Annotated in this window: 52 protein-coding genes, 2 tRNA genes and 1 pseudogene (1 of these 55 running past the window's edge); 21 read left to right on the top strand and 34 right to left on the bottom strand. The window is 71.9% G+C overall.

Annotated features, from left to right (window positions below):
• Window positions 1-415, top strand: partial view of a MarR family winged helix-turn-helix transcriptional regulator gene (locus ACILSK_RS21190; protein ID WP_395729167.1) — the 3' portion only. Its footprint begins 77 nt before the window's first position; the window shows 415 of its 492 coding nt (coding positions 78-492); its start codon lies off the left edge, out of view; it ends in the stop codon at window positions 413-415.
• 76 nt (window positions 416-491) lie between these two features.
• On the opposite strand, the gene ACILSK_RS21185 is transcribed toward ACILSK_RS21190, so the two are convergent.
• The 3 genes from ACILSK_RS21185 to ACILSK_RS21175 all read right to left on the bottom strand — a co-directional run bounded on the left by ACILSK_RS21185 (window position 492) and on the right by ACILSK_RS21175 (window position 3655).
• Window positions 492-564, bottom strand: a tRNA-Thr gene (locus ACILSK_RS21185).
• Window positions 565-618: 54 nt separating this feature from the next.
• Window positions 619-1884, bottom strand: coding sequence for an Ig-like domain-containing protein (locus ACILSK_RS21180; RefSeq protein ID WP_395729166.1), 1266 nt, complete (start codon window positions 1882-1884; stop codon window positions 619-621).
• A 292-nt stretch (window positions 1885-2176) separates the two neighbouring features.
• Window positions 2177-3655, bottom strand: a complete 1479-nt coding sequence (locus ACILSK_RS21175; protein ID WP_395729165.1) for a M20/M25/M40 family metallo-hydrolase — start codon at window positions 3653-3655, stop codon at window positions 2177-2179.
• Between the two features lie 420 nt (window positions 3656-4075).
• Between ACILSK_RS21175 and ACILSK_RS21170 the strand changes: the two genes are divergently transcribed.
• Complete coding sequence (locus ACILSK_RS21170; protein WP_395729164.1) at window positions 4076-4657, top strand: DUF6529 family protein; 582 nt, start codon at window positions 4076-4078, stop codon at window positions 4655-4657.
• Between the two features lie 394 nt (window positions 4658-5051).
• Window positions 5052-6026 carry a Rieske 2Fe-2S domain-containing protein gene (locus ACILSK_RS21165; protein WP_395729163.1) on the top strand — a complete coding sequence of 325 codons (975 nt, stop codon included), beginning with the start codon at window positions 5052-5054 and terminating at the stop codon, window positions 6024-6026.
• Between the two features lie 205 nt (window positions 6027-6231).
• Here ACILSK_RS21165 and ACILSK_RS21160 read toward each other — a convergent pair whose 3' ends face one another.
• Window positions 6232-7062 (bottom strand): stage 0 sporulation family protein, encoded by an 831-nt coding sequence (locus tag ACILSK_RS21160; RefSeq protein WP_395729162.1) that lies wholly within the window; start codon window positions 7060-7062, stop codon window positions 6232-6234.
• An 87-nt stretch (window positions 7063-7149) separates the two neighbouring features.
• Between ACILSK_RS21160 and ACILSK_RS21155 the strand changes: the two genes are divergently transcribed.
• Window positions 7150-7287: a hypothetical protein gene (locus ACILSK_RS21155; RefSeq protein WP_395729161.1), complete on the top strand. Its 138-nt coding sequence runs from the start codon at window positions 7150-7152 to the stop codon at window positions 7285-7287.
• Window positions 7288-7444: 157 nt separating this feature from the next.
• A complete protein-coding gene (locus tag ACILSK_RS21150; protein WP_395729160.1) occupies window positions 7445-8041 on the top strand; it encodes a GNAT family N-acetyltransferase in 597 nt (198 codons plus the stop codon).
• 15 nt (window positions 8042-8056) lie between these two features.
• On the opposite strand, the gene ACILSK_RS21145 is transcribed toward ACILSK_RS21150, so the two are convergent.
• The 3 genes from ACILSK_RS21145 to ACILSK_RS21135 form a co-directional block, all read right to left on the bottom strand.
• Window positions 8057-8569, bottom strand: a complete 513-nt coding sequence (locus ACILSK_RS21145; protein WP_395729159.1) for a DUF427 domain-containing protein — start codon at window positions 8567-8569, stop codon at window positions 8057-8059.
• Between the two features lie 121 nt (window positions 8570-8690).
• The gene (locus tag ACILSK_RS21140; RefSeq protein ID WP_395729158.1) at window positions 8691-9908 is read right to left on the bottom strand and encodes a DNA polymerase III subunit delta'; all 1218 of its coding nucleotides are present in this window, start codon (window positions 9906-9908) and stop codon (window positions 8691-8693) included.
• Window positions 9901-10755, bottom strand: a complete 855-nt coding sequence (locus tag ACILSK_RS21135) for a class I SAM-dependent methyltransferase (RefSeq protein ID WP_395729157.1) — start codon at window positions 10753-10755, stop codon at window positions 9901-9903. Before ACILSK_RS21135 ends, ACILSK_RS21140 begins: the two co-directional genes overlap by 8 nt.
• Before the next feature lie 237 nt (window positions 10756-10992).
• Here ACILSK_RS21135 and ACILSK_RS21130 point away from each other — a divergent pair, with 237 nt between their 5' ends.
• Complete coding sequence (locus ACILSK_RS21130) at window positions 10993-12243, top strand: NAD(P)/FAD-dependent oxidoreductase (protein WP_395729156.1); 1251 nt, start codon at window positions 10993-10995, stop codon at window positions 12241-12243.
• A 66-nt stretch (window positions 12244-12309) separates the two neighbouring features.
• On the opposite strand, the gene ACILSK_RS21125 is transcribed toward ACILSK_RS21130, so the two are convergent.
• The 5 genes from ACILSK_RS21125 to ACILSK_RS21105 all read right to left on the bottom strand — a co-directional run bounded on the left by ACILSK_RS21125 (window position 12310) and on the right by ACILSK_RS21105 (window position 21529).
• Window positions 12310-14343 (bottom strand): bifunctional MFS transporter/dTMP kinase, encoded by a 2034-nt coding sequence (locus ACILSK_RS21125; RefSeq protein WP_395729155.1) that lies wholly within the window; start codon window positions 14341-14343, stop codon window positions 12310-12312.
• Window positions 14344-14422: 79 nt separating this feature from the next.
• Window positions 14423-15196, bottom strand: a complete 774-nt coding sequence (locus ACILSK_RS21120; RefSeq protein ID WP_395729154.1) for a hypothetical protein — start codon at window positions 15194-15196, stop codon at window positions 14423-14425.
• Between the two features lie 194 nt (window positions 15197-15390).
• Window positions 15391-18270: a type I DNA topoisomerase gene (topA, locus tag ACILSK_RS21115; RefSeq protein WP_395729153.1), complete on the bottom strand. Its 2880-nt coding sequence runs from the start codon at window positions 18268-18270 to the stop codon at window positions 15391-15393.
• Window positions 18271-18556: 286 nt separating this feature from the next.
• A complete protein-coding gene (locus tag ACILSK_RS21110) occupies window positions 18557-19138 on the bottom strand; it encodes a hypothetical protein (RefSeq protein ID WP_395729152.1) in 582 nt (193 codons plus the stop codon).
• 93 nt (window positions 19139-19231) lie between these two features.
• Window positions 19232-21529 carry a sodium-translocating pyrophosphatase gene (locus ACILSK_RS21105; protein ID WP_395729151.1) on the bottom strand — a complete coding sequence of 766 codons (2298 nt, stop codon included), beginning with the start codon at window positions 21527-21529 and terminating at the stop codon, window positions 19232-19234.
• A 375-nt stretch (window positions 21530-21904) separates the two neighbouring features.
• Here ACILSK_RS21105 and ACILSK_RS21100 point away from each other — a divergent pair, with 375 nt between their 5' ends.
• Complete coding sequence (locus ACILSK_RS21100; RefSeq protein WP_395729150.1) at window positions 21905-24382, top strand: DEAD/DEAH box helicase; 2478 nt, start codon at window positions 21905-21907, stop codon at window positions 24380-24382.
• 424 nt (window positions 24383-24806) lie between these two features.
• Here ACILSK_RS21100 and ACILSK_RS21095 read toward each other — a convergent pair whose 3' ends face one another.
• The 8 genes from ACILSK_RS21095 to ACILSK_RS21060 all read right to left on the bottom strand — a co-directional run bounded on the left by ACILSK_RS21095 (window position 24807) and on the right by ACILSK_RS21060 (window position 32068).
• Complete coding sequence (locus ACILSK_RS21095) at window positions 24807-25223, bottom strand: Rv3654c family TadE-like protein (protein WP_395729149.1); 417 nt, start codon at window positions 25221-25223, stop codon at window positions 24807-24809.
• Entirely contained in the window at window positions 25220-25540 is a 321-nt protein-coding gene (locus ACILSK_RS21090; protein WP_395729148.1) for a TadE family type IV pilus minor pilin, read from the bottom strand. Before ACILSK_RS21090 ends, ACILSK_RS21095 begins: the two co-directional genes overlap by 4 nt.
• Window positions 25541-25586: 46 nt before the next feature.
• On the bottom strand, window positions 25587-25760 hold the full coding sequence (locus tag ACILSK_RS21085) for a DUF4244 domain-containing protein (RefSeq protein ID WP_395729196.1): 174 nt from the start codon (window positions 25758-25760) through the stop codon (window positions 25587-25589).
• A 460-nt stretch (window positions 25761-26220) separates the two neighbouring features.
• Window positions 26221-26976: a type II secretion system F family protein gene (locus tag ACILSK_RS21080; RefSeq protein WP_395729147.1), complete on the bottom strand. Its 756-nt coding sequence runs from the start codon at window positions 26974-26976 to the stop codon at window positions 26221-26223.
• Window positions 26973-27632, bottom strand: a complete 660-nt coding sequence (locus ACILSK_RS21075) for a type II secretion system F family protein (protein WP_395729146.1) — start codon at window positions 27630-27632, stop codon at window positions 26973-26975. Before ACILSK_RS21075 ends, ACILSK_RS21080 begins: the two co-directional genes overlap by 4 nt.
• A gap of 205 nt (window positions 27633-27837) precedes the next feature.
• Window positions 27838-29037 (bottom strand): TadA family conjugal transfer-associated ATPase, encoded by a 1200-nt coding sequence (locus tag ACILSK_RS21070; protein ID WP_395729145.1) that lies wholly within the window; start codon window positions 29035-29037, stop codon window positions 27838-27840.
• On the bottom strand, window positions 29034-30077 hold the full coding sequence (ssd, locus tag ACILSK_RS21065) for a septum site-determining protein Ssd (protein WP_395729144.1): 1044 nt from the start codon (window positions 30075-30077) through the stop codon (window positions 29034-29036). The genes ACILSK_RS21070 and ssd overlap by 4 nt, the downstream gene beginning before the upstream one ends.
• Before the next feature lie 1193 nt (window positions 30078-31270).
• On the bottom strand, window positions 31271-32068 hold the full coding sequence (locus ACILSK_RS21060) for an oxidoreductase (protein WP_395729143.1): 798 nt from the start codon (window positions 32066-32068) through the stop codon (window positions 31271-31273).
• Between the two features lie 286 nt (window positions 32069-32354).
• Here ACILSK_RS21060 and acs point away from each other — a divergent pair, with 286 nt between their 5' ends.
• The 4 genes from acs (at window position 32355) to ACILSK_RS21040 (ending at window position 37831) form a co-directional block, all read left to right on the top strand.
• Window positions 32355-34322: an acetate--CoA ligase gene (acs, locus tag ACILSK_RS21055; protein ID WP_395729142.1), complete on the top strand. Its 1968-nt coding sequence runs from the start codon at window positions 32355-32357 to the stop codon at window positions 34320-34322.
• 412 nt (window positions 34323-34734) lie between these two features.
• Window positions 34735-36144 (top strand): glucose-6-phosphate dehydrogenase (NADP(+)), encoded by a 1410-nt coding sequence (locus ACILSK_RS21050; RefSeq protein ID WP_395729141.1) that lies wholly within the window; start codon window positions 34735-34737, stop codon window positions 36142-36144.
• Between the two features lie 215 nt (window positions 36145-36359).
• Entirely contained in the window at window positions 36360-36830 is a 471-nt protein-coding gene (locus ACILSK_RS21045; RefSeq protein ID WP_395729140.1) for a phage holin family protein, read from the top strand.
• The gene (locus ACILSK_RS21040; RefSeq protein ID WP_395729195.1) at window positions 36827-37831 is read left to right on the top strand and encodes an alpha/beta fold hydrolase; all 1005 of its coding nucleotides are present in this window, start codon (window positions 36827-36829) and stop codon (window positions 37829-37831) included. The genes ACILSK_RS21045 and ACILSK_RS21040 overlap by 4 nt, the downstream gene beginning before the upstream one ends.
• 56 nt (window positions 37832-37887) lie before the next feature.
• On the opposite strand, the gene ACILSK_RS21035 is transcribed toward ACILSK_RS21040, so the two are convergent.
• The 3 genes from ACILSK_RS21035 to nth all read right to left on the bottom strand — a co-directional run bounded on the left by ACILSK_RS21035 (window position 37888) and on the right by nth (window position 40614).
• Window positions 37888-39081: a MarP family serine protease gene (locus ACILSK_RS21035; protein WP_395729139.1), complete on the bottom strand. Its 1194-nt coding sequence runs from the start codon at window positions 39079-39081 to the stop codon at window positions 37888-37890.
• A complete protein-coding gene (locus ACILSK_RS21030) occupies window positions 39078-39761 on the bottom strand; it encodes an NUDIX hydrolase (RefSeq protein ID WP_395729138.1) in 684 nt (227 codons plus the stop codon). Before ACILSK_RS21030 ends, ACILSK_RS21035 begins: the two co-directional genes overlap by 4 nt.
• A 73-nt stretch (window positions 39762-39834) precedes the next feature.
• A complete protein-coding gene (nth, locus tag ACILSK_RS21025; RefSeq protein ID WP_395729194.1) occupies window positions 39835-40614 on the bottom strand; it encodes an endonuclease III in 780 nt (259 codons plus the stop codon).
• 219 nt (window positions 40615-40833) lie between these two features.
• On the opposite strand from nth, the gene ACILSK_RS21020 reads away from it, so the two are divergent.
• Both ACILSK_RS21020 and ACILSK_RS21015 read left to right on the top strand, forming a co-directional pair.
• On the top strand, window positions 40834-41106 hold the full coding sequence (locus ACILSK_RS21020; RefSeq protein WP_395729137.1) for a hypothetical protein: 273 nt from the start codon (window positions 40834-40836) through the stop codon (window positions 41104-41106).
• Between the two features lie 163 nt (window positions 41107-41269).
• Entirely contained in the window at window positions 41270-41944 is a 675-nt protein-coding gene (locus tag ACILSK_RS21015; RefSeq protein WP_395729136.1) for a Crp/Fnr family transcriptional regulator, read from the top strand.
• 10 nt (window positions 41945-41954) lie between these two features.
• On the opposite strand, the gene ACILSK_RS21010 is transcribed toward ACILSK_RS21015, so the two are convergent.
• The 3 genes from ACILSK_RS21010 to ACILSK_RS21000 are packed head-to-tail and all read right to left on the bottom strand — an operon-like array spanning window position 41955 to window position 44385.
• Window positions 41955-42785 carry a putative RNA methyltransferase gene (locus tag ACILSK_RS21010; RefSeq protein ID WP_395729135.1) on the bottom strand — a complete coding sequence of 277 codons (831 nt, stop codon included), beginning with the start codon at window positions 42783-42785 and terminating at the stop codon, window positions 41955-41957.
• Window positions 42782-43603 (bottom strand): MBL fold metallo-hydrolase, encoded by an 822-nt coding sequence (locus ACILSK_RS21005; RefSeq protein WP_395729134.1) that lies wholly within the window; start codon window positions 43601-43603, stop codon window positions 42782-42784. Before ACILSK_RS21005 ends, ACILSK_RS21010 begins: the two co-directional genes overlap by 4 nt.
• Window positions 43600-44385, bottom strand: coding sequence for an NUDIX hydrolase (locus ACILSK_RS21000; protein WP_395729133.1), 786 nt, complete (start codon window positions 44383-44385; stop codon window positions 43600-43602). Before ACILSK_RS21000 ends, ACILSK_RS21005 begins: the two co-directional genes overlap by 4 nt.
• Before the next feature lie 90 nt (window positions 44386-44475).
• Between ACILSK_RS21000 and ACILSK_RS20995 the strand changes: the two genes are divergently transcribed.
• Window positions 44476-45252: an MBL fold metallo-hydrolase gene (locus tag ACILSK_RS20995; protein ID WP_395729132.1), complete on the top strand. Its 777-nt coding sequence runs from the start codon at window positions 44476-44478 to the stop codon at window positions 45250-45252.
• A gap of 172 nt (window positions 45253-45424) precedes the next feature.
• Here ACILSK_RS20995 and ACILSK_RS20990 read toward each other — a convergent pair whose 3' ends face one another.
• Together ACILSK_RS20990 and ACILSK_RS20985 are read right to left on the bottom strand one after the other, a co-directional pair.
• A complete protein-coding gene (locus ACILSK_RS20990; protein ID WP_395729131.1) occupies window positions 45425-45880 on the bottom strand; it encodes a RidA family protein in 456 nt (151 codons plus the stop codon).
• A gap of 5 nt (window positions 45881-45885) precedes the next feature.
• A complete protein-coding gene (locus ACILSK_RS20985) occupies window positions 45886-46062 on the bottom strand; it encodes a hypothetical protein (protein ID WP_395729130.1) in 177 nt (58 codons plus the stop codon).
• A 37-nt stretch (window positions 46063-46099) separates the two neighbouring features.
• Between ACILSK_RS20985 and ACILSK_RS20980 the strand changes: the two genes are divergently transcribed.
• On the top strand, window positions 46100-46354 hold the full coding sequence (locus ACILSK_RS20980; protein ID WP_395729129.1) for a hypothetical protein: 255 nt from the start codon (window positions 46100-46102) through the stop codon (window positions 46352-46354).
• Here the strand turns inward: ACILSK_RS20980 and ACILSK_RS20975 are convergent.
• Entirely contained in the window at window positions 46335-47075 is a 741-nt protein-coding gene (locus ACILSK_RS20975) for a lysostaphin resistance A-like protein (protein WP_395729128.1), read from the bottom strand. The two genes, ACILSK_RS20980 and ACILSK_RS20975, sit on opposite strands and share 20 nt — an antisense overlap.
• A 178-nt stretch (window positions 47076-47253) precedes the next feature.
• Between ACILSK_RS20975 and ACILSK_RS20970 the strand changes: the two genes are divergently transcribed.
• The 6 genes from ACILSK_RS20970 (at window position 47254) to ACILSK_RS20945 (ending at window position 53555) form a co-directional block, all read left to right on the top strand.
• A complete protein-coding gene (locus ACILSK_RS20970) occupies window positions 47254-47703 on the top strand; it encodes an OsmC family protein (RefSeq protein ID WP_395729127.1) in 450 nt (149 codons plus the stop codon).
• Window positions 47700-48710, top strand: coding sequence for an ArsA-related P-loop ATPase (locus ACILSK_RS20965; protein WP_395729126.1), 1011 nt, complete (start codon window positions 47700-47702; stop codon window positions 48708-48710). The genes ACILSK_RS20970 and ACILSK_RS20965 overlap by 4 nt, the downstream gene beginning before the upstream one ends.
• Window positions 48710-49840 carry an ArsA family ATPase gene (locus ACILSK_RS20960; RefSeq protein ID WP_395729125.1) on the top strand — a complete coding sequence of 377 codons (1131 nt, stop codon included), beginning with the start codon at window positions 48710-48712 and terminating at the stop codon, window positions 49838-49840. The genes ACILSK_RS20965 and ACILSK_RS20960 overlap by 1 nt, the downstream gene beginning before the upstream one ends.
• A gap of 137 nt (window positions 49841-49977) precedes the next feature.
• Complete coding sequence (locus tag ACILSK_RS20955) at window positions 49978-52263, top strand: penicillin-binding protein (protein ID WP_395729193.1); 2286 nt, start codon at window positions 49978-49980, stop codon at window positions 52261-52263.
• Between the two features lie 80 nt (window positions 52264-52343).
• Window positions 52344-53291: a metallophosphoesterase gene (locus ACILSK_RS20950; RefSeq protein ID WP_395729124.1), complete on the top strand. Its 948-nt coding sequence runs from the start codon at window positions 52344-52346 to the stop codon at window positions 53289-53291.
• A gap of 187 nt (window positions 53292-53478) precedes the next feature.
• Window positions 53479-53555 (top strand) — tRNA-Pro (locus tag ACILSK_RS20945).
• A 77-nt stretch (window positions 53556-53632) separates the two neighbouring features.
• Here ACILSK_RS20945 and ACILSK_RS20940 read toward each other — a convergent pair.
• The 5 genes and pseudogenes from ACILSK_RS20940 to ACILSK_RS20920 all read right to left on the bottom strand — a co-directional run.
• Window positions 53633-54706: a tyrosine-type recombinase/integrase gene (locus ACILSK_RS20940; RefSeq protein ID WP_395729123.1), complete on the bottom strand. Its 1074-nt coding sequence runs from the start codon at window positions 54704-54706 to the stop codon at window positions 53633-53635.
• A 122-nt stretch (window positions 54707-54828) separates the two neighbouring features.
• Window positions 54829-55035, bottom strand: a complete 207-nt coding sequence (locus ACILSK_RS20935) for a helix-turn-helix domain-containing protein (RefSeq protein ID WP_395729122.1) — start codon at window positions 55033-55035, stop codon at window positions 54829-54831.
• Between the two features lie 82 nt (window positions 55036-55117).
• Entirely contained in the window at window positions 55118-56296 is a 1179-nt protein-coding gene (locus ACILSK_RS20930; protein WP_395729121.1) for a D-alanyl-D-alanine carboxypeptidase family protein, read from the bottom strand.
• Window positions 56293-56997, bottom strand: a complete 705-nt coding sequence (locus tag ACILSK_RS20925) for a hypothetical protein (protein ID WP_395729120.1) — start codon at window positions 56995-56997, stop codon at window positions 56293-56295. Before ACILSK_RS20925 ends, ACILSK_RS20930 begins: the two co-directional genes overlap by 4 nt.
• Window positions 56994-57671 (bottom strand): annotated as a pseudogene (locus tag ACILSK_RS20920) (hypothetical protein); the annotation flags it as partial. The gene ACILSK_RS20925 and the pseudogene ACILSK_RS20920, both read right to left, overlap by 4 nt.

Genomic DNA, 57671 nt, shown 5'->3' with positions numbered 1-57671 from the left:
CGAGTACATCGAACGGGACATGCAGCAGACCGGCGGGATGCCGCACGCCTACTACCTCATCCTGGCCATGCTGTCCGAGTCGCCGACCCGGTCGCTGCGGATGAACCAGCTGGCCGAGGCCGTCCGTTCCTCGCAGTCCCGTGTGTCGCATGCGGTGGCCCGGCTGGAGGAGTCCGGGTGGGTACAGCGCATCCCGGCCCCGGGCGATCGGCGCGGGCAGGTCGCCGAACTCACCGATGCCGGCCATGAACGGTTGCTGGAGCTGGCCCCCGGCCACGCCGAAGTCGTCCGGTCCACCATGTTCGACCCGCTTACCCCCGAGCAGCTGGACAGCTTCCGCGACATCTGCGCAACGATCCTCAAGGCGATGGCCGACCGCGGGATCACCTCGGAGTTCCCCCCGTCGCCCTGCTGAGCACCCCCCGGCCCGATGCGGTGGCCGACCCGCCGACGGAAACAGCCCCCCGTGATCTGACGGGGGGCTGTCGCGGAGCCGCTGTGGGGAATCGAACCCCAGACCTTCTCATTACGAGTGAGACGCTCTGCCGACTGAGCTACAGCGGCGGCGTGGGAGAGTCTAACCGTTCCGCGGGACGCACCGGACCCGCCCGGCGACGATCACGCCGCCGACAACGCCTTCCAGTCGGCCCACGAATAGGTCCAGTCGTAGATGTCCCCGTCAGCCGGCGACAGTGGCACGCTGGTGCCGGTGACGACGACCGGGTCGCCGATCATCGCGGACGCGTAGTACTCCTGGGCGCTGGCCGCGGACAGGTTGATGCAGCCGTGACTGACGTTGACCACGCCCTGGTCGTAGACGGTGTCCTGGTTCTGGTGGATGAACTCGCCGTTGTCGCTGATCCGGACCGCCCAGTGCTCGGTCACGTTGGTGTAGCCGTAGGCCGGGTTGCTCATCTTCGTCGTCTCCTGCATGTCGCTGACGACGTGGATGCCGGAGCGGGTGACCCGGTTGGGGTCGCCGATCTCGTCGCCGCTGCCGTACGAGGCGTCGTAGGTGGCGACGGTCTGCCCGTCCCGCTGGACCACGATCTGGTGGGTGTTCGCGTCGGCGAGGACCACCTGGTTGCGTCCGATGGTGAAATCGCTGGTGACGTTGTCGCCGCCGAAGTACCCGTCGCCGAAGGGCAGGCCGTAGATGTCGGACTCCACGTGCACCTGGGTGTTCGCCGGCCAGTAGTCCTTGGGCCGCCAATCCAGCGACGGCCACTTGTCCCCGTCGTGCCTGATCCACGCCCAGGCGCCCTCGACCGCGGGGGTGGTGGTGATCTTGATGTGCTGCTCGATCAGTGCCTTGTCCTCGGGTTCGTAGCCCAGGTGGACGATGACCGGGGCAGCGACGCCGACGACCGCGCCGTCGCCGGGCGAGATGGACGTGGTGATCTGGTCGACCGGGCTGACCGTGGTGTACGCGCCCTTGATGGCCACCGACTTCCCGTCGGTGCCGACCGCGGTGCCGGTCACGTCGTACTGCTTGCCGTAACCGAGCGGTTCGCCGAGGGTCCAGCTGGTTCGATCCGCGGACAGGGTGCCGTCGATCGGCTTGCCTTCCGGGTTGGTCATCGTGAGATCGCCGATCGTTCCGGAGGCGACGGAGATGGACACCGGGGCGGTCGGTGAGATGTCGTCGGCGCCGAACTTGGGCGATGCGGTGACCACGGCGACGGGTCGGGCCGGGGCGCTCGACGAACTCGCCGCTGCGGATCCGTCGATCCCGTGACCGACGGCGGCGGCCTGACCGGCCACGGGCTGGGTGATAGTGGCGCCGCCGGTGCTGCCCGAGCAGGCAGCCAGGACGACGACCAGGCCGCCCAGGGCGGCCGTCGTCACGGTCCGCCGGAGGCCGGACGGGCGGGCGATGATCATTCGTTCCTCCGGGGAAGTTCAAGGCGGCGCCGGGTCGTCCAGTGCGCCCTGCTGCAGACGCATGGGATGGCAACGGCGTTCATCCGTCCCGGCCATCTTCGCGGGAGTCGGGTCGGGTGGCTGTGAGCCGGCGACCCCGGTCATGAGCACAAGTGCCTATTACACCAAGGGTATTCGACGAGCGACGACGACCCGCCACGCCATGCGCGGATGTGATGGACCCCACCTGGGAACGCAGCGGCCCGGTCCGGCAGATGCCGGACCGGGCCACAGCCGGTCGTGTGCTCAGGGGTCAGCGAATCAGTTCGCTGCCCCAGTACTCGGCGGAGTCCTTGCTGAACGCCTGCGCCATCGCCATGCGGCTGCCGTCGGCGTAGAAGCCGGTCTTGGTCTTGCCCAGCGTCCAGATGGCGTGGACCGCCGCGTCGCCGAGTTCCGCGAGCGCCTTGTCATTCAGGTTGTTGTTCGGTGCCGCGATCGAGTCGCACGCCTGGTGGTAGCAGGCGTCGTACGGCTCGCCCGCGGTGCCGCCGTACACAGCTGCCTCGTCCTCGGTCTTGACGCCTTCGGCGCCGCTGAACAACCCGCCCGCCGGGATCCCCGCGGCGATGAAGGGCCCGTAGTCGGACCGGCCGTCGAACGCAGTGGGTTCGCTGGCCAGACCCTGACCGGCGAAGTAGTTCGTGAAGATCTGCTCGATCTGCCCCGAACCGGGCTGCGGTCCCGCGGTGCCGTCCGAACCGTCGCCGTCGTAGACGAAGCGGACGTAGTTCGGCGAACCGAGCATGTCGAAGTTCAGGTTGGCCATGATCTTGTTGAGCTGCGTGGCGGGCAGGGTGTCGACGTAGTGCTCGGAGCCCAGCAGACCGGCCTCCTCGGCGCCCCAGAACGCGAACCGCAGCTTCTGCTGCGGCTTGAGGTTGAGCTTGTTGATCTGGACCGCCGTCTCCAGGATCGTCGCGGCGCCACTGCCGTTGTCGTTGATACCGGGACCCTCCAGGACGGAGTCGAGGTGGGCGCCGACGACGACGACCTTGTTCGGGTCACCCCCCGGGCTGTCGGCGATCACGTTCCAGGTCGGCCGCACCTCACTGGCGGTCGAGGTGACCACCTGCATGGTGACCGCACCCTGTCGCACCTGCTGGTACAGGGCCGACCCGTCGGCGAAGCTCAGTCCGACCACCGGGATCGGCTGCGGGTTGCCCAGGGTGCCGCCGGGCAGGTCGGTCCGACCCGGTTGTCCCTCGTTGAAGATGATCGCGGCGTCATAGCCGGCGGCGGCGGCGTTCTGCGCCTTGGTCTCGAACGTGCACGTGCCCCGCTGGATCAACGCGACCGCCGGCTCGGCCGGCGCCGGGGCGAAGTCCGAGGCTTCGCATCCGCTGGTCGAGCTGGGTTCCGCGCTCGGCGGGATCATGATGTCGTTGGTCGGGACCAGGGTGCCGGTGACGTCGCCGCTGCCGGAGTACTCGAAAGTCTCGGTCTCGTAGTCGGCCGCCGTCGGGGTCACCTCGCGCAACTCGGCCGGCCCCAGTTCCTGAAAGAAACTGAAGTCGAACTTCTGCAGACGCACGTCGTAGCCCGCCTGCCGCAGCGTCTGCCGGACGTAGTCCACCGACGCCTTGTACCCGGGCGTGCCGGACGCCCGGGTGCCCTCGTTCTGGTTCGCGATCCGCTGGAACACTCGCTCGTGGCCGATGATCCCGCCGACGGTGACCGCATCCCGCAGTCGCTGCGTGTCGACCTGGTCGACGGCGGCAGCACTCGTCACGGGCAGCACCATCGCTGCCGCCACCACACACGTCACAAGAAGTGACTTTCTTCGCACAACACCCTCCAAACAGGACGTTCTTCACCTCGACCTTGAAGTGGCGAGATGTCCTCCGGAGTTGTCACCGCTTGTGACCGAACCGACACGTTTCGCGAGCGGTCGTTATCGATTTGTGATGAGAGACGCCTGTGGACATGCCCTGAAAACGATCTTGACGGTTTCGTCCCACGGGTCCACCGTTGACCTGTTCGACCGGGTCACCCCGTCCCCGGCCGCCGGGGCTCGGGTCGTGCGTGCGAGATCCGATGGCGATCCAGCTCGCGAGAACCGAACGCCGGCGGTCTCCGTATGAACAGGCACGCCCACGTGGGGCGACCTGAGCCGATCCGGGCGCTGCGATCCCGGAGTGGGGAGGAAACCGTGACGACAAGTTCCGCGCCTGAACAGGCCGCGCCGGCCGGGCGACAACCACGCTGGGGACTCGCCGCCGCCGGGGTGCTGGGCCTCGTCGTCGCCGGCGTGCTGGCCGCCTACTCGCGGGTTCATCCGGGTAACGGGGCGACGATCGTTACCTTCGGCTTCACCACGCTGCTGGCGATGAAGACATGGCTGACGACGGCAGCGATGATCTTCGTGGTCGTGCAGGTGGTCAGCGCGCTGGCCATGTGGGGCCGGTTGCCCGGGGTCGGCGGATCCCCGTCATGGGCGAGCCCGGTGCACCGGTGGTCGGGGGTCGTCGCGTTCCTGATCACCCTCCCGGTCGCGTTCCAATGCATCTGGTCGCTCGGCTTCTCGGATTCCTCCGCCCGGACACTGGCCCACTCGATCGCCGGCTGCCTGTTCTACGGGGTGTTCGCGGCCAAGATGCTCTCGCTCCGACTGCCCGGCCTGCCAGGCTGGGCGCTGCCGGTGCTGGGAGGATTGTTGACCACGGTCCTGGTCGGCGTCTGGTTCACCTCCGCCTTCTGGTACTTCACCGCCTCCGGGCTCCCCCTGTGGTGACCCATTCCGTCTCGAGCCTCCGGGAGCGACCGTGACCACCTCCGAACCGGACCACCAACCGCCGTCGCCTGCCTCGTCCGGGCGACCGGGTGACCGGGACGCGGACGCGGTGCACCCGGCCGGCTCCGGTGCCGGCGGCGGGAGTTCCGGGCCGGCACCGCGAGCGGCGCTGGCGGCCGGCGGCCCGGCCGGACCTGCGCCGGCCTGGGCGCCGCCGACCCCCCGCCAACCACCTGGCCCCGCACCGGGCCAGGCGCCCGGTCCCGGGTGGAGCCCACCGGGACCGGGTTGGCCTCCGCAGTACGGCACCCCGAACCCACCGAACGGGCCCGGTTCACCGAGCGGGCAACCGTCCGGGCTCCCGCCCGGAGCCCCCTACCGGGGTCCCGGACCGGTGCCCGGTGATCCCCGAACGTCTGGCCAGCCGTACCCGGGCCAGTCCTACCCGGGCCAGGCCCCCACGCCGGCGGGCCGGCCGGTCGCCGGTCCGGGCTGGCATCAGGCGCCACCACCCGGGGCCTCGCCGGGGTCGCCGTCACCCGGGACCCCGGGCCCACCGGGTGCGACCGCACCCGGCCAGCCCTACGGGGCACCCGGCTCGTACGGCGCCCCCGGCTCGTACGGCGCCCCCGGCTCGTACGGCGCCCCCGGCTCGTACGGGGCCCCCGGCCAGCCCTACGGACCGCCTGGTCAGCCGTCCGGGAAAGCAGGCTCCTACGGAGCCCCCGGCCAGACCTACGGATCAGCCGGCCGGTACGGCCCGGACGGACCGCAACCCGGGACCGCGCCGGCCGGATCCGCCCCGACCGGTTGGCCGGCGGCGGCCGGCTCCGGCCAGGACGGCGGTGCCCAGGTCACCCAGGCCATCGGTGGGTTCGCGCTCCCGCCGGGCGGGCCGACCCGGCCCGCGGCGGACCGGGCGCTGGCCGACGAGTCACCGGCACCCTCCCGGCGCGGCCTGCTCGTCGGCACCGGCATCGCCGTGGTCGCCGCGGCCGCGGGGGCGACCTGGTACACCGTTGCGGGGCCCACCCCGCGACACACCCCCGGCGAGAGCGGGTACGCACCGCCGTCCGCGAACGGCGCGAACCTGGGCCCGTTGACGGACATCCCGGAGAACGGCGGCACCGTCTTCGACGACCAGGAGATAGTGGTGACCCGCGGCAGCGGCACCACGGTGCACGGGTTCTCGGCGGTGTGCACCCATCAGGGCTGCCTGGTCTCCCGGGTCAGCCAGGGCGAGATCACCTGCCCGTGCCACGGCAGCGCCTTCGACGCCACCACCGGCGCGGTGGTGCGCGGTCCGGCGCAGCGCCCGCTGCCGGCCGTCCCGGTCACGGTGGTCAACGGATCGGTGGTCACCGGATGACCACCGGAGGGAGGATGTCGTGATGAGGCATCTGCCGACCTGGATCTGGATCGCCGGGGCCGCCTTCATGGCCGGGGCGCTGATCGCGTCCCTGTTCTGACCCGCCCCCCGCGACGGCGCCGAGTGTGCAGATTCGGTCCTGACATCCGAGAATGAGGACCGTTGCTGCACACTCGACCGGGGCGGAGCGGGGCCGCCCGGCCGCTCAGCCGGGGGTCAGGTCCCGCCCCTCGTATGCCTTGCGCGAACCGCACACCGACGCCTTCGGGCACACCTGACGCGACCCGTCGGCGGCCAGCTTGATGACCACCGAATCGCCCGGCACGGAATGACCGATCACCCGGCCCGGACCGGCCGGGCTGTCGACCTCCTCACCGATGGCCGGCGCGGTGGCCTTGAAGTCCTGGTAAAGCGGGTGCTCGTACTTCAAGCAGCACATCAGCCGGCCGCAGGCGCCGGAGATGCGCATCGGGTTGGCCGGCAGGTCCTGATCGCGGGCCATGGCCAGGGTGATCGGTTCGAAGTCGCGCAGGAACGTCGAGCAGCAGGTGTCGCGTCCGCAGGAGCCGATGGCGCCGGTGACCCGCACCGAATCCCGGGCGGCGAGCTGCCGCAGTTCGATGCGGGTGCCCAGGGTCGCCGACAGGTCGCGGAGCAGGGACCGGAAGTCGACGGTCTCCGGGGACGAATAGTAGATGACGGTCTTGCCGGCGGCCCCCTGCGGATCGACCGACAGCACCTTCATCGGCAATCCGTGCTCACGGATGAGCCGACGACTGGCCACCAGGGTTCGGGCCTTCACCCGACGCAACTGATCCGCCGCGGCGAGATCGGCGTCGGTGGCCATGCCGAGCAGCACCGGGAAGCCGTCGGTGTCCTCGGTCGAGTACTCGGCGGCCCAGACCACCCGGGCGGCCACTCCGCCCTGCTCGGTCGGCAACATCACCATGTCCCCCACCTGCGGACGCAGGTCACCAGGATCCGCGTAGTGCAGCTGCCCGTTGGCGGAGAACGTCACGGCGCACAACATGCCCATCCCGGTCACGGTACGCGGTGCCGGCGGTCCGTCCGGCGACCCGTCGCCGCACGGTGCGGTCGGCGCACCCTGCGTAGAGTGCTGGCGATGAGTGGTACGACACGGCGCATCCTGACGGCCAAAATGCTCGCCCTGAGCCTGCTCGGGATCGTCCTGGTGGTCGTCGCCGTGGTCCACCGCCGCTCGACGGCCCCGGTGCCTCCGCCCGGCCCCATGACCCGCTGATCCTCCGGCCGCTGGGGTTCCCAGCGGGCCGGCCGATCCGGGCCGGGCAGCTCGGGGTCATCGCGGCCGGCCGACCCGCAGGTCGAGGGCCGTGACGGTGGCGAGCCGGCCCGTTGCCGTCATCGCCGTCGCCGGCGACGTGACGTAGCTTGCGGAGGTGAGCGGATCGATCGACGTCCGACCGTTCGAAGCCGGCGACGTCGACCGGCTTGCGATCCTTTTCGCGGGCGATCGGAGCACCCGGCATTGCTGGTGCACCGCGTTCTGCACCACCGGCCGGCAATTCGCCACGGGCTGGTTCGGCGGCGGTAACCGCCGGCGGTTCACCGAACTCGCCGCGGCGAGCCGCCACCCGATGGGGGTACTGGCCCTGCTGGACGACGTGCCGGTCGGCTGGGGTGCCTGCGGTCCACGCTCGCGGTACACCGCTGCCATCGACGGTCGGAGTCAGCTGCTGCGGACCCGCCCGCGCGAAGACGACGACCGGGTCTGGTTGATCCCCTGCCTGTTCGTCGCCGCCGACCACCGCCGGCGCGGCCTCACTTCGTCCCTGATCGCGGCGGCGGTGGCCGTCGCACGCCGCGCGGGGGCGGTGGCCGTCGAAGGGTGGCCGGTCGCATCCGCAGCGCCACGCGCCGCGGATGCCTTCCTGGGGCGTGAGCAGGTCTTTGCGGACCAGGGTTTCCGGTGCGTCGATCGCCCGAGCCCCCACCGCAGCATCATGCGGCTCGACTTGCGCCCGAACGACCGGTGAGGCAACCGGGCAATCTCACCAGCCCCAGGTGCCGGGTTCGCCCTTGAACGGCCCGACGACGTCGTCGGTGATCCACCCACCGTAGAAGCCGCCGGCCTGCGGCCGGACCAGCTCATCATCGATCCGGCACTCCACCATCGATGGCATGAACGAGACATAGCCGGTGATCGGGACGAACCTCCCGGTTGGGCGCTCGTAGCTCCAGGCCGCGGCCTCGATGATCTCGCCGGCCGGTCCGACGACGTCCCAATACGTGGCGGCGCCCTTCCACTCGCACGTCGTCGACCGCCGGCGCGACGGTACGAGCGCGCCCGGCCGGATGTCCTCGCGGGGCAGGTACCAGCTCGGCGGGTGGGACGTCTCCAGGACCCGGTACGCGCCGACGGTGTCGGCGACGAAGGCCCCACCCACCATGACGCGCACACGCCGCGTCGACCGCTGCAGAGCCGGTGGCCGTGGGTAGTCCCACACGGATTCCTGGCCCGGCCCCGGGGCGATCGGCGTGACGGGTGGGCGGGATCTGGCCATCCTGCCATTGTGCGACGCCGGCGCCGGACCCGGCATGGCCCGGCCGTGGTGGGGTCACCGTCCCGGCCGGCGACGTGGACCCGGCTCCTGCAGGTTCGACCCGACAGCCCTCACCGTGCGGTCAGGACCCCGTCCCGGCGGGTGATCGAGACCCCGCGTACAACGCCATCATCATGGCCTCGATGGCGATCTGCGGCTTGACGTTCAGTTCGATCGCCTCCCGGCAGGCCAGCACGGCGTCGACCGCGGCCAGCGCCCCCGGGGACCCGATTCGGTTCGCCGACGCGTCGACCTGCGCTGCAATGTCCGGGTTGAGCAGCGGGGCGTCCGACCCCAGGCTCCGGGCCAGCACGTCGCGATAGAAGCCGGAGAGATCGACCAGGGCACGGTCGAGCACGTCCCGCTCGGTCCGGGTCGCGCGGGACTTCTGCCGCCGCTCCATCTCCTTCACCACCCCGGCCGACCCGCGGGCCGCCCCGCCGGCGCCCCGCCCGGTGCCGCCGGCGCCGAGCGCCGTCTTCAGCTCCGCCAACTCGGCGGCGTCCCGACTCTCGGACATCGTCGTGGCCTCACCCTTGGCGTGCGCGAGGAGTTCGGCGGCCTGGGTGAAGACATCACCCACGGTGCGCAGGGCCCCCGGCACGGCCAGAATCCGCCGCCGCTGCTCGCGGGCCTCGTCATCGCGGGCCAGCCGGCGGGCCCGCCCGACGTGGCCGGCCGCAATCGACGCCGCCCACTGCGCCGTCGGCGGATCGATGCCGTCGCGCCGGGTGAGCACGTCGGCGATCGCGGCGGTGGACGGGGTGCGCAGGCCGACCACCCGGCATCTCGAGCGGATCGTCACCGACACGTCGTCGGGATGGGTGGACGGCGCACAGAGCAGGAACACGGTCCGCGGGGCAGGTTCCTCCACCGCCTTGAGCAGTGCGTTCGACGCGCCCTCGGTGAGCCGGTCGGCGTCCTCGATCAACACGACCTGGTAGCGCCCGGTGGCCGGGCCCCGGGCGGCCAGCTGCACGACGGCCCGCATCTCCTTGACCGAGATGGTCAGCCCCTCCGGCACGACGGCCCGGACGTCCGGATGGGTATGCGCCAGCACGGTCCGGCAATGCGTGCAGTGACCGCACCCGCGCAGGGGGCATTGCAACGCGGCGGCGAACGCCCGGGCGGCCACCGATCGTCCGGACCCCGCCGGGCCGGTGAACAACCAGGCATGGGTCATCGCGGCACCCGGCACCCCCGGGTCCCCATGGGAGGCGGCCACCGCCGACGACAGCTCGTCGACGGCCGGCTGCTGACCGACGAGGTCGTCGAACACCGCCGCGGGCGCGTCAGCCATCGTCCCGACCTCCGCCGAGCCGGTCCGGCAACGCCCGGCCGAACGCGACCAGCGAGTCCAGTCGACCCGCATTCGCCGGGTGGGCCGGTGAATGGATGACGTCGGTGATGACCAGCCCGGCCCGGGCGGCCACCAGCGCCAGCGTGCGCCCGGTGAAGTGCCAGATGTGCTGCTCGGGCTTGAGCGTCCACCAGCGGGCACCGAGCACCCGGGCGGGCACCGATGAGACGTACGGCACGGACAGTGCGATCCACCCTCCGGGGGCCAACCGCGACCGGACCTCACCCAGGAACGCCAGCGGGTCGGGCACGTGTTCCAGGGTGTCCCAGAAGCAGATGACGTCGGCCGGCTCGGTCGGGGCGTCGGCCACCTGACCGGCGAAGACGTCGAGGCCCAGCTCCTCGCGGGCCACACCGACCCCGGTCCGCGACAGCTCGACCCCGCGCACCGAGTAGCCGGCGTCCCGCGCGGCGGCCAGGAACAGGCCGTAGCCGCTGCCGATCTCGAGCAGCCGGCCCGGGGCCGGGCGCCGGCGGACGATGCCGGCCAGCCGACCCCGCGTCCAGGTCCGCTGCAACAGCATCGCCGGCGACCGCCGGGTCCGGTCGCCGTAGACCCCGCCGTCGAAATAGGCGGGCTCGTCGTAGAGCCGCTGCCGGGCGGCGGCGTGCAGCCGGGGTGAGACGAACACCAGCGTGCAGGACGGGCACCGCACGACGCCGAACGGCGGCACCTGGTGCACCACCTCGCCCGCCCGGCCGCACACGCAGCAGACCACCGGCTCGGTGTCGGCGGTGGACCACCTCGACCCCGGTGGGGCGGCGGACACAGGGCTCTGGTCGGGCACCGATAGACCTTTCGATGGCGGACGATTCGGACCCGGCCACCGTAGCCGAGGCGTCCGACAGCGGGATGCGAGCAAGGGTGCGGTGGGATCGCCCACCGAACCCCGCGCCACCAACCGGCGGACCCGCGGAACATCCGCCGGCCTGGGACCGGCCGACGTTCCCGCAGCTACCCCCGAGGGACGCCTGGGCGGACACCTGCAGTTGTCGGCGGCGGCGCCGCGGGGCACGCTGGCGGCATGACTGCAGAGACGTTCGTGATCGTGGGTGCGTCCCTGGCCGGCGGCAAGGCCGCGGAGACCCTGCGCGAGGAGGGCTTCGACGGCCGGGTGGTGCTGGTCGGCGCCGAGACCGAGCCCCCGTACGAGCGGCCGCCGTTGTCCAAGGGGTACCTGGCCGGCTCGGACGAACGGTCGGCGGCGTTCCTGCACGAGGCCTCCTGGTGGGCCGAGCACCGCATCGATTGGCGGCCGGGCACCGCCGCCGTCGGGCTGGACCTGGAGTCCCGCACCGTGGCCCTGCACCCCACCGACACGATCACCTACGACCGGCTGCTGATTGCCACCGGCTCGGCGGTGCGCACCCTTGACCTGCCCGGATCCGATCTGGAGGGGGTGCGGTACCTCCGAACCCTGGACCAATCCGACGCGCTGTTGACCGCGTTCCGCCGCGGCGACCCGGTCGTCGTGGTCGGCGCCGGCTGGATCGGGCTGGAGACCGCGGCCGCGGCCCGGGGCCACGGCTGCCCCGTGACGGTCCTGGAGACGGCCGCCCTGCCCCTGCAACGGGTGCTCGGCGACGAGGTCGCGACCGTCTACCGCGACCTGCACCTCGCCAACGGCGTCGACTTCCGCTTCGGCGCCGGCCTCCGGGAGTTCCGGGGCTCGGGCGGCGAGCTGCGCGCGGTGGTGCTCGACGACGGCACCGAACTCGACGCGGCCACCGCGGTGGTGGGTGTGGGTATCCGGCCGGTCACCGAACTGGCCGCGTCGGCCGGGCTGACGGTGGACAACGGCATCGTCACCGACGCCCACCTGCGGACCTCCGACCCGTTCGTCTACGCGTGCGGGGACGTCGCCAACTCATTCAATCCCCTGCTCGGCCGCCAATTGCGGGTCGAGCATTGGGCCAATGCGCTGAACGGCGGGCCGGCCGCGGCCCGCTCGATGCTCGGCGGAACCGACGAGTACGCGCCCCTGCCCTACTTCTTCTCCGACCAGTACGACCTGGGCATGGAGTACTCCGGCTGGGTCGCACCCGGCGAGTACGACCGCGTGGTCTTCCGGGGCGACCCGACGTCGGACCCGAATGCTCCGGAGTTCCTCGCGTTCTGGCTTCGGGACGGGGCGGTGCTGGCCGGCATGAACGCGAACATCTGGGACGTCAACGACGACATCCAGGAGCTGGTGACGGCAGGCCTCGCGGGACGGCCCGCAGACCCGTCCAGGCTGGCCGATCCGGACGTCCCGCTGCCGGACACGCTGGCCTGACCCCGCCGGCTCGGGCGATCCTGCGACCGGGCGAGCCGCGCGAAGCGTCGGCCCGGCCGACGCGCGTCAGGCGACCTTCTCCTGCTCGATCCGCGCCGGTGACCGCTCCCGCAGAACCGAGGCAATGCGCTCGGTCACCTCGGCGTTGATCACTCCGTTCTCCTCGGACAGCGGCCGCACCACCAGGTACCGCTCCGGGGTGTACGACGCCCGGTCCCGGAACGCCTGGGCCGGGTCGATGCGGTCCTCGTCGTCCGGGCCATCGCCCGGCTCCGCTTCGTCGGACCGATCGGCCTCCACCGCCGGGGGATCACCATCGGCCGCGACCGCAGCCGGTTCGGTGGCGTTGACGAGCACGGTCAGGTCGGGTTTGAGCCCGCCGGCCGCCCATTGCGCGACCCGGCTGAGCCGGTCCTCGTCCAGCCCGAGGATCCGGTAGCGCACGATCAGCTCGTCCAGGAAGCCGTCGAACAACACGATGGTCCCGCCCTCCAGGGCCGGCGCGACCCGCGCGTTCATCAGGTCGGCGAGTGAGGCCGAGGCGCGCAGGGCATCCGCCAACGGGTCGTGGCTCGTCGCCTCCGGCACCACCGCCCGCGGATCCCACCGATCGACGGTCGAGGTGAGGTAACCGGCCTGGACCAGGTGCTCGTCGATGCCGCGCAGGTACTCGGCCGCCGCGACCGGGTCGGCTCCCTCGACCGCGATGAGCACACCGGCGTGCTCGGACGGCTCCTCCCAGAGCGACGGGGGCATCTTTCGCCGGAACAGCCGGCGTCCGACGCCCGACGTCAGACCGCCGATCTGCCGGCCGATCAGGGCGCTGACGGTGAAGGCGATGACGCCGCCGACCGCCAGCACCACGGCCGGTCCGGTGATCTCGAACCGGAAGTCGCCGACGGTCACCGGGTACGTGCCGATCGCGCCGGCCAGGATCGGCCCGACGGCGATGGTCATCAGCAGGATGATCCGGACCGAGGACATGACGAACGCGAACACCCGGCCGCGCAGCTGGTCGGAGACCTCGTGCCCGATCATGGTGAACCCGTTGATCCAGGCGATCCCGGCGAACACTCCCATCAGCGAGGCGGTGATCGCGGCGCCGATGAAGTCCTGCAGGACGCTCATCACGATCAGCGCGATGCCGGCGGCACCGATCGCCGGGGTGAAGATCATCCGGCGGGGCACGTTCGGGAGCACCTTCGGTCCGATCAGCATGCCCAACGCCAGACCGGTGAACACCGAGCCGAACAGGATGCCGTATCCGGCATTGCCGGCCCCGAGGGTGGCGACGTACGCCTGGGCGACCCCGGCCACCAGACCGCCGGCCCCGAACGCGCCGAGGATGCCCACGTAGATCGAGCGCATCAGGCGGTTCTTGCGGACGAACGAGACGCCCTCGGCGATCAGCGAGAAGATGCTCCGCGAGGTGCTCCGGTCGCCGACGAACGCCGGGATCAGCCGGCGGGAGATCAGCACCATGAACGCGGAGAAGAAGTAGGTGCCGGCGTCGATGGCCAGGGCGATGTCGATGGCCAGGGAGTTGGTGCCGCCGCTGATCAGCGCGCCGCTGCCGGCGGTCACGTCGGGCACCCCGAAGAAGCTGGCCACGGTCGAGAGCAGTGCGAACAGCAATGCCGCCACCGGCACCATGCCGTACACCGAGACGTAATTGAGCTGGTTGGCCACCGCCAGCCGTTCCCGGGGCACCACGTTCACCCACATGGCCTGCTTCGCGGGAGTGGAGAACAGACCGATGGCCTCGACCAGGAACTGCGCGACCAGCAACCACAGCAGGTTGCCGGAGAAGATGATCGATACGTAGAGCAGTCCGGCCAGGCTGTCCCCGATGATGGCGACCATCCGCCGGTCGAACCGGTCCACCAACGCGCCGGCGACGGGACCCAGGATCAGATCCGGCAGCAATCGGGTCAGCAGCACGCCGGATACGGCGGCGCCCTGGGCCAGGTTGGACGTGTCCTTGGTGAGGTAGGCGGCCAGCGCGGTGGTCGCCAGCAGACCGAGCCAGTCGCCGAGGCTGGACACCGCGATGGCCGACCACAGCCGACGGAAAGCGGGCAGCCGGAGCAGCACCGCCACCGAATTGGGTTCCTTCTTGTGCCTCACGTCACCCGTCGCCGTCCGGCCATCGGTCCCGACGGATCGCGCCGCGACCCGTTCATCGGTTGAACAACTCGCTGATCGCGCTGATGATCTGCTGGGCGATGCCGCTGGCGAAGGCGATGACGACCAGGAAGACCAGCACCGCCCAGATGCTCGAGCCCTTGTTCCGCCGGCGGGGCAGGTTCCGCGGCAGTGGCGGCGCCGGGGCGTGCGGAGCCGGCGCCTGTGGGACCGACATCCTGAGCCCGGCCGCACCCGGCCCCGGCCGCAGGGCGGGGAAGCCGGACCGCGCGAGGCCTCCCAATTCGCTCAGGGTGGTGCGCAGGGACGGACCGCTCAGCCCGGTGTTCAGAGCGGTGGTGCCCTGGGACCGGGGCGCGGAACCTGTCGGCTGCTGGCTGCTCCCGGGTTGCCGGGGACCCTGCAGGTGCGGGGCAACCGCGCTGTGCGGCTCCAGGCTGCCCCACGCCGAGGGCGTCTCTCGTCGTTGCGGCGGCCGGGCCGTGGCTGACTGAGCCGGCTGACCGCCGTACCGGCCGGGCCGGGCCACCCGATCCGCGGTCATTCGCTGGGCGGCCACCCGGGCCTGGGCCGGCGTCGGCGCGGCGCCGGCCGCGGCCAGCATCGCCGCCGGGTCCACCGGTGGTACGGCGACCATCGCGTCCGGCATCGGCGCGGACAGCGCGTCCGGGTACACCTGCAGCACCGGCATCATCACCGAGGGGTCGCCCGTGCCGTCCGGACCGCACAGGGCGTCGGCGAACCCCCGGTCGGTCCGGCCGCCGGACGCGTCCGTTCGCGGTTCGGCCGCCGACCACCCTGTTGTCATGACCAAATGGTAGGACGCGGCACCGATAGTTCGACCCCCGTCGACCGGTACGTCCGGGTGAAGCCAGGGTTCTCACCCACCGGTCACCGGTCGAACCCGGCGTGCACCCCCCGCGGTCGGACGGTGCGCGCCGAGCCGAGGGAGCCTGGTCGCGGCCCGCCGGAGGGGCCGGGCGCGCACTCCCTCGACCCGCGTCACTCCGCGGGCTTGGCCCGGCTGGCCCGCGGCTTGGCCGCGGTCTTGGTGCCGGCCTTCGCGGTGCGCGGCTTCGCTGCGGCCTTGCTCGCCGTCCGGGTGCCGGTCGCGGTGGTCGCCTTGGCCCCTGAGGAAGCCGGCTTGCGGGTGGTGGTGCGTTTGGGTGCCGGTCCCCGGGCCCGCCGGTCGGCCAGCAGCTCGGCGGCCCGCTCGACGGTCAGGCTCTCGACCTCGTCGCCCTTGCGCAGCGAGGCGTTGGTTTCCCCGTCGGTGACGTACGGTCCGAAGCGGCCGTCCTTGATCACCATCGGTTTGCCGCCGGCCGGGTCGACACCGACCTCGCGCAACGGCGGCGCCGCGGCGGCCGACCGGCCCCGGGTCTTGGGCTGTGCGTACAACGCCAACGCCTCGTCCAGCGTGACGTCGAACAGCGCGTCCTCGCTGGCCAGCGAGCGGGAGTCGGTGCCCTTCTTCAGGTAAGGGCCGTACCGGCCGTTCTGCGCGGTGATCTCCTGGTTGTCGGCCGGATCGACGCCGACCACGCGGGGCAGCGACAGCAGCCGCAGGGCGGTGGCCAGGTCGACGGTGTCCAGCGTCATCGACTTGAACAGCGACGCGGTCCGCGGCTTGACCGCCGTCTTGGCGCTCTTTTTGGCCGTCCCGGCAGTGGGCTCCGGCTCGGGCAGGATCTCGGTCACGTACGGACCGAACCGGCCGTCCTTGGCGACGATCATGTGCCCGGAAACGGGGTCGACGCCCAACTCGTTCTCGCCGCCGTCGCCGGACTGGGCGAACAGCCGCTCGGCCGTCTCGGCGTCGACCTCGTCCGGGGGCAGGTCCTCGGGCAGGTTGGCCCGCTGCGCGGTGGGTTCACCGTCCTCGCCGGGGACCATCCGCTCCAGGTACGGCCCGTACCGGCCGACCCGGACCAGCACCTGCCGACCCTCACTATCGGTCAACAGGGGCAGGGAGTTGACCTCGCGGGCGTCGATGTCCTCGAGCCGCTCGCCGACCAGCTTCTTCAGTCCGCCGGACCGGCCGACCGACCCCTGCGGGCCGAGATCGCCACCGAAGTAGAACGCGGTGAGCCAGTCGGTGCGGCCGATCCGCCCGTCGGCGATGCCGTCGAGTTCGTCCTCCATGGCCGCGGTGAAGTCGTAGTCGACCAACCGGGAGAAATGCTGCTCCAGCAGCCCGATGACGGCGAACGCGATCCACGACGGGACCAGCGCCTGCCCCTTCTTCCACACGTACCCGCGGTCGATGATCGTGCGGATGATCGAGGTGTAGGTGGACGGCCGGCCGATGCCCAGGTCCTGCAGTGCGCCGATCAGCGACGGCTCGGTGTACCGGGCCGGCGGGGTGGTGACGTGGCTGGCCGGGATCAGCTCACGGATGTCGAGCTGCTGGCCCTGCTCCAGCTTGGGCAGCCGGCGTTCGGCGTCGTCGGCCTCTCCGCCGGCCTCGGCGTCGACGGTCTCCACGTAGGCGCGCAGGAAGCCGGGAAAGGTGATGGTCCGGCCGCTGGCTGAAAAGACGCAGTGAAGACTTCCACTCTCGACCGCGGCGGTCGCCGCGATCTTGACCGACAGGGTCAGGCCCTTGGCGTCGACCATCTGCGAGGCGATGGTGCGCTGCCAGATCAGCTCGTACAGCCGGTACTCGTCACCGGAGATCTGGTTGGCGACCTGACCGGGGGTGCGGAAGTTGTCCCCCGCCGGCCGGATGGCCTCGTGCGCCTCCTGGGCGTTCTTGACCTTGCGGGTGTACTGCCGCGGCGCAGCCGGCACGTATTCGGGGCCGTACAGCTGCCGGGCCTGCGTGCGGGCCGCCTCCTGCGCCGACGTGCTCAGCGTCGTCGAGTCGGTTCGCATGTAGGTGATGAAGCCGTTCTCGTACAGCCGCTGCGCCGTCCGCATGGTGCGCTCGGAGTTGAAACCGAGCTTGCGGCCGGCCTCCTGCTGCAGCGTCGAGGTCATGAACGGCGGGTACGGCTTGCGGGTGTAGGGCTTCTCCTCGACGGAGGTGACGGTCGCGGTGCCCCCGGTCAGCGCGGTGGCCAGGGTTCGGGCGCCGTCCTCGTCCAGCAGCAGCACGTCGGCGTCCGCCTTGAGCCCGCCGGTGGCCGCGTCGAAGTCCCGGCCGGCGGCCAGCCGACGACCGTCGACGGTGCTCAGCGCCGATTTGAACTGGCCGTCCGACGCCCCGGCCTGGGTCATGAACGCGTCCAGGCCCCAGTAGGTACCCGAGCGGAACGCCATCCGCTCCCGTTCGCGCTGCACGATGATGCGGGTGGCCACCGACTGGACGCGGCCGGCGGACAGCTTGGGCATCACCTTCTTCCACAGCACCGGGGAGACCTCGTACCCGTACAGCCGGTCCAGGATGCGGCGGGTCTCCTGCGCGTCGACCAGGTTCTCGTCCAGGGCGCGGGGGTTGGCCGCGGCCTCCCGGATCGCGGCCGGGGTGATCTCGTGAAAGACCATCCGCTTGACCGGGACCTTCGGCTTGAGCGTCTCCAGCAGGTGCCAGGCGATCGCCTCGCCCTCGCGGTCCTCGTCCGTCGCCAGGTAGAGCTCGTCGGCGCCGGCCAGCAGCGACTTGAGCTTGGCGACCTGGGCCTTCTTCTCCGGCGACACGATGTAGAGCGGCTCGAAGCCGTTCTCGGTGTTCACCCCGAGGCGGGCCCACGGCTCACCCTTGTATTTGGCCGGGACGTCGGCGGCGCCCCGGGGGAGGTCGCGGATGTGCCCGACCGACGATTCGACGATGTATCCGTCACCGAGGTAGCCGGAAATGGTCTTGGCCTTGCTCGGTGACTCGACGACGACCAGCCGCACGCCGCCATTGCGGGTGCTCGCGGTTGTGCCAGTGGCCATCAGGTCTCGTTCTCCTTGCTGGTTCTGTGCGTCGACCCGGCTCGATGCTGCGACTGAGCCGGGCGGACGGTGCTGCTGTGGTGGCCCCCCACCACCCGGGCCGGCGCGGTGTCCCGCGACACGGCCTCTCCGGGAGCAGGATGCCACAGCCGTGCAAGTGCTCCATGTGGAAACCGGCCGGGCGGGTCGTCCGGACCGCCGTCGGAGCCACCTGGTCGCCTCCGCCTCCAGTCGTGAGGCGCCATCCGATACAGAGAGCCGGTGTCCCGCTTGTGGGAGGCAGGTTTCAGTGGTGGGCGGGCTGGGGGAACTGGCCGGTCGGCGCCTCGGGGGGCGGCGTGCCGACCATGTCGGCCAGCCGGGTACACCGCCGCTGGCCGACGATCCGCATCGCCGGGCCCCCGGCCCGAGGGCCGATGAGCGAGCCGGCCAACCCGATCGCGGCGCACCAGCCGGCCAGGGCCTCGTGGATGTCCGGGGTCTGCGGGTCCAGGCCGAGCAGGTACCCGACGGCCGCCGGCCGGCCGGCGGCGATGGCCCAGCACCGCATCAGCCCGGCCGACAGGTCGACATCGCGGGGCACGACCTTGATCGACCCGTCGAGCCAGTGAGCCGACAGTTCCGCCAGCGCCGGGGCCGGATCGGTACGCAACACGGTGACCTGGTCGTCGACCTGGACGTGGGCATCGACGTCGCGGACCCGGCATTCCCGCACCAGCGCCCGGGCCCGCCACGGGTCGGGCAGCCGGATCTCCAGCCGGACCCCGTCCGCGGCTGTCTCCAACCGGCCGTTGGCCGCCAACAGGCCGCCGAGATCGTCCCCGACGGGCGGGGTGAGGTCGGCCGAGAAGAGTGACAGCTGTGTCACCCGAGCCCCTTTGCCACGCAGTGCAGGGTAGCCCCCGGCGAATCCGCCGGGGGCTACCGCCCGATGCTGCGAACCGGGCGATGATGATCTCGGTCAGGCCCGCGCGGGGGCGTCGGCGTGCAGCGAGGATTCGCGGCGCTTGGACACCACCACGGCGGCGACGATGATCACCACGGCGAGACCGGCAATTCCGTAGCGGATTCCGCTGCTCGCGGAATCGCCGACGGTCAGTGCGACGATCGCCGGCGCGATCAGCAACGCCACCAGGTTCATCACCTTGAGCAGCGGGTTGATCGCCGGCCCGGCGGTGTCCTTGAACGGGTCACCGACCGTGTCACCGATGACCGTGGCCTCGTGCGCGGGTGACCCCTTGCCGCCGTGCGTCCCGTCCTCGACGATCTTCTTCGCGTTGTCCCAGGCGCCACCGGAGTTGGCCAGGAAGACGGCCATCAGGGTACCGGTGGCGATGGTGCCGGCCAGGTATCCGGCCAGCGGCCCGACGCCCAGGCCGAAGCCGACGGCGATCGGCGCGAAGACGGCCAGCAGGCCGGGAGTGGCCAGCTCACGCAGCGAGTCGCGGGTGACGATGTCGACGACCTTGCCGTACTCCGGCTTGTTGGTGCCTTCCATGATTCCGGGGATCTCCCGGAACTGGCGGCGCACCTCGTAGACCACGGCGCCGGCGGCCCGGGACACCGCGTTGACGGCCAGCCCGGAGAACAGGAACACCACGCAGGCGCCCAGCAGCATGCCGACCAGGGTGCCGGGCGAGACCACCGAGGTGACGAACGAGCTCAGGCTCTCCGAGGCACCGAGGGCGGCGGCACCGGCGGTGGACAACGCACCGGCGATGGCGTCGGAGTACGAACCGAACAGCGCCGTCGCGGCGAGCACCGCGGTGGCGATGGCGATGCCCTTGGTGATGGCCTTGGTGGTGTTGCCCACCGCATCCAGCTCGGTGAGGATCTGCGCGCCTTCCTCGGAGACCTCGCCGCTCATCTCGGCGACGCCCTGGGCGTTGTCCGAGACCGGGCCGAAGGTGTCCATCGCGACGATGACGCCGACCGTGGTCAGCAGGCCGCAGCCGGCCAGCGCGATCATGAACAGGGCGACGATCAGCGACGTGGAGAGCAGGAACGCACCGTAGACGGCGGCGGCGATGACCAGAGCGGTGTAGACGGCGGACTCGAAGCCCACCGAGATGCCGGCCAGCACGACGGTGGCCGCGCCGGTCAGCGAGGACTTCGCGACGTCCTGGGTCGGCTTGGTCTCGGTGCCGGTGAAGTAGCCGGTCAGCCACAGGATGACGGCGGCCAGCACGATGCCGATCAGCACCGAGATGATGGCCATCAAGGCCGGATTGCCGGAGACGTCGCGAACCGCGTCGATGCCCAGGGCGGCGAAGTTCGTCGGCAGGTACACGAACGACGCGACCGCGCACAGGACCGCGGAAATCGCCGCCGAGATGTAGAAGGAGCGGTTGATCGTGACCAGACCGGCCTCGCCCACCTTGGCCCGGGTGATGTAGATGCCGATGATCGCGGTGAGCACGCCGATCGTCGGGATGATCAGCGGGAAGACCAGGCCCTTGGTGCCGAACGCGGCGCTGCCCAGGATCAGTGAGGCGACCAGGGTGACGGCGTAGCTCTCGAACAGGTCGGCGGCCATGCCGGCGCAGTCACCGACGTTGTCACCGACGTTGTCGGCGATGGTGGCGGCGTTGCGGGGGTCGTCCTCGGGGATGCCCTGCTCGACCTTGCCGACCAGGTCGGCGCCGACGTCGGCCGCCTTGGTGAAGATGCCGCCGCCGACCCGCATGAACATCGCCAGCATGGCGGCACCGAAGCCGAAGCCCTCCAACACCTTTGGGGCCTCGCCGACGTAGACCAGGACGACAACGGAGGCGCCGAGCAGGCCCAGGCCGGTGGTGGCCAGGCCGACCGCCCCACCGGTGCGGAAGCCGATCTGCATCGCCTTTTCCCGACCGCCGTCACCGTTGGCCGCGGCGGCGACCCGGACGTTGGCGCGGGTGGCCAGCCACATGCCGAAGTAGCCGATCGACGCGGAGAACCCGGCGCCGAACAGGAAGGCGATCGACCGGCCGATCCGCTCGCCGGTGCTATTGGCCGGCAGGGCGAACAGCAGGGCGAAGACGACGATGACGAACACGCCCAGGGTGCGGAACTGGCGCCCCAGGTAGGCCGCCGCGCCTTCCTGGACGGCCGCCGAGATCTCCTGCATCTTCGGCGTTCCCGTCCCGGCGGCGAGCACACCGGCCCGCAGCACGAACGCGATGGCCAGGGCCACGAGCGCGACGACGGCTACACCGATGACGATGACTTGATCACTACCGGTAATGGCGATTTCCGCAGCAGCGGCACTCGTGGACATCGAACTCCTGATCCATGCACATATCGGTGCAGATTCGTGTACCGGTCGAGCCGACGTGACCGGCGCTGGTCTTTCACCGTCGATCCCCCGCGGTCCGACGTGACGGAACGTACTGTAGAGCACGACTCCGACGGCCCAGCGCTTACCAGCAAAGTCGCGGCTCCGCTCGTCATGGGCCTGTCACCGTGAGGCACTGTCGGACCGGATCTGGACAATGCTTGCGTGACCACACCGAACCTTGGCCTCGATCGGTTCAGTGGTTCGACTCCGCTAAATCGGTCCAGCCTCCTCGGTGTGACTTCTGTCACAACAGGCGTTCGGCATGTTCGCCGCCGGCCCGGTTCGCCAGGTTTCCCGGCGCCGTGGCCCTCATGGGTGCCGCACCCGCTGACGGCCGCGTTGGCCCACGCCGGGATCGAGCGGCCCTGGACCCATCAGGTCGCCGCGGCCGACCTGGCCCACCGGGGGTTCGACGTCGTGCTCGCTACCGGCACCGCATCCGGCAAGTCCTTGGGCTATCAACTACCGGCACTGTCCGCCATCGTGGACGACCCCAGGTCCGCCGTCCTGTACCTCGCGCCCACCAAGGCGCTGGCCGCGGATCAGCTGCAGTCGTTGACCGATCTGGGGCTGCCCGATCTGCGCGCGGCCGCGTACGACGGCGACACCCCGGTCGACGAGCGGGACTGGGCGCGCGCGCACGCCAACTGGGTGCTGACGAACCCGGACATGCTGCACCTGGGGCTCCTCCCCCACCATTCGCGGTGGGCGCGGTTATTGCGGCGGTTGGCCTACGTGGTGGTGGACGAATGCCATGCGTACCGGGGCGTCTTCGGTTCCCACGTCGCCCTGGTGCTGCGGCGCCTGCTGCGGATCGCCCGGGTCTACCGAGCGGCGCCGGTGGTCGTACTGGCCTCCGCGACGTCGGCGGACCCGGCGGCCGCGGCGTCCCGGTTGATCGGCCGACCGGTCCGGGCGGTGGCCGAGGACGGTTCGGCCCGGCCGGCGGCGGATTTCGTGCTCTGGGAACCGGGCGCCGGCGCCCTGGGTGATTTGGTTGACGCGTCCGAGGCGGATCGGGCGGCCGACGCGGTCGGGCGGGTTGGCGCGGTCGGGCGGGTTGACGCGGTCGGGCCGGCCGACGCGGTCGGGCGGGTTGACGCGGTCGGGCGGGTTGACGCGGTCGGGCCGCCGGATCCCGCAGCGGTCCCACGGTGGCGGTCCGCCGGTCACCCGCCGGATCCGGCCGCCGACCCTTACCCGGCCGCGGGCCCGGACACGGCCGCGGGCCCGGACACGGCCGCGGGCCCGGGCACGGCCGCGGAATCCGCGGACCCGGATCGGCCGGGGACCCCGCGCCGCCCGTCGGTGCACGCCGCGGCGGCCCGGCTGACCGCGGACCTGGTCGCCGGCGGAGCCCGCACCCTTACCTTCGTCCGCTCCCGGCAGGCGGCGGAGCAGGTCGCGCTGGCCGCTCGGCGCCGGCTCCGTCGGCTCGCCCCCGAGTTCGAGTCCCGGGTCGCCGCCTACCGCGGCGGCTATCTGCCCGAGGATCGTCGCGATCTCGAACGCGCCCTGGATTCCGGTGAGCTGCTCGGACTGGTCAGCACCAACGCGCTCGAGCTGGGGATCGACATCGCCGGTCTGGACGCGGCCGTCATCGCCGGCTACCCCGGCTCCCTGGCCGCACTGTGGCAACAGGCCGGTCGAGCCGGCCGGCGCGGGGCCGCCGGCGCGCCTGCGTTGGTGGTGTTCGTGGCCCGCGAGGATCCGCTGGACGCCTACCTGGTTCGACACCCGGGGGCGATCTTCGATCGGCCCGTCGAGGCCGCGGTGATCGACCCGACCAACCCCTACGTGCTCGGGCCGCACCTGACCTGCGCCGCCGCCGAGCATCATCTGACCGAGGACGACCTGTGGGCATTCGGCGGGCCGGCCGCGCGGCGGGTGCTCGACGAGTTGGTCGAGCGGCGGGTGCTCCGGCGCCGGCCCGGCGGGTTCTTCTGGGTCAATCCGGGGCACCCGGCGGAGCGGGTGAGCCTGCGCGGCTCGGGCGCGGGACAGGTGGCCGTCGTCGATCGGGTCAGCTGCCGGGTGTTGGGCACGGTGGACCGGCATCGCGCGCCGGCCGCGGTGCACGCGGGAGCGGTCCATCTGCATCGGGGCGAGAGTTTCGTGGTCGACGAACTCGATCTGGACGCGGGCGTGGCCCTCGTGCGGGCCGCCCGGCCGAACTGGACCACGGTGCCCCGCTCGGTGTCGACGGTGTCCCTCTGCGATGGCTACCGGACCCGGTCGTACGGCAACGGGGTGCGGGTGGGGATCGGCCCGGTCGAACTGACCACCCAGGTAGTTGGCTACCTGCGCCGCCGGCCCACGGGCGAGGTGCTGGATCAGGTTGCGTTGGATCTGCCCCGGCACACCCTGCCGACCCAGGCCGTTTGGTTCAGCGTGGACGCGGACTCCCTGCGGGCCGCCGGCGTGGCTCCTGCCGCGGTGGCCGGGAGCCTGCACGCGGCCGAACACGCGGTGATCGGCCTGCTCCCGCTGTTCGCCGGCTGCGACGGGATGGACATCGGCGGCGTGTCGGCCGTCGCGCATCCGGACACCGGTGGGCCGACGGTGCTCGTCCACGACGGCCACCCCGGCGGTGCCGGGTTCGCCGACCGCGGCCACGACGCGATCCGGCCCTGGCTGATCGCCGCCCGGGATGCCATCACCAAGTGCCCCTGTGACGCCGGCTGCCCATCCTGCGTCCAATCACCCCGCTGCGGCACCGGGAACCAGCAGCTGCACAAGGCTGGTGCGGCGGTGGTGCTCGGGCTGGTGGTCGACGCGCTGGCCGGGCAGTAGCCGCACCTCGTCGCTGTGCTATTTCTGCTCGGCGGATGAACGACCCGCAGAGCCGGGCATTTCGGGCGCAGATCCGGGTCGTCCACCCGCGAAGGTGCTCGCCACTGTTCCCGGCAGTCGATCAAAGGAAGAGCGGGCCACTCGTGCGTGATTGCCGGGGACGCCGGCGGCGGCGGAGACGAGGACGCAGACGGCGGCGACAGCGGCGGTAGCCACGGAGTCGGCGGCGGACGCGACAGCGCAGGCGGCGATGGCGGACGGCGCGCGGTAGCGGCGCAGACGGCGGCGACAGCGGCGGTAGCCACGGAGTCGGCGGCGGACGCGACAGCGCAGGCGGCGACGGCGGACGGCGGACGGCGGACACGGCGACGACGACGGCGGGGACGCCGAGAGACACTGACCCCGACCGGCAGTGGGGGCCGACCTACCCCGTGCGGATCGGCCCATCTGGTCCGGCCCGCGCCCGTCCGGCCGCCGGACCCCCGAACGCCCCACCCACCTCCGCCACGACCTCGACCAGCAGGTCCAAACCGTCCGTCCGACACCCCGTCACCGCGACGCCGTTCGCCCGCGCCACCTGATCCGCGGCGGCACAGGCGACCTCGACCCCCCGCAGCAGCTGCGCGGCCCCGGCCAGCGCGGCCAGATCGGCACCGGTCTCGGCCCGTTGCCGGGCCAGCACCGCCGCGCCCGTGTGCACGGCCAGGCCGGTGACCACCAGTAGCACCACCGCCCCGATACAGGCGACGACGGTGGCCGCGCCCCGATCCCGATCCCGATCCCGGTCACGATCCGGGCCCGCGTTCTGCCGACCGGGGGAGCGGCCGCCGACGAGCCTCACGACCCGACCCCGGCCGGTTCCCGCGCGGCCGACGCGGACGCGGAGATCACCACCCCCGGCAACAACCCGCCCACCGGGGCCACCGACACCGTCGCGGTCATCAGCTCGCCGCCGCTCACCGAGAACGCCGCCCCGGCCGGTGCGAGCCTGGAGATTGCCAGTGCCGCACCGGCCTCGTCGCCGCGGGCGGCCAGCCGGGCCGCCTCCCGGGCCGCATCGGCGCATCGCAACTGCGCCAGCAGGCAGGCGATTCCGGCCAGGCACGCCGCCAGGACCATCGCCAGGACCGCCAACCCGATCGCGGCCTCGATCGTCACGCTGCCCCGATCCGCGGCGCGACCGGCCGCCCGGCGGTCGACCATGTCAGAAGACCGACATCGCCCGATTGATGAGGTCCGTCAACCCCGCGAGCACCGAACCGCCGGTCACGATCTGGTACAGCACCGCGGCGAACGCGGCCGCCGCCACCGTGCCCACCGCGTACTCGACGGTGCTCATACCTGCGTCGGACATGTCATCGTCCGCGCCCGCCGCCACCGGGAGGCCCGCGGTCGCCGAGCCGGTCGCCGCCGGGAGGCCCGCGGTCGCCGAGCCGGTCGCCGCCGGGAGGCCCGCAGTCGCCGAGCCGGTCGCCGCCGGGAGGCCCGCAGTCGCCGAGCCGGTCGCCCCCGGGAGGCCCGCGGTCGGCGACCCGGTCGCCCCCCATCCGGGGCGCAGGCCGACGTCCGCCGGGAGCCCGCAGGGCACCGGGCAACCGAGGGCAGGCTCGCCGGCCTGCGCACCGGCGGGATCGGGCCCGCCGCTGACCCGTTCGACATCCTGCCGTTTGATCAGAGAAACCAGTTGCAGCACAGGGACCTCCGTCTCCGTCCGAGGGCGCTCTGCCCCCGCGCCCCAGCCTGATCCCACCCCGTCGTTCGCGACACCGGCTGCGGCACAATGTGGATGGAATCCGGACATGTGCACCAACGACGGGGTGAGTGAGCGCCGGCCGCGGTCAGAAGATGCTCAGCCGCTCCAGCAGGCCCAGCACCACCGGCGCCAGACCCAGGCACAGGAAGGCGGGCAGGAAGCACACGCCCAGCGGCGCCGTCATCACCACCCCGGCCCGCCCGGCCGACCGCGCGGCATCCTGCCGGGCCTCCTCCCGCAACTGCCGGCCGTGCTCGCGCACCGCATCGGCCAGCGTCGTGCCGCCTGTTGCCGACCGGCGCGCCGCGGCCGCCAGCGGAACCAGGTCCTCCTCGACATCGGCCGGTCGCCAGGCGGTATCGGCGTCGGCGCCCAGCGCAAGCATCGCCGCGACGGATTCCAGGGTGATCAACAGCTCCGCGCTCCCGGCGGGCGACGACCGACCACCCAGCACGTCGCCGACCGCCCGCAGGGCGGCCGCCATCGGCATTCCCGAGTCCAGGCACGACGCGAGCAGCTCCGCGTGCACGATCAGCAGCCGCCGTCGGGCCGCGCGCCGACGCGGTGACCCGCGCGCCGGCCACCCGCCCCGTCCGAGCCCCAGCGCGACCGCGGCGAGCAGCGCGAGCCACCACCACGACGGCGCGATCAGCGCACCGGCCAGGAACACCAGGACGGGCGGCGCGAGATGTCGCCGGCCCGGATCCGGGCGCGCGGCCGACCCACCGGGACGACGCACCCGCGGAATCTCCGGAACCACCAGCAGAGCCGTCGCGATGACGAGGGCCACCACCGCGGCGGTGGTCGCACTTGGCCAGCCCGCACCCGCGCCGCCCGTCATCGGCCGACGATCCGGGCCGACCAGAGCAGGCCGCCGCACATCAGGGCGACCCCGACCACCAGGAGAAAGTGGCCGGCCGCCGAATCGAGCAGCACTCCCACCGGGTTGACCCCCATGCCCGCGCCCAGCAGCAGGCCCATCAGCGGGAGTCCGGCCATCACATAGCCGGACATCCGCGGTCCGGCCAGCTGGGCCGCCCTCGCCTGCTCCCCGGCGACCTCGTCGGACAGCTCATCGGCGATCCCGGACACGACCCGGCCGAAGGCCACCCCGTGCCGCCGGCTGAGCAGCCACCCACTGCGCAGCACGTCCAGCACCCGATCCTCCGGCTCCGCGACGGGGTCGGTCGAGTCGCCGTCCGAACCGGATTGCATGAGCACCGCCAGCCGGCCCAGCACCTGGGCCCCGGCTCCGCGGCAGGCCCGCCCGGCGCCGTCCACCGCGGCCAGCGGGTCCGCCCCGGCCCGCAGTTCCCGGTTCAACATGCGCAGCCCGCGCAGGACATCGGGCAATGCTCGTCGACGGCGCCGCTCGGCCAGCAGCCCACGGCCGAGCAGGAGACCGGTGGCCCCGAGCATCGTCGCGGTCACCACCCCGGCGGGACCGGCGAGCGCCGCCGCCGCGAGCAACGCCGCCGCCGCGACGGCCGCGCCCACCAACCGGCCCCACGACGCCCGCGGCAGCCCCGGCCGGCGGCCGCGAACGCGCGGCGCCGGCCTCCGCCGCGGCAACGACGGCCAGCACAGCATCGCCGCCGCCAAGAGGGCCCCGGCCAGCGCGCCGGAGGCCGCGGGCCCGAAGGGGAACCCGGCCGCGATACCGACGCCGGCCGCGGCAATCCCGCATGGAATCACCGCCGGGCTACCGGACCATCCACGGCGACGGTTGCCCCCGCTCGGCCAGCAGGCTGGCCAGCTGGGCACCACCGGGTTCCACCGGCCGTCCGGCGACCACCGCCGGTGCAGCCGTGACCCAGCCGTCCGCACCCCGACCGAGCACGGCGATCTCGGCCAGCTCGCGGTGTCGTCCCGTCCGCCGCACGTGCAGGACGACCCGCACGGCCCCGGCGAGCTGCGCGTGCAGGGCCGCGCGGCCGACGCCGCCGAGCGCGCCCAGCGTCTCGAGCCGGGCAGGCACATCGCCGGCGGTGTTCGCGTGCACCGTCCCGGCGCCGCCTTCATGACCGGTGTTCAGCGCGGCGAGCAGGTCGACCACCTCGGCTCCCCGCACCTCCCCCACCACCAACCGGTCCGGTCGCATCCGTAGTGCCTGCCGAACCAGATCGCGCAGCGAGATGGTGCCCGCGCCTTCCACATTGGCCTGCCGGGCGACCAGCCGCACCAGGTGCGGGTGTGGCGGTCGAAGCTCCTCCGCGTCCTCCACGGTGACCACCCGCTCGTGCTCCGGCACGGCCGCGAGCATTGCCGAGAGCAGGGTCGTCTTGCCCGACCCGGTCCCGCCCGACACCAGGAACGCGAGCCGGGCGTCCAGCACCGCCTGCACCACCGCCCGCGCGCAGCCGGGCAGGCTGCCCGCCTCGGCCAGGGCGGCCAGATCATGCCGGGCGGGTCGCAACACCCGTAGGGACAGGCAGGTTCCGGAGGCGGCGATCGGGGCGAGGACCGCGTGCAGCCGGGTGCCGTCGACGAGCCGGCCGTCGACGTGCGGATGGGCGTCGTCGAGCCGCCGGCCGGCGGCCGTGGCGAGTCGCCGGGCCAGCCGTTGCACGCCGGCCTCGTCGGCGAACCGGATCGGCGCGGGCTCCCAGCCCGCCCCGCGGTCGACCCGGACGTCAGCCGGCCCGTTCACCACCACATCGGTGGTCGCCGGATCGGCGAGCAGGTCGGCCAGCGGACCGGCGCCGACCAGCTCACGCTGCAACTGACGGATCAACTGCAGCATCTGTGCATCACTGCTCAGCACGGTCGAATCGGCCCGCAGCGCGTCCGCCAGGGCCTGCGGATCGGGGGCCTGGCCACGATCGGCCAGCCGTCGCTGCACCCGTTCGATGATCGACTCGGTCAGTACCGCATCCGGTGACCTCCAGCGCGCGCCGGTCACCGCCGGGCATCCAGTTCGGTCAGGACCCGGTCGGCCGCCTTGACCAGCGGGCGGCGACGCCCGGTGGCCAGGGACAGTCCGAACTCGAGTTCCTGGGCCAGTCCCGGTTCCGCGCGCATCTGGGCGAGCAGCGGCAGCTCCAGCAGGTCGGCCAGTTCGGTGGCGCCCAGACCGCACGGCGACGGTCCCCGCACTACCAGCGCCGCATCGACGGCGAATTCGCGCAGCCGCGCCCGCACCCGCTGCGCGGCCCAGCACGCCCGCACGTCGGCCGGCGCGATCAGCACCACCAGGTCGCACCGCTCGAGCACCCGGTCGGGCGCCGGCCCTGGCGGCCGGGGTAGGTCGACGACGGTGGTGCCACCGCCGCGCCGGCCCGCATCGATCACCACGTCCACCGCCTCCGGATCGAGGTCTGCGGACGCCTCCCGGCGGTGGGTCAGGACCGAGATCGCGGACCCGCCGACCCGGACCCTCGGGATGGCCCGCGTCAGCTCCTCCATCGGTAACCGGCCGGCCGGCGCGGACAGGTCGGTCCACCGCAGGCCGGGGTCACCTTCCACGCCGAGAACGACGTCGAGCCCGGCACCCCAGGGATCGCAGTCCAGCAACAACGACGACCGGCCCGTCCGCGCGGCCGTGAAGGCGAGGGCGCCGGCGAAGACCGACGCCCCGGCGCCGCCGCAGGCCCCGATGACGGCGACACAACGCCCGTCACCCGACGGTTCGTCGCGGGCGTCGGCCAGCAGCTCGATCAGTTCGACCTCGGAGCCGTGGACCGCGATCGACCGCTCGACGCCGAGGGCGATGCACGACGGCCAGATCGAATCGGGCGGCTCCGCGTCGAACACGACGATCACGCCGGGCCGGCGCGGCAGGCCCGCGGCGACGGCCGCGGGCACTTGCACCGCGTCGATCAGCACCATCGACGACGAGCGCCATTGCGCACGCGAGCCGACGTCCCGGCTGTGGGCGACGTCCACCCGGGCGGCCGCGGCGACCCGAAGCAGTTCATCGAGCAATGCGTCGTCCGCCGTCACGATGAGCGGCCGGCCTCCCACCACGGTCCCCGCCTCCGGTCAGGTCGTTCGAATACGACCATCACCGTTCATCGGGGAGGGCTCTGCCGGCCACCGGGTCGCCCGGAATGTTGATGGAATCCGGACATGTGGACTAATCCGCGGGCCAGTGGATGAGGGCGCTTCCGACCGCAGGATCGTCAGGGCGGCCGCACGGGCCACAGTGAAGCGGCCAGCCGCACGAGACAGAAAGTGAAGGACCGCCCGGTCCGAGATAGAGGGCGGCCCCCGCCAGGGGGGAGGGCGGGGGCCGCAAGGGTTCAGCTCCGGGGGGTTGAGCTGAACCGGGGTCGGTTCCGGGGGGGTGGAAACCGACTCCCTCACTGTAGACCCGTCACCGTCACTTCGTCACGTGTTGACGAGGCACATCTCGCCAGGGATCTTCATTCCCGATACAGCGAGACACAATCGGGTGCATCTGAATCGGTCATGGCCTCTCACCCGCCTCAGGCATGTTGCCCTCGCCCCCGCGCGCAGGTATCACTGTGTCAGGGACCGCTGCAGGGCCAGAGGCGGAGTGAAGAGAAACCCCGTCAACCCCCTGTTGTGCTCCCCGCGCAGACGCCGGAACCCACTCACCGCTATAAGCCGCGGGAGGTACGTCGTCAGGGTCATTCGCGATGGACGCGGTGCCCGTCACGACGAGTCGTGGTGAGCTTGGTAGCTGGTCAGCCTGCGCAGACGGCGTCCGACCCCCGGGTCGGGCGCCGTCTTTCACTTCCGGTCGCGGCGCGCCTTACGCCGGCTCGGGAGGCCGCGCGGGGGGCAGCGACGCCTGTTCGGGCCGGCCCGCAGGAGTGGGTGCGGTGCCGGCCGCCTGCCACCGACCGGGCCGAAACAGATCCCCGAGACGGGCCCTCGCCGGGCCCGATCTTGTCGCCCGAGCGTCGACTTGCCGCAGGTTCGGCCGCCTCGGCAGCACACCGCCCACGCCACGGACCGACGACGACCACGACAGGTCCTTCAGAATTTCACCCGAACAGACGTAATGCCCGGTGGCCGTTTGGGTGTCGCCCTTCGCGACTGAGCGTAGCAGGCGGTTACCTTATGCAGCCGCATCGACCGACCGGCGCCGACCGGGTCCCGATCGGCGCTCCCCAGGTAGAAGTTAGAACACATCTTAGCGAATTGCCCGATTTGTACAATACGATCCGCTATTCGGATCCATCCGGGAAATTCCTGGGAGCACGCGGAGATTCCTCTGTGGACGCCCGAGCCACGCCGGCCCCTTCGGCCGCACCACGGTCCAGGGCCTCGCAGACGTGGACCACCCACGCGTCAACTCCCTCGGCGCCCTTGGCGTACTCGGCCAGCCCGGACCGGTATCCGGCCCGCGTTCGCAGGTGCGCGACCTCGGGCACCGACCAGCCGGCCGGGTCGAGGCCCGTCGCCACCATGGTCAGCCTCGCCGCCGCCCGGGCGACGACCCCGTCGGCGGACCCGAACGGCTCCAGCACGGCCAGTTCGCCGTGCACGATCGCCACCATCACCGGGGCCGGCCACGGGGAACGCACCACCAGATCGGCCAGGGCAGCCAGGCGACCGCTGACCAGATCGGGCCGGTCCGGGTCGGCCCGGGGCCGCCCGAGATCGTCGGCGGCCACCAGGTCGGCGGCGGCCAACGTGTGCAGCCGGGCCAGCACCTGCCGCGGCGCCCGCCGCCACGTGCCGACCAGACCATCGAGTGCGGCCGCGGCCCGCACGGCTCCCGCCAGCACCGGGTCGGCGATCGTGGCGCCGGCCGGGTCCAGGCCCAGCGGCGCCCCGGCCAACGCCGCCGATGCGCGCGCCGCCCGCATCGACGCGGCGGCGGCGACCCGGCCGGTCCGGTCCCGTACGCCACGGGGGCCGTTCAACCGGGCCAGGGCGGCCCGCGCGGCGTCGACGGCGTCCCGCACGTCGGCCGAGCCGGCCGGCCAGTCCGGCCGGTCCGCTTGCCATGGCGCCGTCATGCCGTCAACCCTCCGATGGATCAGGTCGGATCCTTGTCGTTCGATCAGTTACCCCGCGTGGAAATTGTTGCGACAGTAGGTGGCGGATGACGTCTGTCGTGCCAGATCTGCCGCCTACCGCACCACACCTGCCGCCCGGCGACATGACGTGGCAGGCTGGTCGGGCAGACGGTTACGTTCGGGCGGCAATTCTGCACCCTCCGGACGACCTGGTCACCAGCCCTCGGCTGCGTGCTGGAACAGGACAGCCGTCACCCGACATCGCCGTCACCCGAGGAGACACCCTGTGAGCGACACGAGTTCCCAGACGCTGGACAACCTGCTGGCCGAGGACAGGACGTTCCCGCCGTCCGACGAGTTCGCGGCCCAGGCGAACCTGCAGGCCGAGGCGTACGACCGCGCGAACGCGGATCCGGACGCCTTCTGGGCGGAGCAGGCCAACCGCTTGTCCTGGAGCACGCCGTTCTCCACCGTGCTGGATTGGTCCGACGCACCGCACGCCAAGTGGTTCGCCGACGGCAAGCTGAATGTCGCCTACAACTGTGTGGACCGGCACGTCGAGGCCGGCAACGGCGACACCGTCGCGATCCACTGGGAGGGCGAGCCCGGCGACGCCCGCACCATCACCTACGCCGAGCTCCAGGAGGAGGTCAGCCGGACCGCCAACGCGCTGGCCTCGCTGGGCCTGCGGGCCGGGGACCGCGTCGCCATCTACCTTCCGATGATCCCGGAAGCCGTGTTCTCGATGCTGGCCTGCGCCCGTCTGGGCCTGGCCCATTCGGTCGTGTTTGCCGGCTTCTCCGCCGAGGCGCTGCGCTCCCGTATCGGCGACGCGCAGGCCCGCCTGGTCATCACCGCCGACGGCCAGTACCGCCGGGGCACCGCGGTGCCGCTGAAGACGGCGGTGGACGAGGCGGTCGAGGCGGACGACTCCCCGGTGGAGAAGGTATTGGTGGTCAAGCGGACCGGCATCGACATCGAGTGGACGAGCAAGGACGTCTGGTGGGACGACCTGGTGGCCGGCCAGCCGGCCGAGCACACGCCGGAGGCATTCGACGCGGAGCAGCCGCTGTTCATCCTGTACACGTCCGGCACCACCGGAAAGCCCAAGGGCATCCTGCACACCTCGGGCGGATACCTGACCCAGGCCGCCTACACGCACTGGGCTGTGTTCGACTACAAGCCGGGCGACGTCTACTGGTGCACCGCCGACATCGGTTGGGTGACCGGCCATTCCTACATCGTGTACGGGCCGCTGGCCAACGGGGCCACCGAGGTGATCTACGAGGGCACGCCCAACTCCCCGCACGAGGGCCGGCACTGGGAGATCATCGATAAGTACGGCGTGACCATCTACTACACGGCGCCTACTCTCATCCGAACCTTCATGAAGTGGGGCGCCGACATCCCGGCGAAGTACGACCTGGGCTCCCTGCGTGTGCTCGGCAGCGTCGGCGAGCCGATCAATCCCGAGGCGTGGATGTGGTACCGCCAGAACGTCGGCCACGACAACTGCCCGATCGTGGACACCTGGTGGCAGACCGAGACGGGCGGCATCATGATCAGCCCGCTGCCCGGCGTCACCGCCAGCAAGCCCGGTTCGGCGATGACTGCCCTACCCGGCATCAGCGCCACGATCGTCAACGACGAGGGCGTGCCCGTCGGCAAGGGCGAGGGCGGCTACCTGGTGATCGACCGGCCGTGGCCGGCCATGCTGCGCACCATCTTCGGCGACGACGAGCGCTTCAAGGACACCTACTGGTCGCGATTCGCCGCCCAGGGCTACTACTTCGCCGGTGACGGTGCCAAGTACGACACCGACGGCGCGCTGTGGCTTCTCGGCCGGGTGGACGACGTGATGAACGTGTCCGGGCACCGCATCTCGACCACCGAGGTCGAGTCGGCGTTGGTCTCGCACCCGTCGGTGGCCGAGGCTGCCGTGGTCGGCGCGGCCGATGAGATGACCGGCCAGGGCATCGTCGCGTTCGTCATCCTGCGTGGGGCCACCGACAGTGCGGATCAGGACGCGCTGGTCGAGACGCTGAAGAAGCACGTGGCCAAGGAGATCGGGCCGATCGCCAAGCCCAAGCGGATCCTGGTCGTGCCGGAGCTGCCCAAGACCCGGTCGGGCAAGATCATGCGCCGGCTGCTGCGGGACATCGCCGAGAACCGCGCCGTCGGCGACGCGACCACCCTGCAGGACTCCAACGTGCTGAACCTGATCTCGTCCGGCCTGTCCGGCGGCAAGTCCTGACCGCCGCCTGACGCCGGTCCCCCCACGGTGCGCTGATCAAACCCGCGCCTGACGCCGGATTCGTCCGGTTTCCTGACGGGTTTGATCAGCGAAGCCGGGTGCGTCCCTGACGTTCGCTGATCAAACCCGCGTCCGCTGCCGGATTCGTCGGATTCTGCTGCGGCTTTGATCAGCGAACCCGGGTGCGGGCCCGGGATTGATCAGCGAACCCGGGTGCGGGCCCGGGATTGATCAGCGAACCCGGGCGCGGGCCCGGCTTTGATCAGCGAACCCGGGCGCGGGCCCGGGATTGATCAGCGAACAAGGGTGCCAGCCGGCGGCCGGGTCGGGCGGCGGGGGCCGCTCACCCCGGACGGGTGACGCCCCGCCGGCCGGATCACGCGGGAATCGTCGCAGCGGTAGCGTCACCGCCATGGCCCAGCTGACCCGTCCCGATGCGCCGGTGATCATCGTCCTCTTCGGAGCCACCGGTGACCTGGCCAAACGAATGGTATTGCCGGCGTTCTACACGCTGGCCGAAGAGCATCTGATGCCCGAGGACTACCTGCTGATCGGCACCGGCCGCGGCCAGGTGTCCGACGAGCAGTTCGCCCAGCACATCCACGACGCGTTGGCCGAGTTCGCCACCGCACCCAAGCCCGACGAGTGGGCGCGGTTCAGCTCCCGGGTGCGATTCGCCGGCGGCGGCTTCACCGTGGAGGATCCCGGCGAGCTGGTCGACGCCGTCGCCAAGGCCCGCCAGGAACTCGGCGAGAATGCCCAGCTGATCAACTACCTCGCGGTGCCCCCGGTGGCCTTCCAGGGCTTCACGGCGGCCATCGGCGCCCATGGGCTGGCCAAAGACTGCCGGGCCGTCTACGAGAAGCCGTTCGGCAGCTCCCCCAGCGACTTCCGCGTACTCAACGCCGCCGTCCACGACGTGCTCGACGAGTCGCAGGTGTACCGGATCGACCACTTCCTGGGCAAGGAGGCGACCCAGGACCTGCACGTCCTGCGGTTCGCCAATAGCCTGTTCGCGAACGCCTGGGACGCCGAGCACATCGAGTCCGTGCAGATCGACGCGCCGGAGACCCTGGACATCGACGATCGGGCCGGCTTCTACGACGCCACCGGCGCCATGCTCGACATGATGATCACCCACCTGTTCCAGGTGGCCGCCGAGGTGGCGATGGAGCGACCGGCCGGCATGGGCGCCGACGATCTGCAGTCGGCCCGTGAGGAGGTCATCGGCTGCTTCCGGCCGTTGGACCCGGCCGAAGTGGTGCTCGGCCAGTACGACGGCTACCGGGACGTACCGGGCATCGCGAAGGACTCCACCACCGACACCTTCGTCGCCGCCCGGATGTGGGTGGACAACGACCGGTGGCGTGGCGTGCCGTTCCTCATGCGGACCGGCAAGCGGATGGCCGAGTCGACCCAACGGGTCAGCGTGGTGCTCAGGACGCCGGCCGACGCGCCCTTCGACGTGCCCCCGGACGGCGGCGTGCTGTCCTTCTCGCTGGCCGGGAACGGCGCGGTCGACCTGTCGATGGTGGTCAAGGAGCCGGGTCCGGGCCTGTCCCTGGTGGTCAGTGACGCGTCCATCGTGCTCGGCGACGTCGAGGGTGCGGATGCCCTTCCGCCGTACGTCCGGCTGATCCACGACGTGCTGATCGGCGACCGGTCGCTGTTCACCCGGCCGGACGGGCTGGCCAGCGCCTGGAACGTGCTGCAGCCGATCCTGGACCACCCGCCGGCGGTCCAGCCGTACCCGCAGGGCAGCTGGGGACCGGCGGCCGCGGCCGAGCTGGCCACGCCCGGACGGTGGCTGCTCGGCCAGTAGACGGCCCTGAGCGGTACCCCACCCGGGCGGGCATGGCACGATGAACCCCGCCACGATCGCGGCGGTCACCGAAGGTGTACCGGCGACGGCTCGGGGTACCAACCAGACCGGTGCTTTCGCCGCCACCGTGACCGGCCAGCCGGCACGGGCAGCGTGCGGGGCACCAGCCTCCGACCGGGCGACCGGTCGGACCGTCGACCATGGAGGAGAGGGTTGTGACGACTCCGGGGAGCCCGCCGAACCAATTCACCGTTCCGGGGTCGACCGGCGCCCAGATCCCGCTCGTCACCGAGCCGGCCGTGGACCGCAATGCCTCCATGGGTGCCCTGGTCAAGGACGTCACGACGCACATGTCGACGCTGGTGCGCTCGGAGATCGAGCTCGCCAAGCTGGAGATCACCCAGTCCGTCAAGACCGGTGCCACCGGCGGGGCGTTCTTCGCGGTCGCGGCCGTCATCGGCGCGTTCTCGATGTTCTTCTTCTGGTTCATGGTCGCCTGGATCCTGGCCATCTGGCTGCCGACCTGGGCGGCGTTCACCATCGTCTTCTTCGTCATGGTCCTGATGGCCGGTCTGTTCGCCTTCCTCGGCCTGCGCAAGGTGAAGAAGGTCCGCAAACCGGAGAAGACCATTGCCTCCCTCGAGGCGACGGCGGCCGCTCTGAAGACCGCGGCCACCGGTTCCTGACCGGCGAACGGACCGGCGAGCTGACCAGCGTCCCCGACCACCCCGAGCGCGCGCCCATCGGTCGACCGGGCAAGAGCCGCTCCCCTGTCGGCGCGTCGGTCCGGGACGAGGGGCCGTGGGAACACCGTGACGTCAGCGCGAACGGCATCCGCTTCCACATCGCCGAGGCCGGGACCGGACCGCTGGTCGTCCTGCTGCACGGATTCGGCCAGTACTGGCGGTCCTGGCGGTACCAGCTTCCGGGTGTCGCGGCCGCCGGGTTCCGGGTCGTGGCGCCCGATCTGCGGGGCTACGGCGACACCGACAAGACCCAGCGCGGCTACGACGCGTTCACCCTGGCCGACGACGTCGCCGGGTTGGTCCGATCGCTCGGCGAGCGGGACGCGGTGCTGGTCGGGCACGGCTACGGCGGTGTCACGGCGTTCAACACGGCGGTGATGAAACCGGACCAGGTCCGTGGGGTGGTGGCCATCGCCGCCCCCCACCCGATCCGGATGGCCCGGGTGCGCCGGCCGGTGCGCTCGGACCGGTACGGCCGGTTGCTGTCCTGGGCGTCGATCCCGTTCTATCCCGAGCGGCGGTTGGCCGCCGCGAACGGGGCGATGCTCGAGCGGATCATCCGGTCCCAGTCCGGCCCGGTCTGGAAGGCGTCCCGCGACTTCACCGACCAGGTGGCCCGGATGCGGTCGGCGATCCGGATCCCCGGGGCGGCCCGCGGCGCGGTCGAGCATCTGCGGTGGGTGGCCCGCTCACCGCTGCGCACCGACGGTCACCGGCACCGGGAGGCGTTGACGCGGCCGGTCACCGCACCGGTGCTGCACGTCGTCGGCGACGCCGACCGGTTCACCCCGGCGACGGCGCTGGCCGACGCCCGCGAACAGTGCACCGGCTGGTACACCCTGTCCACCGTCCGGGGCGTCGGCCACTACCCCGCCGAGGAGGCGCCGGACCTGGTCACCCGGCTGATCATCGGCCACGCGACGCGCGCGCAGCAGCCCTGAGTCCGCGCCGGCAACCCTGACCGCGGACCGGCACCCCCGACGCAGGACCGGCCCGCCTACGCGGCGGTGCAGCTCTGCGTGGACGCCGCGGTATCGTCCGCGAGGCCGGCCCGCACCACCGGCGCAACCTCCGCCGCGGTGAGCGCGAACCCCACGTCGGTCTCGTCGATCGCCGCGCCGAAGATCACGCCGAGCACCGTCCCGTCCGGGGCCAGCAGCGGACCTCCGGAATTGCCCGGCCGGACCTGCGCCCGGAGCGTGTACACCTCGCGGGTCACGGTGGAGTTCGAGTAGATGTTGGGCCCCCGGAGCTGGATGGTCGACCGGACCCGGGCCGGCGTCAGCGTGTACGGGCCGTCCAGCGGGAACCCGGCGACGATCGCGTCGTCGCCGGACGCCGCCGGAGACGACGCGAACGTGAGCGCCGGTGCGGTCAGGTCGGGCACATCGAGCACGGCCAGGTCGGTCTGCGGGTCGTAGAGAACGACGGTGGCGTCGAGGTTGCCCGAGCCGGTCTCCACCACCGCCCGGTCCGACCCGGCCACCACGTGCGCGTTCGTCATCACCTTCCCGCGGCCGATGACGAAGCCGGTGCCCTCCATCCGCCGTGCGCAGGATTCCGCGACCGCGCGGACCTTGAGGATCGACGCGCCGGCCGCGTCCACCCCGGCCGACGACACCACCTGCTGGTTCGGCGGATCCACCGCGGTGTTCGGGGTGGGGGCCAGCGGGTCCAGGATGGCCGGAAAGCCCGAGCTGTTGAACACCTCACGGAGCCGGGCCGACAGGTCCTGGGCCTGGCTGGGGATGACGTCGTCGACCTTGCCGAGGACCGCCGAGCCGCGGATGGCGGAGGACAGCGCGGGGAACGGTACGGCGGCCAGCGGCACCGCGATCAGCCAGATGACCAGCAGCACCGCCAACGCATTGCCGAACAGGCCGAGGGTGCGGTCCACCGCCTGCGCCGGCCGCCAGTCGATCTTGCGCGAGATCGCCCGGCCGACGGTCGACCCGGCGATCTCCCCCACGCCGACCCCGACGATCACGCAGGCGATGCCGATGGCGATCTTGGCCGTGGCGTCCTGTACCAGTCCCATCAGCGACGGGGCGAGCCAGATCGCCACGATCGCCCCGGCGATCGCGGTGACCAGGGTGAAGATGGCGGTGATGAAGCCCTGCCGGTATCCCGCGATGGCCGCGGCCACGACCAGCAGCACCACGATCACGTCGACGACGTTGAAGCCGGTCATGAGAACCCCGGCAGATGGAACAGGCGTTGCCGGTCCCACGGTTGGGACCAGCCCCCCAGCTCGAGCAACGAGTCGACCAGCCCGGCGGTGAATCCCCACACCAACAGGTCGGCGACCCGGAACGCCGGCCCCATCCAGCCGTTGGACAGCCGCACCTGGCCGCGGTTGGCCGGATCGACCAGCTCGGTCACCGGCACCCGGGCCACCGCCGCGGTCTCGGCCGGGTCGACCGCCCGCACATCGCCCGGCTCGCGCCAGTAGGCCAGCACCGGGCTGACCAGGAAGCTGGACGGGGTCAGGAACAGGTCCGGCAACAGCGCCACCGGCAGCACCGACGCCGGGTCCAGGCCGGTCTCTTCCTGGCCTTCCCGCAAGGCCGCCTCGACGACGCCCTCGCCGGGGTCGATCGACCCACCCGGGAAGGCGGGCTGGCCGGCATGCGACCGCATGCTGGCGGCCCGCTCGGTGAGCAGCAGGTCCGGGCCGAGCGGTCCGTCACCGAACAGCATCAGGACCGAGCCGCGGCGGGCCGACGGCGGGGCCAGACCGCTCAACTGCGCGATCGGACCGGGCAGCCGATGCCCGTCCACCGATCGGGTCAGCGCACTCATCCACGCCGGCAGACCGGACAGGTCGTCGATCAACAGCCGGCCCGCCACCAGCGGCTCCGCCTCGGTCATCCCGCGGTCCATTCCACCGCCGACGGCCGCCCGGACCAGCGCGTCGCCGTCCGGGCCGCGATCGCCGACGCGGTCACGGACGCAGCCCGACCAGGCCGAGCACATGCTCCCGCTCGGGCCCGACGATCAGCGCGGCCGCGGCCTCCGGTTCGACCACGCCGGCGCCGGCCCCGAACGCCGGGCACAGGGGCGCCAGGAAGCACGCTCCGCAGGCCGGCTTCTTCGCGTGGCAGACGCGGCGGCCGTGGAAGATCGTCCGGTCGGAGAACAAGGTCCACTGCGCCTTGGGCAGCTGCGCGCTCAGCTCCGCCTCGATCTTCACCGGGTCCGTCTGGGAGGTCAGACCCCACCGGGTGACCAGGCGCGTCACATGGGTGTCCACCGTGATGCCCGGCACGCCGAACGCGTGGCCGAGCACGACGTTGGCCGTCTTGCGGCCGAACCCGGGCAGCGTGACCAGCTCGGCCAGCGTTCCCGGGAGCTCCCCGTCGAAGCGCTCCACCAGGGCCTGGCCCAGCCCGATCAGCGAGGTGGTCTTGTTCCGGAAGAAGCCGGTGGACTTGATCATGTCCTCGAGCTCGCCGCGGGACGCCGAGGCGTAGTCCGCCGCCGTGCGGTACCGCGCGAACAGCGCCGGCGTGACCATGTTCACCCGCGCGTCGGTCGACTGCGCAGACAGGATGGTCGCGACGGCCAGCTCCAGCGGGGTGGTGAAGTCGAGTTCGCAATGGGCGTCGGGGTACCCGAGCGCCAATTGACCGTCCAGTTGACGGGCCCGGCGAGTGCGAGCCAGCGGCGTCGCCGGAGGTTTGACCCGCTTCCCGACCCGGCCCGGCGCACCGCCGCTGACCACGCTGTTGACCACGTTGCCAGGTTGCCACAACGCTCTGACGTTCAGCGCCCGCCCGGGTTGTCCGGTCCGGCAGCACGGCGGGACTCCGGCCGGCCGATCGCACCGTGGCCCCGACAGCCCGCGAGACTCCGGCGGCGGGACCGCGGACACCAGGGCGGCACCGAATTGCTCCGCGCCGTCCTTGGGTCGCCGGGAGCGATGGGGGATGATGAGCGCATCATGACGGTCTTTCTGGTGCTGCTGATCCCGCTGCTGCTGATGGTGTTCGCGCTGCTGATGGAGCGCCTGGAACGCCGGCTGAAGACGGCCACCGTCAGCGAGGCCGACGTGCAGGAATTCCTGGACACGGCCAAGCCGGAGGAGGTCAACACCTTCATCCGGGAGGGCTGGACGAAGGCGTTCGCCAAATTCCGGTTGCGGCGGCGGCCGCGGCTGCGCCGCCGGCAGCGGGACAACGGCAAGGAATCGTCCGGCACGGCCTCGGAACTCTGAATCCCCGAATCGCGACCTGTGATCGGCCTTCCGCTCCGCGGGACCGGCCGCCCGTCCGGCGAGAGCCGGGCCGACCCCACCCCCTAGACTGTGCTCTGCGTCTCAGCCGGTCCGGCTCGGCGGAACCGCGCTGACCCAGCTGGGGGAATGATCGGAGGACAGGGTGGAAGAAACGCTCGCGAAGGCCGGGATCTTCCAAGGGGTGGACCCGGATTCGGCGACCGCCCTGGCGTCTCAGCTGGAGACCATCGAGTACGCGCGCGGCAGCGCCATCTTCTCCGAGGGTGAGCTGGGCGACCGGTTGTTCATCATCCTGTCCGGCAAGGTCAAGCTCGGCCGCCACTCCCCGGATGGTCGGGAGAACCTGCTCGCCGTGATGGGCCCATCGGACATGTTCGGTGAGCTGTCGGTGTTCGACCCTGGTCCGCGGACGTCGTCGGCGACCGCGGTCACCGACGTCCGGCTCGGCACGATGGACCGGGACGGCCTGCGGGAGTGGATCGGCAAGCGCCCCGAGATCGCCGAACAGTTGCTGCGGGTGCTGGCCCGCCGGCTGCGCCGGACCAACAACGCGCTGGCCGACCTCATCTTCACCGACGTCCCCGGCCGGGTCGCCAAGGCGCTGCTGCAGCTGGCCCGCCAGTTCGGTCAGCAGGAGGGCGGGCACCTGCGGGTGACCCACGACCTCACCCAGGAAGAACTCGCCCAGCTCGTCGGCGCGTCCCGGGAGACGGTGAACAAGGCCCTGGCCGACTTCGGGCACCGCGGCTGGTTGCGCCTCGAGGGCAAGAGCGTCGTGCTGCTGGACACCGAACGGCTGGTTCGCCGGGCCCGCTGATCGGTCCCCGTCAGGACGGGGCGGTGAAGACGCTGACCGTCGCCGCCAGCGTGACGTCGGTGAGGTCGTCGAGCGCCTGAACCGCGGCGCGCCGGCGGTCGGCCGGCAGGTGGTAGGTCGACGGTCCCATCCGGATCAGCCGGTCGACATCGCTGCGGCTCAACCGCATGACGACGTGGACGGAGGTGCGGCCGGCCGGCGTCAGACCGGGGCCGAGCGCCGCCGCCAGCCGATCCGCCTTGTCCTCGTCCACCGCGAGCAGCTCGATCCGCCCGCGCAGTTCGACCTGGTGTTCCGGGGCCGGGGTGACGATCACGGCCCGGCCCCCCGGCGTCAGGATGCGGACCAGTTCGGCCGGGTCGCGGGGGGCGAAGACGTTCAGCACGGTGCCGACGGCGCCGCTGCGGACCGGGAGCCGGGACCACGCGTCGGCGACCACCGACCCCACCCGCGGATGCGCCCGGGCCGCGCGCCGGGCGGCGTATTTCGAGGTGTCGACGGCCAGCCCGATGCCGCCGCGCCGGTCGACCACCGCTCGCAGGTGCTGGCCGGTCCCGGCGCCCAGATCGAGCACCGGACCGGCGCCCGCCGCCGCGACGATCGCCTCGGTCAACGGGCCGAAGTGGCCGGCGTCCAGGAACTCCTGGCGGGCGGCCACCATGTCGGCGGTGTCGCCCGTGTCGGTCCGTGACCCGGCACCCAGCAGCGTGAGGTAGCCCTGCCGGGCGACGTCGAACCGGTGCCCGGTGGGGCACCCGACGACACCGGCCCGCCTGGTCAGCTCGCCCGCACAAACCGGGCAGGCCAGCAGCGGGAGGGCGCCGTCCAGCCCGCTGGTCACGCTCCGCGCAGGTAGTCGAGTTGCGCCGCGACCGAGAACTCAGCCGCGCGCCGCACCGAGGAATCGACGTCGTGGTAGACGACATCGGTGACGACGGACACCTCGGCCGCCCCGGCGTCGACGCCGAGTTGTACGAGCGCGGCCCGGATCTGATCCAGCCGCTGCTCGCGGTGGGCCAGGTACGCCGTGGCGATCTCGGCCAGGTCGTCCAGCTGCGGGCCGTGCGCGGGCAGTACCCGGGCCGGCCCGAGGGCGGCGAGGATACGCAGCGTGCCCAGGTAGTCGCGCAGGCTGCCGTCGGGCGGCGCGAGAACGGTGGTGCCGCGGCCCAGGATGGTGTCGCCGGTGAGCACCGACCGTCCTCGAGCGGCGCCGACGGCGGTGTCGTCGGCGTTGGCGTCGGTGTTGGCGCTTGGCAGCAGGAAGCACACCGAGTCGGCCGTGTGCCCGGGCGTGGCCAGCACCTCGATGGTCAGTCCGGCCGCCGCGAGCGTCTCCCCGTCCCGCAGCGGGTCGCCACCGATGCAGAACGCGGGATCGGCGGCCCGCACGACGGCGCCGGTGGCCGCGGCCAACGCGGCGGCGCCCTCGGTGTGGTCGTGGTGCCGGTGGGTGATCAGGATGAGCTCGACCGGCCCCGCGTCGGCCAGCTCGGCCAGGTGCCCGTCGTGTAGCGGACCCGGATCGACGACGACCACCGACCCACCGTCATTGCCGGACAGCAGGTAGCTGTTGGTGCCGTCGAGCGTCATCGGGCCGGGGTTGGGGGCGAGCAGCACCCGGGCGTACCCGTTGACCTCGGCGGGACCCTTCGTCATTGCGGCACCACCATTCCGTCGCCGGCGACCAGTCGGGCAACGTCCTCGGGCCGCACCCGGACCTTGGTGACCACCCGGGGCTCCGCCAGCAGCTGACGGACCGACCCGAACCCGGCCAGGTCCCGCAGCATCACCATGGTCGGCGGCATCAACTTGGTCCGGCCCGCCGCCCGCTCGGCGAACAGTTCGTCGGGGCGCCGCCACTCGCCGAGGTCCGCCTCCGTGGTCAGCATCCGGGCCTGCTGGCCGGCGGGCAACGCGGCCGCGAAGAAGAAGGTGTCGTACCGGCGCCCCTGGCCGGGCGGGGTGAGCCAGTTGGCCCAGGGGCGCAGCAGATCGGACCGGATGCCCAGGCCGGCGTCGGCCAGCACCTGCCACAGGCTCGCCCGGCGCTCGACCACTGCCTCCCGGATGTCGGCGGGCAGCACCGGCACCGGACCGTCCGGCCCGGGGCCCGCCAGCAGCACCCCGGTCTCCTCGAACAGCTCGCGGACCGCGGCGACCACCAGGCCCCGGGCCATAGCCGGTTCCTCGCCGAGGGCGGCCCCCCACCAGCCCGCATCGGGCCCGTACCAGCCGATGTCGGTACCGTCGGCCGGGTCGACGCCGCCGCCCGGGAACACCGTCATACCGGCGGCGAAGGCCATCGCCGGGACACGGCGCAGGACGAAGGTCTCGATGCCGGGATCGGCGTCGCGGACGAGCATCACGGTCGCCGCGGCACGGATCACCTCCGTGGCCGGCCCGACGGCGGCCGGCGGATGGTGCGGGTTCTCGGACACCGTGCCAAGGTAGCTCGCGTCGTGGCAGCGGCCCCGCCGGGTGGTTGCGCGGCCGCGCACCCGGGGGCACCCGGCGACGGAGGTGAGCCGGTGGACCGCGTCTGGCAGTGGGTGGTTGACGGGCCGGCGGTCCGGGTGGGCGTGACGACCAGCCGGCGGGACCGGACGACCAGCACCGTGGTGCTCGCGGATCGCCGGGCCTTGATCGTCGACCCCGCCTGGGACCCCGACGAGCTGGCCGGGATCGCCGCCGACCTGGCCCGGGCCGCCGTGACGGTGGCCGCCGGATTCGCCACCCACGCGCACCACGACCATGTGCTCTGGCATCAGGGCCTCGGTCCGGGGCCGCGATTCGCGTCACCGCGGGTGGCGCAGATCTGCGCGCGGGATCGCGACGAGATCGTGCGGCGTCTGGGGCCGGACTGGCCGGCCGGCCTGGGGCGCGTCGTCGGCCGGGTACAGCCGGCCCAGGACCGGCTGTGCTGGGACGGCCCGGAGACCCGGTTGATCACCCATGACGCCCACTCGCCCGGGCACACCGCCGTCTGGCTTCCGTCACCCGGCGTGCTCGTGGCCGGTGACATGCTCAGCGACATCGAGATCCCGCTGCTGGAGGAGTCGACGGTGGCGCAGTACGCGGCCGGCCTCGAGTCGCTGTGGCCGTACGTCGACCGGGCCGCGGTGCTCATTCCCGGGCACGGTCGCGTCGCGATCGGCGGGGATGCGGCGCGTGGTCGCTGGCACGCCGACCGCGCCTACCTGGACGCCCTGCTGGCCGGTCGCGACCCGGACGATCCGCGGCTGGCCGACCCGGCTCTGCGGTCCGCCCACGCCGACAACGTCGCCCGGATCACCCCCGGACGCTGAGCCGGCGGCACTCCACTCCACGGCACTCCACTCCACGTCGAGCGACTCCCTGGCGCCACGGAGTGAAGTCCCTCCCGCCGCAGTGGAGTCACCTCGACCGGAGCGGAGGTCTCGGCTGACCGAGGGGCGTGGACGGCAGGGCCCACCCCACGCCGGCGCTCGAACGGCCCGGTCAGCGCAGCTGGACGATGGCCTCGACCTCGACCGGCGACCCGAGCGGCAGTTCCGCCACCCCGACCGCGGACCGGGCGTGCCGGCCGGCCTCCCCGAAGACCTCGGCCATCAGGTCGGACACGCCGTTGATGACGCCCGGCTGGCCGGTGAACCCCTCGGCGGAGGCAACGAAGCCGACGATCTTGACGACCCGCTCCACCGCATCCACGCCGACCGCCGCATCGATCGCGGCCAGCACGTTCAACCCGGCGAGCCGGGCGTACTCCTTGGCATCCTCCGGAGTCACCTCGGCGCCGACCTTGCCGGTCGCCGGCAGCCGGCCGTCCACGAACGGCAACTGGCCGGCGGTGAACAGCAGGTTCCCGGTCCGGGCGAACGGCAAGTACGACCCGGCCGGCGTGGCGAGCGTCGGCAGGGTGATGCCCAGTTCGGCCAGGCGTTCGCTGGCGCTCACGGCGGTCAGACCCGCTCGCGCTTGAGGTAGGCGACCAACTGCTCCGGGTTGGGACCGGGCACCACCTGCACCAGCTCCCAGCCGTCCTCGCCCCAGGTGTCCAGGATGGCCTTCGTGGCGTGGGTGATCAGGGGGACGGTGGCGTATTCGAACGTCCGACGGCCGGCAGCAGGAGAAGACATGGCCTGACAATAGGGCGCCCCGTCCTATCCTGTCGCCGTGGCGGTCGACGGGTGGCACTGGGCGGCGGCCGTGCTCGCCGCCCTCCTGCTGTCCGTCCTGGTCCTGCTCTGGTACGACACCTTGCGCGAACGGCCGGGCTGGACGTTGTCCATGGCGACCAAACGCGCCTTGCTGGCCGCCCCGGCCATCCCGGTCGGGTTCGCGGCCGCGCTGCTGCTCCCGTTGTGGGTCGGCGGCGTCCTGATCCTCGCGCCGCTGGTCATCATTGCGATCATGGCCATGGCGGACTGAGACGGGCCACCGAGGACCGACCTGGCCGACGGTGGCCCCCACCCGGCCGAGCCGCGACCAGCTCACCGACTCCGTTGATGGCCCAATGCACCAGCACGGGAGCCAGCAGGCTGCCGCTGCGCCGCCGTAGCTCGCCCAGCAGTAGCCCGCCGGCGGTGGTCACGAGCACCGTCCCACCGACCCGCACCACTGCTGCGCGGGCCCCGGTGCCGACCACGGTGTGCACGGCGTCGTTTGCCGCGCCCGCGCCGCCCAGGCCCGGCAGCACGTGCCACAACCCAAAGAGCCCGGCCGTGACGATCCGCACCCGTCGGGTGTCGAACCGCCGCCCCAGCAGAGCGGTCAGCACGCCGCGAAAGGCGAACTCCTCCGGCAGCACCGTGGTCAGCGGGATGACCACCAGGGCGCGAACGGCGACCTGCGGCCACGGCCGCCCCGAACCGGGGACCGTCGCCCGCGCCGCCGGGAAGGCCAGCGCGATCGCGTATCCGGCGACCACCGTCGCGGCCGCTCCGGCGCCCTGGCGCGCGCCGGCGGCGACCCGGTCCCGACCCAGGCCCAGTTCGGCGGCGGTCAGCCCGTCCGCTCGGGCGATCACCGCCAGGGCGGCGACCTGGCCCGCGGCCACCGCGGCCGATGCCCGTGGCCGGATCCGGTGGGCCAGCACGTTGGTGGTCGCGAGGACCCCGATGGCCGACCAGAGGTGCGTGTTGACCCGCATCGGTTCAGTGTGGCCAGCGCGAGCACAGTCAGCTCTCGGCCGCCGGTCCGGGTCGACCCTCCCCGCGGACGGCGGACGGCGGACGGCGGGCCGCGCGGCCCGGGAGCGGCCGATGCCGGCCGGTTCCGTCCAGCGGTTGGCGAGCCCGCCCGGCCGGCGCCCTGGCAGGATCGTTGGCATGACGGCCCATCCCGGCGCGGCGCCCCCGCCCACGACTGCCGACACCGTCCGGGTCGACCGGATCGGGCCGGAGCGCTACGCCGGCCACAACGGCCGTGCCGCGGCCATCCCGATCGGCCTGGCCGGCGCGGACGGCACCTTCTCGCCGACCGAACTGCTGCGGATCGCCCTGGCCGGTTGCGAGGGACTGGCCGCCGACCATGTCCTGAGCCGACGGCTGGGTGATCGGGCCGACGTCACGATCACGGTGGGCGGCCAGTTCGATCCGGCTCAGCGCCGCTTCGCCGGCCTGGACTCGGCCCTGACCATCGACCTGTCCGGGTTGGACGAACCCGCCCGCGACCAGCTCCGCACCGTGGTGACCCGGGCGGTGCACCGGTTCTGCACGGTCGGGCGGACCCTGGAGCGCGGCGTGCCGGTTCCGGTGACCGTGCGGGACCGGGCATGACCTCGGATACCGAAGCGGAGGCGTGGACGAGCGCCTGCCGCCGGGCCCGGTTACACGTGATCACCGGCAAGGGGGGCACCGGCAAGACCACCGTGGCCGCGGCCCTGGCCCTCGCCCTCGCGGCGAACGGCCGCCGGGTGCTGCTCGTCGAGGTCGAGGAGCGGCAGGGCATCGCCCGGCTCTTCGACGTGCCGCCGCTGCCGTACCAGGAGAAGAAGGTCGCCATCGCCACCGGTGGCGGTGAGGTGCGGGCGCTGGCGGTCGACGTCGAGGCGGCCCTGCTCGAGTACTTCGAGATGTTCTACAACCTGGGTTTCGCCGGGCGCAGCCTGAAGAAGATGGGCGCCGTCGAGTTCGCCACCACCCTGGCGCCCGGCCTGCGGGACGTGCTACTCACCGGCAAGGTCAAGGAGACGGTCACCCGCAGGGGCTCGGACAGCCGACCCGTGTACGACGAGGTCGTGTTGGACGCGCCACCCACCGGCCGGGTGGTCACCTTCCTCGGCGTCACCGAGGCCATGTCCGGGCTGGCCAAACGCGGTCCGATCCACAGCCAGGCCGAGGGAGTCGTCCGGCTGCTGCACTCGCCGGACACCATCGTCCACCTGGTCACCCTGCTCGAGGACATGCCCGTCACCGAGACGCTCGAGGCGATCGACCAGCTCCGCGGCAAGGGCCTGCCGGTGGGCACGATCATCATCAACGCGGCGACCCAGGCCAAGCTGCCGGAGCCGGATCTGTCCGCGGCGGCCGACCGCCGGCTGGATCCGGCTCAGCTGGCCGACGGGCTGCGGGCGGCGGGCCTGGACCCGACTCCGGTTCTGCTGGACGGGCTGCGCGAGCAGGCCGCCGAGCACGCCATCCGGGTGTTGGACGAGCAGTTGTGCCGCGAGCAGCTGGCCGGCGCGGGCCTGCCGATGATGGAGCTCCCGCAGCTGGTCGAGGGTGGCGACCTCGGCGGCGTCTACGAACTGGCCGACCGGCTCACCGAGCAGGGGGTCTCCTGATGCCCGACCGCAGCGTCCCGACGCGCCCACGAACCCTGGACCTGGGCCCGATCCTGCGGGACTCGCGCACCTCGATCGTCGTGACCTGCGGGTCCGGCGGAGTCGGCAAGACGACCACGGCCGCCGCGATGGCGCTGTGGGCGGCGGACGCCGGTCGCAACGTCGCCGTGCTGACCATCGACCCGGCCAAGCGGCTGGCCCAGTCACTCGGCCTGCACGAGCTGGACAACGACCCGCGGCGGGTCGACGTCCCGCTGGCCAGTCCGGACGGTCAGCTGTGGGCGATGATGCTGGACACCCGTCGGACATTCGACGAGATGGTGTCCCAGCACTCCACCCCGGAGCGGGCCAGGGCAATCCTGGCCAACCCCTTCTACCAGGTCATCTCCTCGTCGTTCTCCGGCACGCAGGAGTACATGGCCATGGAGAAGCTGGCCACCCTGGCAGCCACCGGGCAGTTCGACCTGATCGTCGTCGACACCCCGCCGAGCCGTTCCGCGCTGGACTTCCTGGACGCCCCGCAGCGGCTGTCGTCGTTCATGGACGGCCGCATGATCAAGCTGTTGGCCACCCCCAGCCGCGGCGTGATGAAGATCGTCGGGGCCGGTTTCGCACTGTTCTCACGGGCCGTCACGGCGGTGCTCGGTGGCCAGTTGCTGTCCGACGCCGCCCAGTTCGTCCAGCTGTTCGAGGACATGTTCGGCGGGTTCCGGGAACGGGCACAGGCCACCTACGAGTTGCTCCGGGCGCCCGGCACGAAGTTTGTCGTGGTGTCGATCTGCGAGGGCGACGCCCTCCGGGAGGCGTCCTACTTCACCGACCGGCTGCGCACCGAGCACATGCCGCTGGCCGGTCTGGTGCTCAACCGGACCCACCCGCCGCTGGCCGACCTGGCCGGCGGAACGGCCGAGGCGGCCGCGACCAAGCTCGAACGCTCGGCCCCGTTGACCGCGGCGGTGCTGGGGATCCACGCCCAGCGCCTGGCCGTCCGCTCCGCGGAGCTGCATATGCGGGCCCGGTTCGATCGCGTGCACACCGATCTTCCGGTCGTCGAGGTGCCCGCCCTGCCCTCGGACGCGCATGACGTGCCGGCGCTGCGCGAGATCGGCGCCCGGTTGACGGGTGCCTGACGGCGGCCCCGGCGGGACCGGAACCAATCAGGACGCGCGATTCGGAGAACGGGTTGCGTTCCGTGGGAACGTGTGGTGAGCATCCTTCAATCACCATTTCCACACGTCACCGCCGGTAGCCTGATTCGGTGCGTGTGATGAGCGGCCTCGGGCGTCTGGTTCTCGGCACCCTGCTGGCCGGGGTGCTGGTGGCCGGTCTTCTGCTTCCCTATTCGGTCGGTATGGGAATTGCGGCCAACGCGGTGACCGATGCCATCGACGATGCGCAGGCCGACCCGCTGACGGCAGACATCCCGCTGCGCACCACGATCACCGACTCGGCCGGCGCGCCGATCGCCACCGTCTACGAGCAGAACCGGGTCTACGTCCCGCTGTCGTCGATCTCCGACTACCTGCAGGTGGCGGTGGTCTCGATGGAGGACCGCCGGTTCTACCAGCACCAGGGCGTGGACTGGCGGGGCACCGTCCGGGCACTGCTGCGCAATGCGCAGGACGCCTCGACGTCGCCGCAGGGTGGCTCGACCCTGACCCAGCAGTACGTCAAGAACTACCTCTACCTGGTCGAGGCCAAGACGGAGGCCGAGAAGGCCGACGCGATCGCCACCACGCCGATCCGCAAGCTCAAGGAGGCCAAGCTCGCGCTGCAGGTCGAGCAGAAGCTGAGCAAGGCGGAGATCCTCGAGCGATACCTGAATCTGGTCGCGTTCGGCCCGTCCCAGTACGGCGCCGAGGCCGCCGCCCAATGGTTCTTCGGCACCTCGGCGGACAAGCTGACGCTGGCCCAGGCCGCCCTGCTGGCCGGCATGGTGAACAACCCGCCCAAGTTCAACCCGCTGGACGAGAACCATGTGCAGGACGCCCGCGACCGGCGCGACCTGGTGCTGGACGTCATGGTCGGCACCGGCCGGCTGTCCCGGGCGACCGCCGATGCGACCAAACAGCAGGACCTGGGCCTGAACCCGAACCGCACCCGCAACGGGTGCATCGCCGCCGACAACTCGCAGACCAACGGCTACTTCTGCCAGTACGTGCTCGACTACCTGTCGAACGCCGGCTTCGACAGCAACACGGTGGGCCGAGCCGGGTGGACCATCAAGACCACCCTGGACCCGGCCGTGATGGCCTCGGCCAAGGCATCCGCGACCGCGAACGCCGACCCATCGGTGCCGGGCGTGGAACGGCTGGCCAACGCGATCGCCGTGGTCGGCAAGGACGAACCGCGCAAGGTGTTGGCCCTGGCGGCCAACCGGCCCTACGGGCTCGACCCGGCGAAGGGCGAGACGGTCCAACGACTGACCACCACGTTCGCGCCGCTGGGGGCCGGGTCGACGTTCAAGGTGTTCACCGCGGCCGCCGCCATGCAGGCGGGCCTGGGCACCAACGCCACCATCGACGTCCCGGCCGAGTACGAGAGCCCGCTGGTGCCGTCGGCGAAGTTCCGCAACGCCACTTCCAACTACCCCACGTCGATGACGCTGCAGCAGGCGTTGGCCACCTCGCCGAACACCGGTTTCGTCGCGCTGGAGGACCAGGTCGGCCTGCAGAAGGTGGCCGACATGGCGGTCGCTCTCGGTATGAAGGGGTACCTGTTGGACGCCGGCGACGTCGACCCCGCCTTTGCCAACGCCGGAACGGACTACGCGGCGCAGATCACCGCGCAGAAGATGGCGTCGTTCACCCTCGGGGTGTCCCCGGTCAGCCCGCTGGAGCTGGCGAATGTCGGCGCCACGCTGGCCTCGGACGGCAAATGGTGCCCGCCGACCCCGGTCGACACCATCACCGACCGCAACGGCAAGTTCGTCACCTGGGACAAGCCGGAGTGCCAGCAGGCGGTCCCGGCCGAACTGGCGCGCACCCTGGCCGTGGCCATGGAGAGCGATCTGGCCGGTGGCGGCACCGCGAACGCGTCCGCCACGGCCGCCGGCTGGTCCTGGACGGCGGCCGGCAAGACCGGTACCACCCAGGAGTACAAGTCGTCGGCCTACCTCGGGTTCACCCCGGAGATGAGCGCCTCGGTGATCCTGTGGGACTCCGAGCCACGGCCGCAGTCGATCTGCAACAACCCGATCCGTTCCTGCTCGACCGACGAGGCGATGAACGGGAACGGCATGGGCGGCGGCGCCACCCCGGCGGCCACCTGGTTCGGGACGATGAAGCCGCTCAAGGAGGGGCAGCCGGACACCTTCTTCCGGCCCGCCTCGCCCGCTTACATCAAGGGCTCGGCAAGCACCCAGGTGCCCAACGTCATCGGCAGGAAGATCGACGACGCGAAGAATCAGCTCACCGCGGCCGGGTTCACCGTGAACCAACAGATCAACACGGTGCAGGGCTCGGGTGCCTCGGTGAACACCGTGGTCGACCAGAACCCGAAGACCACGGCGGTCGCGGGCGGCGTCATCACGCTGTCCGTGTCGGCCGGCTGACGGCGCCCGGTCCGGGGAAGATCGACCGGCGACCGGGCGGCTCGACCGGCGCGGCGCGGCCGACGATTAGGCTGCCGCTCATGTCTTCGCCCCGCGGACCCGCCCCCAGCCCGGCCCGGCCGACCCGGCAGCACGCCCGAACGGCCGCATCGGCGGCCGGCGGGCTGGCCCTGGCCGGGGCGGCCACCGTGGCCTGGTCGATGCTGGTGGAGCCGCGGGCCTTCGCGCTGCGCCGGGTCGATCTGGCCGTGCTGGACCACGGATCCTGGCCAATCCGCATCCTGCACCTGTCCGACCTGCACATCGTGCCCGGGCAGCGGCGCAAGATCGAGTGGGTATCCGCGCTGGCCGATCTGCGGCCCGACCTGGTGATCAACACCGGCGACACCCTGTCGCATCTGAAGGCCGTGCCTACCGCCCTGGCCGCCTTCGGCGCTCTGTTGGACCTACCCGGCGCCTTCGTCTTCGGCAACAACGACTTCTACGCGCCGGTGCCCAAGTCGCCGCACAACTACTTCACCCCGAAGAACCGGGTGCCGCGGCGCGGACCGGGCCTGCCCTGGCAGGACCTGCGGGCCGGGATGGCCGAACGCGGCTGGATCGACCTGAACAACGTCCGGACGACCATCGATCTGCGCGGCCAGCGGGTCGCCCTGGCCGGCGTCAACGACCCCTACACCCGGCGCGACCACTACGAGCTGATCGAGGGCCCGGCGGACTCCGACGCCGTGCTTCGGCTGGGGGTCACCCACACCCCGGAGCCGCGCATTCTGGACCGCTTCGCCCTCGACGGGTACGACCTGATCCTGGCCGGGCACACGCATGGCGGTCAGGTGCGCATCCCCGGCATCGGCGCAGTCGTCACCAACTGCGAGCTCGACCGGTCCCGGGCCCGCGGGGTGTCCCGGTGGGGGTCGCACACCATGCTCAACGTCTCGGCCGGGCTCGGCACCAGCCCCTACATGCCCGTGCGCCTGTGCTGCCGCCCGGAGGCGACCCTGCTGACCCTGCGCGCCCGGCCTGCGTGAGCGAGGCTTGCCGAGCGAACCAACGGCACGGCCGCCGCGCGCGTGGCCGGGTCGCCGAGCCGGCGAGGCGGTCCGGCCACACAGCGGCGTGAGCGAGGCTGGCCGAGCGAACCACGGGCCCGGCGTGAGGTTGGCACGAAAGGTGGTCGGGGCGGCCCGGCGGATCCGTTAGACTCGTCGAGGCTTTCGGGGTGTGGCGCAGCTTGGTAGCGCGCTTCGTTCGGGACGAAGAGGTCGCAGGTTCAAATCCTGTCACCCCGACCAAAGTCAAAGGCCCTGACTCGAACATTCGAGTCAGGGCCTTCCTGCTGAGAGGCACCAAAAACGCACCGGGGCGGGCATCAATCGGCATCGTCCAATGCCCGCAGGATGCGTCCCGCATCGTCGGTCCGCCGGGTGTAGAGGTCCAGGGTCGTCGACGCCCGTTCGTGGCCCATCACTCGCTGCACCATGTTCGGCGGCACCCCATCATCGACCAACCAGGTCGCATACGAATGCCTTAGATCGTGATAGCGCAAACCGCCGACCTGGCGGCGCGCCACCTCAGCGACGGCGGCCTCTTCGGTCGCGTACCGGACACGCTGTCGCTTCCCGTTCTCATCCGACCACCCTGCCACCCATTGCGCACCGTCCTGTGTCACCGAGCCGAGCAGGCCGGCCCGCACCAGGGACGGCCGCCATTGGCGGGCGCGGAACAGGGTCCGCCGGTGGGCGCCGCCGACCCGATTGGCGAACAGAAGATCGGCCTCGCCATAGCCGTACTGCGCGGTGTGGGTGCGGATGATCTCGACGAGCCAACCGGGCAGCGGGATGGTGCGGCGGCCGGCAGTCGACTTCGGATAGCCCTTGAACCCGGTGTGGCCGGCGACCTCGACGACGGTGCGGATCACCCGTATCCGGCCCGCGTCCAGGTCGACCGCGTCGGCGCACAATCCGGCTGCCTCGCCCCAGCGAAGGCCCGCCCCGCCGGCGACAGCGACCAGCCCCCGATAGCGGTCCGGGAGCGCCGGCAGGAGCTTGGTCCGGAACACGTCCCGAGCGATCACCTGCTCGTCGGTGTCCTGCTTGCGTCGCTTCGGTACCCGAATGTCCTCGCACGGGTTGTGGGCAATTAACCGATTCCGGACCGCGGACCGCAGGACCGCCCCGGTCAAGCGCCGGCATTCATTCACCGTCGCCGGCGCGAGCCGTTCGCTTAGCCCGGAGATCCAGGTCTGGATGGCCAGGTGATCGATCTTGGCAAGCGGCCAGGATTCCCACTGCTTCAGAACGTGCACGCGCATCACTGAGGCGTCCCTCGCCTTCGTGGTGGCCTCGGTGTTCCAGGACGCCATCCACTGGCGGGCGTGCTCGCCGAAGAGAACTCGTCCGGCGTGCGGAGAGACATACGCCCCGGATCCCGCAGAGGTCTTCATCTGCGCCAGGAACGCAGACGCTTCCCTCTTGGTGCGGAAGGTCTTGGACTCCTGCCTGCCGGCCGGAGAGCGCCAGGAGGCCCGCCAGGTCCCGGCCGGCGTCCTACGGATGCCGCCCACGGTCAACCGACCGAGGCGTTGTCGAGCCAGGCATGCAGGGCCTTCCTTGAAATCAGCCACCGCCGGCCGATCCGGTGTGCCGGGATCACCCCCTCCCGTACCAGCTGGTAAGCCACCCCCATCGACACGCCCAGGAGTCCTGCCGCCTGCTCGACTGTGTAGGTCAGCAGCCTCGTGTCGATCACCCTTGCCAGTCGCGGATCCACCATCGGTTCTTCCTTCCGTCGGCCGGCGGCTCGTTCCGCCGGTTCCTGTGGTTCCTGGCGGTTGCGGCGGCCAGGGCGCCGACATTCAGGAGATGGCGCCGTACTCCCAGTGCCAGGGTTCGGGCTTCGAGCCGCCGGGTTGGGCCCAGGCGGGGTGGTTCCAGCCGTAGCGGCCGGCGTTCGTGGTGAGCCAGTCGAAGGCCGGCCCGGTTCCGGTGTTGATGCCGCAGCAGCCGCCGATGTCGACGGCTTTGCCCCAGCCGTGGTTGGAGGTGCCTGGGTTGGCGCACAAACTCCCCTTTTCCAACCGGCACTGGACCTGTTCGTCGTAGGAGCGGTAGCCGTCGGTGATGCCGATGTCCTGCCCGAACTGGGTTTTGAACGCGGTGTTGAGCTGGTCGAACGCGGTCGCGGCGCCGCATTCGAGTTGCAGGGCCGGCTTGGAAGGGATCGGGCACAAGGCGGTCGCGGGGATGCGCCCGTTCTGGTAGCCGCCCCACGCCGCCGGCCCGGTCGCGGCGTTGGCGGCCGGCTGTCCGCAGGAGTTGTCGGCGGCTGCGATCTGGGCGACGACGGTGGACCCGCCGGTGATGGTCGCTGTCGACCCGACGTTCAGCGCGGCGACGATGGTTGTGGCCTGTTGGTAGCTGTCGCGGTAGATACCGCCGTCGCTGGACGGCGAGCCCTGCACCTTCTGGGCGACGGTCCAGGGCGAACTGGTCTGCCAGTTGGCGACGGTGATCATCCGGTCCAGGAATTTGCCGGTGGCGGTGGCCGGGTTGATCAGCTGGTCGGGAGTGCCCCAGCCGGTCATCGGACGCTGCTGAAACAGGCCGATCGAGTCGAGGTTATTGCCGACCTTGTCGTGCGGAAAGCCCAGGGACTGGCGGGCGACGGCCCGTTCAGCGTCGTTGAGCTGCCGCCCTTCGGCGGATCCGACGAGGGTGCTGCTGCCGTCGTTGGCATAGTTGTACAGGCTGGATTCGGCCAGGGCGGCGGCGACCGCGATGGCCGCGCCGGTCGGGCCGAGGCCACGGCCGAGGGCGACGGTGACGACGGTTTCGGCGTTCGCTTCCTGGGCGGGGTCGAGACCGGGGGCGGTGCCAGCGACGGCTGCGGGTGGGCAGTCGCCGGTGCCGGTGGTGGGCCGGCCGATGGTGTTGATGGTGGCGCCGCGGGCGCCGGCCATGGTGCAGCCGGTGAGCAGGACGCTCGCGAGACCGAGCAGCAGCCCGGGCCAGCGACGAGACGTCTTGATCGTCATGGCGCTTCGACGGTGACGGTGACGACCCGCCAGCCGGTGTCGGTATAAATCACGGTGAGAGCGAGGGACCCGTTATTGGTGGCAACGCCGGCGCTGGCCAGCCCGGGTTGGAACGCGCGCATCGCCGGGTCGGTTTCGCGCCGGCTCCCGGGCAGCATGTCCCGGTTCAGGGTGGGCAGCTGCCTGGCCAGGGTGGGGTCGGCCCACCGGCTGACCTGGTCGCGCCAGGCCTGGTCGGAGCCGCCGGCGTACCAGGCGTCGACGAACCGGGCGGTGACTTCGAGCGCGGCGGCCTGGTCGTTCTCGGGTACGTAGCCGGACGCAGCGCGCTCGATCATCGTGGTGACCGGCACGCCGATCACGAACGGCGTGGTCGACGACCGGATCGCCGGATCGCGGGGCGGCTGGTCGGATGGGGTGTAGCCGTACTCCCGGTACAGGCAGGCGTCCCGGTCCGGTCCCTTGGCCCAGAGCGCGACGCACTCGTCCGGGTTGGTCGGCACCGCGGTCGGCCTCGTTGTCCCGCTTGTAACCGCTTCGATGCCGGACGCCCCGGTTGGGCCGGCCGGCGCTGCGGCGGTGCTGCCGCCCGAGTCGAGGATGGTCTTGGTCAGCAGGGCCAGGGCCAGGCCGGCCAGGACCAGGGCGATGACCCGGCCGCGGCTGCGGAGGGGCCAGCGCCAGGCGGTGGGTGCGTTCACGGGATCCTCCTCGGGTCGTCAGCGGCGGGCCAGCGGGTGGTGCGGGTCTCCGGGCGGCGGTGCTCGGCCCATGGCGGCGGGTCCGGTGGTCGAAACACCGCGGTGTCGTCGGCCGTGGCGGACGCTGGCAGGTCGGTGCGGGCGGGATGGAAAACGCGATCGTCGTCGGCCAGCACCCAACCGCGGCCGTTCCAGACCTGCCGGTGCAGGCGGCCGTCGGCCGGCCGCTGCTCGGTGACCGGTCTGGCCATCCCGGTGGGCTTCGAGGTCGCAGCCGCAACGACAGGGATCACCCGGGTCGGCTCATCCACTGATCGCCGACCGGCGACAGCGGCGGTGATCCGGGGGATGGTTGTGGTCGTCGGCTCGCCGCCGATCGGTATGGGTGCCGAACTAGCGGTCGGCTTGGCCGGTGGCGGGGTGGTGCGGCGTCGGACGACGGTGACCTGCTCGGGGCGGCTCGGCCGGGCCGGCTCGGTCGGCGTGACCGAACTGGTTGGGTCCTCCGTCGGGTCGCTGACCCGGTGACTGGTCCCGCGGCGCCAGCGGGGCAGTGGAGTGAGCCGGTGCAGGCCGGCCATCGCCCGGCGCCGCTGCTCGGACAGCTGGTGCGGGTTGCCGGTGACGGCGTAGGACAACATGCCCGTGATCCGTTTGATCGGCCGGGTCAGCAG

This window comes from Nakamurella sp., from assembly GCF_044224575.1.
Classification (GTDB): Bacteria; Actinomycetota; Actinomycetes; order Mycobacteriales; family Nakamurellaceae; genus Nakamurella.
This window is presented reverse-complemented; position numbering and strand designations above follow the sequence as displayed.

Excerpts from the sequence above, each read along its gene's own strand:
- ACILSK_RS20975 (WP_395729128.1), bottom strand. The coding sequence starts at position 47,075 with ATGCGGGTCAACACGCACCTCTGGTCGGCCATCGGGGTCCTCGCGACC.
- ACILSK_RS20965 (WP_395729126.1), top strand. The coding sequence starts at position 47,700 with ATGACCTCGGATACCGAAGCGGAGGCGTGGACGAGCGCCTGCCGCCGG.
- ACILSK_RS21030 (WP_395729138.1), bottom strand. The coding sequence starts at position 39,761 with ATGACCGAGGCGGAGCCGCTGGTGGCGGGCCGGCTGTTGATCGACGAC.
- ACILSK_RS21080 (WP_395729147.1), bottom strand. The coding sequence starts at position 26,976 with ATGACGGGCGGCGCGGGTGCGGGCTGGCCAAGTGCGACCACCGCCGCG.
- ACILSK_RS21130 (WP_395729156.1), top strand. The coding sequence starts at position 10,993 with ATGACTGCAGAGACGTTCGTGATCGTGGGTGCGTCCCTGGCCGGCGGC.
- ACILSK_RS20985 (WP_395729130.1), bottom strand. The coding sequence starts at position 46,062 with ATGTCTTCTCCTGCTGCCGGCCGTCGGACGTTCGAATACGCCACCGTC.
- ACILSK_RS20955 (WP_395729193.1), top strand. The coding sequence starts at position 49,978 with ATGAGCGGCCTCGGGCGTCTGGTTCTCGGCACCCTGCTGGCCGGGGTG.
- ACILSK_RS20970 (WP_395729127.1), top strand. The coding sequence starts at position 47,254 with ATGACGGCCCATCCCGGCGCGGCGCCCCCGCCCACGACTGCCGACACC.
- ACILSK_RS21160 (WP_395729162.1), bottom strand. The coding sequence starts at position 7,062 with ATGGGCATGTTGTGCGCCGTGACGTTCTCCGCCAACGGGCAGCTGCAC.
- ACILSK_RS21155 (WP_395729161.1), top strand. The coding sequence starts at position 7,150 with ATGAGTGGTACGACACGGCGCATCCTGACGGCCAAAATGCTCGCCCTG.
- ACILSK_RS21020 (WP_395729137.1), top strand. The coding sequence starts at position 40,834 with ATGACGGTCTTTCTGGTGCTGCTGATCCCGCTGCTGCTGATGGTGTTC.
- ACILSK_RS21120 (WP_395729154.1), bottom strand. The coding sequence starts at position 15,196 with ATGACAACAGGGTGGTCGGCGGCCGAACCGCGAACGGACGCGTCCGGC.
- topA (WP_395729153.1), bottom strand. The coding sequence starts at position 18,270 with ATGGCCACTGGCACAACCGCGAGCACCCGCAATGGCGGCGTGCGGCTG.
- ACILSK_RS21005 (WP_395729134.1), bottom strand. The coding sequence starts at position 43,603 with ATGACGAAGGGTCCCGCCGAGGTCAACGGGTACGCCCGGGTGCTGCTC.
- ACILSK_RS21140 (WP_395729158.1), bottom strand. The coding sequence starts at position 9,908 with ATGGCTGACGCGCCCGCGGCGGTGTTCGACGACCTCGTCGGTCAGCAG.
- ACILSK_RS20960 (WP_395729125.1), top strand. The coding sequence starts at position 48,710 with ATGCCCGACCGCAGCGTCCCGACGCGCCCACGAACCCTGGACCTGGGC.
- ACILSK_RS21145 (WP_395729159.1), bottom strand. The coding sequence starts at position 8,569 with ATGGCCAGATCCCGCCCACCCGTCACGCCGATCGCCCCGGGGCCGGGC.
- ACILSK_RS21050 (WP_395729141.1), top strand. The coding sequence starts at position 34,735 with ATGGCCCAGCTGACCCGTCCCGATGCGCCGGTGATCATCGTCCTCTTC.
- ACILSK_RS20950 (WP_395729124.1), top strand. The coding sequence starts at position 52,344 with ATGTCTTCGCCCCGCGGACCCGCCCCCAGCCCGGCCCGGCCGACCCGG.
- ACILSK_RS20930 (WP_395729121.1), bottom strand. The coding sequence starts at position 56,296 with ATGACGATCAAGACGTCTCGTCGCTGGCCCGGGCTGCTGCTCGGTCTC.
- ACILSK_RS21105 (WP_395729151.1), bottom strand. The coding sequence starts at position 21,529 with ATGTCCACGAGTGCCGCTGCTGCGGAAATCGCCATTACCGGTAGTGAT.
- ACILSK_RS20935 (WP_395729122.1), bottom strand. The coding sequence starts at position 55,035 with ATGGTGGATCCGCGACTGGCAAGGGTGATCGACACGAGGCTGCTGACC.
- ACILSK_RS21035 (WP_395729139.1), bottom strand. The coding sequence starts at position 39,081 with ATGACCGGCTTCAACGTCGTCGACGTGATCGTGGTGCTGCTGGTCGTG.
- ACILSK_RS21060 (WP_395729143.1), bottom strand. The coding sequence starts at position 32,068 with ATGACGGCGCCATGGCAAGCGGACCGGCCGGACTGGCCGGCCGGCTCG.
- ACILSK_RS21180 (WP_395729166.1), bottom strand. The coding sequence starts at position 1,884 with ATGATCATCGCCCGCCCGTCCGGCCTCCGGCGGACCGTGACGACGGCC.
- ACILSK_RS20940 (WP_395729123.1), bottom strand. The coding sequence starts at position 54,706 with ATGAAGACCTCTGCGGGATCCGGGGCGTATGTCTCTCCGCACGCCGGA.